Origin of the sequence: Mucilaginibacter pocheonensis, assembly GCF_031456535.1 — a bacterium.
Taxonomy (GTDB): domain Bacteria; phylum Bacteroidota; class Bacteroidia; order Sphingobacteriales; family Sphingobacteriaceae; genus Mucilaginibacter; species Mucilaginibacter pocheonensis.
This window is the reverse complement of sequence record NZ_JAVDUU010000003.1, coordinates 632,738-690,408: the sequence shown is the minus strand read 5'-3', so window position 1 is coordinate 690,408 and position 57,671 is coordinate 632,738. Positions and strand designations below refer to the sequence as shown.

Sequence of the window (57,671 nt, the reverse complement as noted above, 5' to 3'; positions counted from 1 at the left end):
TGCTGCTTTAAAAAAGCTATATTGTCATGCGTATATTTATTAGCGCAGCTGATCACATTGTTATCATTAGGTTTTATGCCCTGCTCAGTCAGGGCCTTTTTATACCCCTCTTCGCGTGCCTGTAAAATTGACGGGTAACCCTCAATAGTAACCAGCGAAATATTTTTACAATCCTGCTCCAGCAAATGACGGGTAGCCATGTAGGCGCTGTTAAAATCATCGGTTTTTATCTTTGCCGTGGGTATATCCTCACATACCCTGTCAAAAAAAACAATTGGTACACCCATTTGCTGCAGGTCCTGTATATGTTTAATATCCTTGGTATTACTGGCTACAGACATTAAAACGCCATCAACCCGGCCGCTTGTCAAATCATTAAACATCTGGGCTTCGCGTTCATAGCTATCATGCGTCAGGTATATTAAAGCGTGATATTTTTCCTGATCCACAATGCTTTCAATACCATTAATTGCCTGGCTAAAAAAGCTATCTGCAATTTCAGGGATCACAATGGCAATGGTATTACTGGAGCGTTTTCTGAGGCTGCTCGCATATGGATTTGGAACATAATGCAGCAGTCGGGCAGTTTCAATGACCCTTTGTTTTGTTTCGTCCCCTATATCATGACTATCCCGGAGTGCTTTGGATATTGTTGCAATAGAAACGTTTAACACTTTGGCAAGTGTTTTCATGTTTACTTTATTATTCTTTGTTCCGTCGGTCATTAGTATGAAGGTGTTTCAAAGCTCCAGTTCACTTCAATAAGTTATAAAAATGGTAATCTTATTAACGCAAAATTACAGGTGTTTATGGTTTTTGCAGGGCTTATAAAAAAAGTTTAGCAATATAATAAAAAATAGGGCTTGCAAAACCCGGGACATAGAATGAGCATGGGAAATTTAGGTAAACGTTTAAGCAAATAAATCGGGTGTTTTTGATGAATTTGATTTCTAAAATAAGGAAATTTGTATAACACAGCTATCAGGATTAGCTATAAAGGACTGTTTACCAATTATATTTCCTTTTTAATTATAATGTTATGAGCAAGATTACCGGAACACCAGATCAGGGCCCTTTAGATTCAATAGAAGAATGGGAAGACGATTTATTAATTCGTTACCCTGACGCAGATTCAATAGCGGCCGGGCGTGATACCGAAGCCTACCGTAATTACGAAACCACAACAAAAGATTCCGTTCGTGAGTTTTATCGCTTGCAGCATATAAATCAAACTTATGATTTTGTTCTGCAAAAAAAAGAACAATACCTGTCGTTCGATAAAAAAGAAATGTCGGTTTGGGATGCGTTTGATTTTCTTAACCAGTTGGTTGACGATTCTGACCCTGACACAGACCTTGATCAGTTACAACACCTGCTGCAAACCTCTGAGGCCATCCGCGCTGATGGCCGGCCCGACTGGATGGTACTTACCGGGTTATTTCATGATATGGGTAAGGTGTTATGTCTTTTCGGGGAGCCGCAATGGGCTGTAGTGGGCGACAGCTACCCGGTAGGGTGTGCTTTTTCTGATAAGATCGTGTTTTCTGAATATTTTGCAGAGAATAAAGATCACCATGATCCCCGTTATAACACCAAGTATGGTGTTTATGAGCCAAATTGTGGTTTAGAGAACGTGCATATGACATGGGGACATGATGAGTATGTTTACCATATGATGAAGCCATACCTGCCCGAAGAAGCATTGTATATGTTGCGTTATCATTCGTTTTATCCGCAGCACCGCGAAAACGCTTACAGTCATTTGATGACGCCGCATGATCATCGCTTGTTTAAAGCGGTGGCCTTGTTTAACCCGTATGACCTTTATTCAAAAAGCCCTGTTCCACCTGATTGGAATAAGCTGCGTCCGTATTATGAAGATCTTGTAGCCAAATACCTGCCTGCTACACTCAAATTTTAATAAGGATATCATCACCATATAGCTGCCGCACGATTTTTTCGTGCGGCATTGCCAATTCATTTTATTTCATAGATTTGAAAAATTGAACCGGCCCCGAAAATTAATGGCCTAAATTTCCTATTGCAAAAAAACACTCATGCTGAATCACATTTCTACGGCCGATATTTTGGTCTTTTTTTTCTATTTCATTTTGGTTTCTTGTTACGGGTATTTCGTTTATCGGCGGAAAAGAAATGAAACGAATAGCAGTTCGCACAGTTTTTTCCTGGCCGAGGGTTCGCTTACCTGGTGGGCAATAGGGGCATCTATCATTGCGTCAAATATCTCGGCCGAGCAGTTTATAGGCATGAGCGGCGATGGTTTTTTCGCGGGCATAGCTGTTGCGGTATATGAGTGGGTAGGGGCCGCCGCGCTCATTATTGTAGCTGTGTTTTTTATGCCGGTGTATATCAAGAACAAGATATTTACCATGCCGCAGTTTCTGCAAAACAGGTATAACAGCGGGGTGGCATTGGTAATGTCTATATTCTGGTTGTTTTTATATGTATTCATTAACCTTACTGCCATATTGTATTTGGGAGCTATAGCCATTAACAGTTTACTTGGCGGCGAATATTTCCACTGGGTTATGGTAGGCCTGGCCATATTTGGTGCAATTATCGCTTTGGGCGGAATGCGGGTTGTAGGTTATACAGACGTAATACAGGTTGGTGTACTTGTTGTGGGCGGTTTGGCTATTACTTATTTGTCGCTCACCATTGTAAGCCAGAAATTTGGTTTTGGAACAAATGCCCTTACGGGGTTCAATTTGTTGCTGAAAGATTCGCCTGATCATTTTCATCTTATATTTAAAAAGCCTGCAGCCGGGGCATCAACGGAAACCATAACCAAGTACCTTATTTTACCTGGTTTTGCTATGTATGTATCAGGCCAGTGGATCAGTAACCTAAACTATTGGGGTTGCAATCAGTACATAACACAACGCGCCTTAGGTGCCAATATCACCACGGCCCGTACCGGTATTTTATTTGCAAGCATGTTAAAAATATTAATGCCGGTAATTGTAATGCTGCCCGGTATTGTGGCTTTTGTATTATATAAACACGGCCATCTGCCCGAATTAGGTAAAGGGGGTAAGGATGGTGCTTATTCGGCCATATTATCGTTTTTGCCTTCGGGGTTAAAGGGATTATCATTAGCAGTTTTAACGGCCGCTATTGTTGCTTCGCTGGCCGGCAAAGTAAATAGTATTGCTACTATTTTTACGCTCGACGTTTATAAGAACTACCTGAATAAGAATACCAGCGAACGACGCATGGTTTGGGTGGGCAGGGCTGCAATTGTAGTTAGTTTGCTCATATCTATTTTATTTACGTGGACCGATGTGCTGGGTATAAGCAGCGCTGGGGGATATACTTTTGTACAGAAATACTCAAGTTTTGTAAGCCCCGGTGTACTTGCCACCTTTTTACTTGGAATGTTCTGGAAAAGAACTACCGCCGAAGCCGCCATTATTGGCATACTTACCGGTTTTGCCGCGTCGGTATTCTTTAATCAATTCGCGGTTCAGGTATTTGGGCCCGAAACACTGCTGTATTCAGCTTTTCATAATGCTTCGGGCCAATATGAGATCCCGTTTTTTATATCTCTGAGCTGGTCATTCCTCATCACGCTTGCAGTGATGGTTGTTGTTAGCTTAAAAGGAAAAATGATCAATGCCAAAGCGATTGTTATTGAAAGCTCAATGTTTAAACTTAAGCCGTCATCCGTTATGTTGATAGCTGTTATATTGGTGTTATTATCGGCTATTTATATCAGATTCTGGTAGTTTTAAATTGATTTTAACAATAAAAGGGCCCGTAAATTAATTTACGGGCCCTTTTATTTGAAACCCTATTGAAATCATTACCTCATCAGTTTAAAACTTATTTTATTAGGATTTACGGATAAACAATACTTATTTTTATAATAAATAATCTATTACCTAAACTATATCTCAATACACTTCACCTAATCTTCTTACGTAATTAAATTTCACATGGAAACAAACACATTCTCAAAATTTTCAGCTGAGTTTTTCGGTACGCTTGTATTAGTTTTGATGGGCTGTGGCAGCGCCGTGATCGCGGGGCCAAATGGCACATCGGGCGTTGGCTTTTTAGGTATATCGTTTGCTTTTGGTTTGTCTGTAGTGGCTATGGCCTATGCCATAGGCCATATATCTGGTTGCCATATTAATCCGGCTATTTCAATTGGCATGGTGGTATCAGGGCGGATGAAAGCTAATGAAGCGGTTATTTACATTATAGCCCAGGTATTGGGGGCTATTGCAGGGGCTGGTATCCTGTTACTTATCGCATCTGGTAAGGATGGATATAGTGTTGCTGCCAATGGCCTTGGGCAAAACGGTTATGATGCTTTTTCGCCGGCACATTATAATCTGGTATCTGGTTTTGTTGCAGAGGTTGTTTTTACATTTATATTCCTGCTGGTAATTTTTGGTTCAACATCAACAAAAAATATCCATGGCGGATTTGCAGGTTTGTCAATAGGCTTAAGTCTGGTGCTTATTCACATAGTAGGTATACCGGTAACCGGTGTATCTGTAAACCCGGCCCGTAGCATTGGCCCCGCATTGCTGGTGGGTGGCGCTGCTATCAGCCAGTTGTGGCTATTTATAGTGGCCCCTATACTGGGTGCAATATTAAGCGCTGTTGTTTGGCGCTATGCTTTGGAAAGAAAATAATATCAAATGAATTATAACGAATATTGGGCAGGCGTTCAATATTCGTTATTGTACTTGCAAACAGAATATATATCATAGTAAGCGGACTAAATCCTGCTATGATAGTCTGCTTAAAAAGACCATTTCATATGTATATTCGCAGGCCCATGCATATCTCATCCTCGTAGCTTGAAATTTTCGTTAGCGGTAAATTTTTATTTAATTGTTTATATTTTAAACTTATATATTATATGAAATTAAAATATATGACCTATGTTTTAATAAATGTTATTATTGCTTGTTAGTTTGATTGCAAATATCACCAGTATATTGTTTTGTTAACGGCTTAAATGAAATCTACATATACCCAAAAAATTTCAAGAAAAATCCTGCTCGCATTTTTAGCATTTGTTATTATTTTGGCCATAGCAGCTCTTTTTGTACGTAATACCATTTCCAATAAATTACAGGATCTTTCAAAACTGGCTCACAATTTTGAATACGATCAGTCAAAACCACAAAAGGCACTTTTATTGCTCCATGAAGCCGAAGACGATTTCCAGGAATCATTACTGAGCACTGGCAATGAAAAAAGCAAGGCTTACAAAGCAACATTGTCCAAAGCGTTTGACCAGATTGATACCCTGCTTAAAGATCATGCTGAATTGCCTGGACTTACAGAGGAACAACATAAAAAAGTATTATACTGGCGTGCCAAAAAGCTGGAGCTATCAGACAGATTGTATGGTCTTAAACATAGTTTTGACTCTCTGCTTACGGCTTATGCTGATTTTAATGTTGCCGAAGACAAAAGAATGACTGATATCGGTGCAAATAAAATACTCAGCAGGAAAAAGGTTGAAAGTAAAACGGATACCATCAGAAAAGATATTGTAGGTAAACGAAAAGGCCTTTTTGGTAGAATAAAGGATGCTATTTACAACAGAAACGGCAGCACCCCATCTACCAGCATTATTGAGGTTAACCATAATCACAGCAGTTTGCAGATCGACTCGGCTACGCGTAAAATTGCTTTTAAGGATAAAAGAACCTACAATGAAAAACTCAAGCAGCTGCAGGACCGGAATATTAAATTGTTATCAACCCAAAAAGAGCTGATCTCTTTGAATATACGTATCCGCAACGAGCTTGAAAGTATTATCAACGATGTAAAAGATATCAACTACAGTATAGCCAGTGAATTTAAGGGCATGACGTTTAAAAATTACCAGGAAACAACCCGGCTGTTAAATAATTTTTATCTGGCTGCGCTTTTCTTGGTATTGATATTTGCAGCGTTGCTTATTGTATTTATACTTAAGCTTGGCGTATCTGAAACACTTTTACGGCAGGAGAATGAGCGATCAGTAATTATGGCTCAACAAAAGATGGACCTGCTGCAGCACATGAGCCATGAAATACGTAACCCGCTTACCGCAATTAAGGGTTTCCTGTACATATTCAGTCAAACCAATTTGTCGCCGCGCCAGGCCGATATGCTGGGTTCTATCAGACTGTCATCTGATATGTTATTGCGTACATTAAATGATACGCTGGATGCCGCAAAGATGGAAAACAGCGAATTTAAGATCAACAAGGATCCGTTTAACCCCGATTTTGTGTTACGTGAGGTAATAGAGAGTATGGAGTTTAGCGCTACAAAGAAAGCGCTTGAGCTTGACTATAATTTTAACGGCGACAAAGAGGCCCTGATTTTGGGTGATAGTTTCAGGCTTAAGCAAATCATGGTTAATTTGCTGAGTAACGCAATTAAATATACAGCCCAGGGAAGAGTTACTGTAAATGCCGATCTTTTATCAGTGGATGGAGGGCCCAGGCTAAGGATCGATGTAATTGATACAGGGATTGGTATCAGCTTAGAGCAACAGGGAAACCTTTTTTCAAAGTATTATCAAACCAGTTCGGCCAAGGGCCAAACCGGCACAGGGCTGGGCCTTTATATTTGCAAGCAGTTGGTTCAGCTGCAAAACGGACAAATCAGCGTAAAAAGCACGGCAGGAAAAGGTAGTACGTTCAGCTTTTATATTCCTTATGACGAGGGTAAAAACATTAACAATGTAACCGATAAACAACAACGCTTGGATGATTTGCTGCCATTGCTTAATGGCATTAGCATACTAGCTGTTGATGATAATGAGCTGAGTTTGATGTTCCTCAAAATGATGACAAGCAAGTGGAATATTAAGTTTCACCAGGCGTCAGATGCCAGGCAGGCAATGGATATCCTGACCACTCAAGCAATAACAATAGTATTAACAGATATTCAGATGCCGGCCATGAATGGTCATGAACTTATTGCCACTATAAGGCATTTAGATCCGCCTTTAAATGAAATTCCTGTTATTGTTATCAGTGGCAATTCAAAAGCCATTGACACTGACAAACTATCAAAAAAAGGATTTTCGGGCTTTGTGGCTAAACCGTTTACTGAGGCCGAACTGATCAGACAGATCATTAATGCTTTACAATTATGACCTGTCTGCCAGCAGTCTGCTTAAAAATCGTGATACAGGTTTCTGAATGAGCTTCTTAAACCAAAACTAATCAGAGTGGTTTTATTATCGCTTAATGCATTCTTTTCCTGCCGGTAAAGACCGCTCACCTCAATACGCAAGTTGTATTTGGGGTTAATGAGGTATGATATTGTACCTTCGGTATAATAAAGCTGTGTGCTGATACCTTGCCCAATAACCGGAGAAGAGTTTGGCGCGGCCGGATATGGTTTTATGACCTGCTTTCCGTTATTATCAGCTTGATTGGCATCAAGGCCATATTTGCCATAGTCAAGCTGCCCCTGAAAATCAAATCGGCCAATTGAATAATTAACGATACCCAGGAACTCCCTGAAATTTGCTCCAAACGGATGAGCCAGCGGATCGCCAAAGAAACTATAGCTATTAAGCGGTTGAGTACTTGAATAAGTGTAGGGTTTAACGGTATTGAATTCAAAAAGATAATTTAACCTTTCAACTTTAAATATATCGGCTCCCCTGATACCTAACTGCACACCATTGGTATTATCTGAGTTACTACCCGAAAAGAAATTGCTTGCCTTAAACCTGTCAAGCATTAACTGTCCGTAAATTGCTGTTTTATCAAATATTTTATATTTGCCGGTAAAGCCAATAAACACGTTATCTCTTGGCGATCCTGAAGAACCAAGCGCGCTTGAAAACAGGATGGGATTAATAAAGTTTACGTCAAAGCCACGGCGGTTTCCTTGCGCATCCGCTTCGGGCGTGATCAGGGCGTTAAAGAATCCAAATGACAACCTGTTGTTTACATTCCAGTCTAAATAGTGAAAAAGCGCCCATTTACGCCGGTTACTACCAAAAGTATCAAATTTCTTTTCTTTGATATCTTCAAGATATGCCCATGACATCATATACTGCAACGAGCCAAAATTTGCGGTAAGCCGCAGTAAAGGCATATTTGCCGCGTAGTCTGATAGCAATAATGACCTATACCCATCGCCTACAAACATTTTATCCTGGCCCAGTGTAATATTTAACTGTTTTATAGGCGTATACGAAACAATGGCTGTAACATATGACCAATCCTGGCTAATTTGGGCAAGGCCGCTATAATGCCGCGCATAAGCTTGCCCCGGTACAAAACCATTGGCGTTAACAAGATTATTATAATAATTGGGGAACGTACCCTGGTTTTCAAAGCCACTGCTATAAAATGAAAATTTAGTACCTACGGTTCCGCCAAACTGATAGCCGCGTGTATTTAAATTGGGCGTTCTGTGGGCAGTAAATTCTCTCCCGGTTAGCAGGTCAACAAGAATATCACCATAAAAAGTATAGTCTTTGGTTTTTACATCAAACAGGTGTTCATTAAATATTTTACGCTTGAGCCATGATTTATTATTACTGCTTACGCCAATATTCATAACCGAATCATAAGTATGGTTAATTGAACTGTCAATCAAAAAAGGGCGTAAAGAGGTATGAAATGAGCTGTTTTTACTATAAATATCTGCATTGAACTTTTGGTACAACTGATAAGAATTGGGTAAATAAACAGATTGGGCCTTGCTTAACTGTGCTGTGAGGAGGATGGTTCCTGTTAGCAAAAAAAGTTTAATACAACGAAAAAAGTAAAGTTTATACATCTTAGCAAAGTAAGTATTATTTATAATAACTTAGAAATTTGGTTTATAGGTTATTTTTTTATCAACAGGCTTATGAAACCCAAATTAACAGAATAATGATGGAAAAAGTTAATTTATGTTAAATTTGGTTGGAGCGCGCTGTTTTTTTTTAATAAGCTGCAAAAATCCTGATATTTGCCCGCGCGATAAAACCATACTATTAAATGCAATACAAAAAAATCAATGATCTTTTAGGCTGGCTTTGCTTTATTATAGCTTCTGTTACCTACATTTTAACTTTAGAGCCATCCGTAAGTTTTTGGGATTGCGGTGAGTTTATTTCGTGTGCCTACAGGCTGCAGGTAGCCCACCAACCCGGGTATCCGGTATTTGCCATGCTTGGTAAATTATTTTCACTGTTGTCATTTGGCAATAATGCCAAAGTACCTTACTATACTAATTTAGGTTCGGCAATAGCCAGCGGGGCCACCATTATGTTCCTTTTTTGGACTATAACAGCCCTTGCAAAAAAAATGCTGCTTAATAAACGTGATGACGTAATAGACCAGTCGAACCTTATCCTTATTATGGGTGCCGGTTTGGTCGGCGCCCTGTCCTTTACCTATACAGATACATTCTGGTTTTCGGCTGTTGAGACTATCGTATTCGCTTTGTCGTCATTATGTACCGCTATTGTATTTTGGGCCATATTAAAGTGGGACGCCCATGCCGATGAGCGCGGCGCTGATAAATGGCTGGTTTTTATAGCTTATGTTATCGGTTTATCAATTGGCATCCACCTGCTTAATTTGTTGACCATACCAGCTATTGCCATGGTATACTTTTTCCGCAGGAGTAAAAACGTCACCGTAAAAAATGGCATACTTGCATTTTTAGCGGGTGTTATTATACTCGGACTGGTACAATATGGCATACGTGGATATACCATCAAATTTGCCGCGTATTTTGACCTGTTCTTTGTAAATTCACTTGGTTTGGGCTTTGGCAGCGGTGCATTTTTCTTTATACTGCTAATTGTTGCATTGCTTGTTGGAGGGATAATTTATAGTATCCGGGCCAAAAAGCCTGCGCTAAACCTGGCCCTTTTGTGTGTTGCCTTTATATATTTTGGTTATGGGTCTTTTGCATATATCCCTATCAGGGCTACTGCAAATCCTAATCTGAACAACTCACATCCCGATAATGCATTTACCCTTTATGGCTATTTAAACCGTATACAATATGGCGAAACCCCGTTAGTGAGCGGACCTTATTTCGATGCCAAGTTAACCGATCAGAAAGAAGGGAGCATTATTTATCGTAAAGGAAAAACAAAATACGAGAATGCCGGACATAAAGTTGAATCAGTTTATGATCATACTACGGCATTGCCCCGGATGTATAGCACCGAGCCGCAGGATGTTCAGTTTTACAAAGAATGGCTGCGTATACCTGATGGGCAGGCGCCAACCTTTACCGATAATTTGAAATTTATGTTCAGCTGGCAGATGTACCAGATGTACTGGCGTTACTTTTTCTGGAATTTTGTTGGCCGTTACAATGATGCCGACGGGCAAACAAGTACCGAAGGTATTGACGGTAACTGGACAACCGGCATATTTGATGGTGCCAAGCATCTGCCAAAATCTGTTACCAACGGTGTTACTTATACTCCGCTATATGCTTTGCCTTTAATAATAGGGTTAATTGGTGGTTTTTACCATGTCAACAGAAAAAAGAAAGACGCGTTGGTAGTTCTGTTGCTATTCTTTTTTACCGGTCTTGCTATTGTTCTTTATGTAAATCAGCCGTCGGTGCAGCCGCGTGAGCGCGATTATTCTTACGTAGGATCGTTTTACGCATTTGCCATTTGGATAGGTTTGGGGGTGATTGCCATAGCCGAATTTGCGCGGAAATTTATAAACGCCAGGTTTGCAGCCATTGGGTCTACTGTTATATGCCTGCTGCTTGCTCCGGTATTGCTGGCCAGCAAAGAGTGGAAAGACCATGACCGGTCGACCAAATGGACAGCGCATGATATGGCTTATAATTACCTGATCTCGTGCCCTCCGAACGCTATTTTGTTTACCTATGGCGATAACGACACTTACTCTTTGTGGTATGATCAGGAAGTGGAGGGTATAAGGCCCGACGTACGCATTGTTAACCTGAGCTTGTTTACAGGCGATTGGTATATACGGCAAATGCAGGGAAAAATGAACCAGTCTGACCCATTGCCAATCACCATGCCTTATGATAAATATAAGGAAGGAGTGAGGGATGTTATATACTATAATGACCAAAAAATAGCCGGACCGGTTGAGGTGAAAGAAATATTTGATTTTATTTCATCGGATGATAAGGCTACTATGGTGCAATATCAAAGCGGCGAGTCGGCAAACTATCTGCCCACCAAAAACTTTAAGATCACCATTGATCCCGACGAGGTGGTAAAAAACGGCGTAGTTACGCCTGATGAAAAAAGCAAGCTAACCAAAAGCATGGAGTGGAAGTATACATCAAACTATGTTACTAAGGATAACCTGGCCATGCTTGATATACTTGCGCATAATCATTGGAAAAGGCCCATTTGTTTTACTACTACCATCGGTAACGATAACCTTATTGGTTTACAGCCATATTTATACAAGGAAGGGTTTACTTACCACCTGATCCCATTTGAAAAGGATACTACACAGCATGATCAGCTAAGTAAAGTAAATACTATGGTGATGTACAACAACGTTATGAACAAGTTTAAATTCGGTAATTTTAAAAACGCCCGATATCTTGATCATGAGTCAACGTCAATGTTTTATCCGGTAATGCTCACCACGTTTATTGACCTGGCTCAAAACCTGGTACAGCAAGGCCATAATGACCTGGCGCTGAAAGTACTGCATAAATATGATCAGGAAATGCCGGATATAACGCCATATATTGATGTGGAAGGCCGTAAATTATTTTTAGCTCAGCTGGCATTTCAACTGAATGATGTGGTATTGGGCAAAAAACTGGTAACCGGTATTGATAACTACGTTGTTGACCAGCTTGACTATAATTATCATTTACTTAATGATAACGCTAATAATATAAATACACGCGATGTACAGATCGGTCTGCAATTGTTAAATGGCATAGCCGATTTTACTAAAGAAAGTAAGCAAGCCGATATAAACAATAAAATACAAGCCCAGTTAAAAAATTACATGAAAAAATTTGCCCCGGTTTTAGGGGGGCAGCAGTAATTATTAATAAATACATGTTTAGTGGGGCCGTTTCAATAAAATGAGGCGGCCTTGCTGTTTAACAGGTGCAATAATGCACTTTTGAGCAATATTAAAATAAATGAAGAAAAGTCATGTTCTTTGTTTATTTTCATTCTCTGTTATGCCGAAGTTTCTTAAATTATACCTTACCTTATTTGCTTGTTTTCTTTTTTTACTCATCAACAAACAAGTTGTTAGTGCAGGTACGCCTGTAGTACATTTATCTCCCAAGCCCGCATGGCTTAGCGTTTGTAATGCCTTTAATCAAAAACCGCCCCTGCGTACAATTGAAAGAGGTTATTTTTTTGCGCTTGTTGAACAACAACAGCAGGTAGAGAAACAGGCAGATTACCACCATTATATTGAGGAAATAGTATCTGAAACAGGTATACAAAACGCTTCGCAAATAACGGTAAGCTTTGATCCGGCTTTTGAACGACTTGATTTTCACGATATAACCGTTTGGCGCGATAACAAACCCATAAACCGGCTAAAAACGTCCGTTTTTAAAGTAATAGCTGATGAAAAAGACCTTTCTAACTTTATATACCAGGGAAGTTTTTCGGCCTTGTGCATCCTTGACGACATCAGAAAAGGCGACCGCATTGAATATTCATACACCATAACGGGCAGGAACCCAATATTTTACGGTAAATTCTGCGATGATATTTATTTTCAATGGTATCAGCCCATTGCCCATAAGTATACTGTCATTATCGCATCATCGCAAAGAAAATTAAATTTTAAATACTTTAATAAGGTTCCTAAGGTGGCGGTTTCGGAAAACCAGGGCTTAAAGAGGTATGAATATGAAGACTTTCTGGTTCCTGCCGGGCAAGATGATAATAACCAACCCTCATGGTTTAATACCCTTGGACGCGTACAGATCAGTGAGTATAATACCTGGGGCGAAGTTGTTGACTGGGCGTTAGGTATTAATCCTGCGGCAACAAGTATTAAAGGTGAATTAGCCGAGCGTATAAGACAACTCAAAGCAGTTGCAGGTAATGATAAGGAAAAATATTTTAGGGCGGCTGTAAAAGCGGTTCAGGATGAAGTGAGATACATGGGAATTGAAATAGGACAATATTCGCATCGTGCAAACAATCCCGAAAAAGTTTTTAAACAGCGTTATGGTGATTGCAAGGACAAATCGCTGTTGCTGGTATCAATGCTTAAAGCAAATGATGTTGATGCAAGTATGGTATTAGTTAATACTAACCGTGGCGAGCATATTACTGATTACATACCAACCCATTACGCTTTTAATCATGCGGTTGTAACTGCTAATGTAAACGGCAAACAAGTTTGGGTTGATGCCACTATTGATTATCAGGGTGGTTTGGGCACTGATATTTATTTCCCCCATTACGGCCGTGGTCTTGTATTAAAAGCGGGGAATAATGCACTCACCATTATACCATCATCAAAAACAGGTAAAATAATTTGTACCGAATCCTATAAAGTTAAAGATGCGAAATCGCCGGTGCTATTTACGGTTAAAACTATATATACCCTTAACCAGGCCGATGATACCAGGAGCAGGCTTGCATCATCGGGTATGGCTGAAACGGAAAAGAATTATTTAGAATATTACTCAAAGATCTATTCAAAGATCGAAGCAAAGGATTCAATAGTGGTGACTGATGATTTGGAAAAAAATGTACTTGCCACTACCGAAACTTATTTGATCAATAATTTTTTCAAAAAGGACTCTGCAACAAATAAGTATGTGGTTGGTCTTTATGCCAATAGCATATCAGAGCAACTTCCTACTATAACCGGACAAACTAAAACTCCGGTATCAGTTAATTTTCCTTATGATCTTGATTATACCCAACAGGTAATATTACCTGGTGGCTGGAATATCACAGAAAAAAGCAATTCTATTAACAGGAATTATTATCGGTTTGCATCGCATTATGCCGTGGCCGGCGATACCTTGCTGCTTAATTATAAGTTTGCGTATCTTAAAGATCACGCCCCGGTTGAAAGCCTGACCGAATTTAAGGATGATATAAAACAATTGAATGCTGATGGTTTGGGTTATAGTTTTTCATATGATCCGGGTACAGGAACTCAACAATCGCGTGTTAATAATTTTGTCGTACTGCTAACGGGGTTACTAACCATCAGCCTTATTTTTTTAGGCGTAAGGATTTATCAGCGTGAAACTCCTGGCATTATTTTTAGTCATGGTTCTGCTTTTTGGCCCATTGGCGGATGGCTCATAGCAGTAGCCATAATATTAGTTTTAACCGCGCTATTCTCTGCTCTTGTGCTTATAAGCAGCGATTATTTCAGCCTTGCAACCTGGAATTTAAATGCATCAACCGGGCAGGATACAGGATTTAAATTATTCATAACCATGGAGGTGATCTGTTTTACGGGATTAATGTGCTATTCTGTTTATTGCCTGGTATTACTGATTAACAAACGCGATATATTACCCAATTTGATCATTGGATACTTTTCATTTACTGCTGGTTTTTTTCTGGTTGATTTTCTTTGTACGCTAATATTAAAACACAACAAGTTTGTAGAGCCGCATCCTTATGCCCTTGTATATGCTTTAGCAATGGCAGCCATATGGATTCCATATTTCAAAAGATCTGACAGGGTTGAAAACACCTTTATAGTACCATACCCGCATTATAATTACAGTTTTGAAGCGCCGGAAACACCGTTGGAAAAAACCAGGACATCCTGATCCCAACGCCTATAATTTATCTGACTGAACGACATCACCAGGTATTGTTTGACGTGTGCAAATGATAATTTTAGGTTTAAATAGCAGAGAGGCTTCAATTCAGGATTTTTAGAATAAATTTGACTACTTTAAACACAAAAAGCTATCATGAAATTTCAACCATTGTTAGAAGAGGTAAAAAATTATATCATATCCTATTTTGATGTACATCATGATCCTGAGCTAATATATCATAATCTTAAACATACTAAAGACGTTGTCGCGTCGGCTACGCAAATAGCTAACCATTATCAGTTAAATGATGAAGAATTTTTTATAGTGATATCAGCCGCATGGTTTCATGATACGGGTTATTTTACCGATAAAAATAACCATGAGGTTAAAAGCGCCGAAATAGCCCATCATTTTTTAAAGCAACAAAAAGTTGACGCGGATGTAATTAATAAGGTAAATAGTTGCATACTGGCCACACAAATGCCTCAGAAGCCAACCAACCTGTTAGAGGAAATTTTATGCGACGCCGATCTGTTCCACCTGGGGACCGATAGCTTTCGCGAAAAAAGCAAACTGATGCGGAGGGAAATGGAAGCGATAGGGCATAAAGAGTTGGATAAAGATGCCTGGCGCACCGGTAACATCCAGCTTTTGCAATCGCACCACTATTTTACTGATTATTGCCGTTTGCTGCTAAATGATCAAAAAGAAAAAAACCTGGCCAAATTAATTGATAAGCAAACCGAAGTGACTGAAAAGCCGGAAGCCAATGAACTACCAGAGGTTAACCATACCGATGGGGTTGTTGAGAAAGCCGATCATGACGGTCACGAAAAAAAGCATAAAAACGATAAGCCCGAAAGGGGGGTGGAAACCATGTTTCGTATAAGCTCAACCAATCATCAGCGGTTGAGCGATATGGCAGATAACAAAGCCCATATCATGATCACTGTTAACTCCATTATCTTATCGGCCATTATCAGTCTGGTTTTGCGCAAGCTTGACGAGCATTCGAACCTGCTGATACCTACCTTTTTACTGCTTGGAGTAAGTTTGCTTACCATGATATTTTCCATATTGGCCACCAGGCCATCCATACCGCCGGGATTGTTTTCGCATGATGATATTGAAAAGAAAACGGTGAACCTGTTATTTTTTGGAAACTTTTATCGCATGTCATTTGAAGATTACAGCGAAGGGATGCTTAAAATGATGGATGACCGGGACTTTCTGTACGGAAGCCTGATTCGTGATAATTATTCGCAGGGTGTTGTTTTAGGGAAAAAATACAGGTTATTAAGGGCATCTTATAACATATTTATGTTCGGGCTTATTATTTCAGTAATGGCGTTCGTTATCTCATCATTAATATAATTGTAACGGGTTACTGCTATAAAATTCTGCTATTATGGATAATTACTCTTTTTTTGACAGGGACCTGAGCTGGTTGTTATTTAATGAACGCATTTTGATGGAGGCCGAAAAAGAAGATTTACCGGTAATGGAACGGGTGAATTTTCTGTCGATATATTCCTCAAATCTTGATGAATTTTACAGGGTAAGGATGCCCGTTATACTGGCACTGCATAAACTATCAAAACACAACCGGCAAGAAAAAGAGGATGTTTTGCTGGATGCCCAGCGGCTTATTGAACATCAGCTGCAAAAGTTTGGGCAAATATTTACCGGCCGGCTTATCCCGTTATTGAAAGATAATAATATTAACCTGTTGTTCAATGAGCCGTTACCTGCAGCTGTTAAAGATAAAGTGCGCGATTACTTTTTTAGCCAGGTAATGGCGTTTTTGCAACCTGTTGATCTGTCTGAAACCGGCAAGAATTTTTTTCCGGAAAACAATAAGCTTTATTTTTTAGTAAACCTGGGTTTAAACAGCGGTAGGGAAAGAACGGTATTGCTAAATATCCCGTCGAACCAATTACCCCGCTTTTACAGTGTGGCGGCCAATGATCAGCAATACATTATATTTTTAGATGATATCATCAGGTATAATCTCGACAGGTTGTTTACCAATGAAGAAGTAAACGGATGCTACAGCTTTAAAATAACCCGCGATGCCGAACTTGACCTTAAAGATGAATATCAGGGGGACCTGTCTGAACAAATTGAAAAGCAATTGTTAAAACGTGATATGGGTATGGCAACCCGGTTTTTGCACCAGCCTGATATTCCGTTGCGTACACTGCATCTGATAACCGAAAAATTAGGTTTGCATGGCTCGAGCATAGTAGAGGGCGGGATATATCATAATCTTAAGGATCTGATGGGCCTGCCGGTTAATTTACCGGGTTTGCGTTATAGCAGGTGGCAACCTATACCAAATAAAGAATGGATTGGGGAGGAGTCGTTGTTTGATCGGGTTTCAAAGCAGGATTGCATTGTTCATACCCCATATCAATCGTACAACAGCGTATTGCGTTTTTTTAATGAAGCGGCTATTGATGCCGACGTACAGGAAATATTCGTGACATTATACCGTGTGGCCAGTGATTCGCGTATCGTGAACGCACTTATAAGTGCCGCGCGCAATGGCAAAAAGGTAAAGGTAATGGTTGAGCTTAAAGCCCGGTTTGATGAAGCCAACAATATCAAATGGGCAAAAAAAATGAAGGAGGCCGGTGTCGGGATCATTTACAGTGATAAAGCTTTAAAAGTACACGCAAAAGTTGCCCTGGTTAAAAGATTGGTTAACGACCGTATAAAATATACCGGTTTGCTGGCTACAGGTAACTTTAATGAAAGTACGGCGGCTTTTTATACCGACCATATTTTAATGACCGCCAACCCTTTAATGTTGCGCGAGATGGAACTGTTGTTTATTTTTTTAGCCAAAAAAGCAAAAACATCTGATGGTTACCCTATTGAGTTTAAACATTTGCTGGTTGCCCAGTTTAATTTGCAGCAACGTTTTATGGAGTTGGTTGATCGCGAAATTGCAAACGCTGGCCAGGGCCTTCCGGCGGCTGTCACCATAAAACTAAATAACCTGGAAGAGCGCAAACTTATATCAAAGTTATATGAGGCTTCACAGGCCGGGGTAAAGGTATCACTTATTGTGCGCAGCATATGCTGTATTATACCAGGGATAAAAGGCATGAGCGAAAACATAACTGTGCACCGTATTGTTGACCGCTACCTGGAACATGGCAGGATATTTATATTTAATAACAATAATAATCCCGAGGTTTTTCTGGGTTCGGCCGACTGGATGAACCGGAATATTTACAGGCGTATTGAAGTATGTTTCCCCATTTATGATCAAAAGATAAGGGAAGAGGTCTTGTCTATTGTTGACATTCAGTTAGCGGATAATGTACAGGCAGTAAAGTTAAATGAACAGCTGCAAAATATAAAGATAGAAAAGCACGAGCCGCTGATACAATCGCAGTTGCAGGTATATGAACTATTAAAGCAAAAGGTGTATGAAAAGGTTTAAAACTTATAAAACTATACGTAAAGCCGTAACACTGATAACAGTAGTGGTTATTGTTGCGGCAATGTTTTTAGGTATGTCATGCACCAACAAAACCCAGGTTAGCAGCAGCCCTAAAGGATATGACCTTACCAAACCGGTAAAATATAATATGCATATCAATTTAACAGAGATCTCGGGCATTGCTTTTCTTCATGGCAAAAGTGACACCTTATATGCGGAAGAAGATGAGGATGGAAAAGTATACTATTTTAAGTTGGGCGATAAGCAAATAAGCCAAAGCCGGTTTGCAAAATCAGGCGATTATGAAGACATAGCCATTTGCAATAACTATGTAGTTATGCTGCGGAGTGATGGCATATTGTTCACTTTCCCTTTTAACCAGCTCAGGAATAAGGAAATTGGTAATGTGCAAAAGCTAAAAGATGTTTTGCCTGCCGGCGAGTATGAAGGCATGTATGCTGATGAAAAAACTAACCAGCTTTATATTTTGTGTAAGCATTGCAGTAGTGACAAAAATAAGATCAGCAGTGGCTATATTCTGCGTTTACAGGCCGACGGATCGGTTAAACCAGCAGGTGGATTCAGCATCAATGTAAAAACAATAGATCAATTGAGCAACAAAAAACGCGGGGTGTTTCGTCCATCGGCTTTAGCTAAAAATTTAAATACCAATGAGTGGTATATTCTGTCGTCGGTCAATAAGATGCTTGTTGTTGCCGATGCCGGGTGGAATGTTAAGGACGTATATGCGTTAAACCCGGCGGTTTTTATCCAACCCGAAGGTATTGCTTTTGACAATCAGCATAATCTTTATATATCAAACGAAGGCGATCTGGTTAGCCCAGGAAATGTGTTAAAATTTAATTATATAAAATAAGATGGGTATAAAAACCAGGAAATTTTTCTTTGTATTCTTTACAGTTTTCGCATTTGGCTATGCCCATTGCTTTGCACAAAATCTCGACGTTGATATTTTAAAAGGCATCAATCCCAGATATCCGAAATCACTCTACTGGCGTAATACCAGTAACTCAGCTTATTATGCCGCTGGCGCTGCCTCATTTGGTACTTTGATATATGGCTTTGTAAGTAACGATGCCACAGCAAAACATAATGCTGTTGAAACGTTTATAAATTTGGGTGCCAGCGTATTGGTAACCAATATTATAAAAGTTGGAGTAAACCGTACCCGCCCGGCTGATAGATATCCGGACCTGATATTTGTAAACTCGCCAACACATAATCAGTCATTTCCTTCGGGCCATACCAGCCTGGCCTTTGCAACAGCCACAACCTTATCAATGCAGTATAATAAATGGTACGTTACGGTGCCGGCCTTTGCCTGGGCAACCTCAGTGGGTTATTCGCGGATGTATCTTGGCAAACATTATCCTACAGATGTGCTTGCAGGTGCGGCAGTAGGCATAGGTACGGCATATGTTGGACATTGGTTTAACAAGAAATTATTTCAAAAACGCTACCAAACATCTCCTAAACATGATTAAAAAATTACCCCTGTTCTTTATTTTGTTTTTAAGCCGGTTTGTTGTTCAGGCGCAGGATTCTGTTCGCTATCGCGTTATATTAATTGGCGATGCCGGCGAAATGGACATGCAGCAAAGCGCGGTTTTAGAACATGCTGCCAATAATATCATCAAAAATAAAACTACCGTAATGTTCCTTGGCGACAATATATATCCGCATGGAATGGGCCTGCCGGGGAGTGCTGAGGAAGAACAAACAAAAAAAATACTGCAATCACAGTATCAGCCTATGAGGGCTAATGGTGCCCCTGTATATTTTATACCCGGCAATCATGATTGGGACAAAATGGGCCCTCAGGGGCTGGCTAAAATAAAACGCCAATGGCAATATTTAAATGAACAACAGGATAGCTTGCTAAAAATGGTACCTGAAAACGGTTGTGCCGACCCGGTGGAGATAAACCTGACCGATAAGTTAACCGTTATTGCTTTTGACAGCGAATGGTGGTTGTTCCCCTTCAATAAGGATAATGCGGGTGTTGAATGTGAATGCAAAACCAAAGATGACATAGTTGGCAAAATTCAGGATATATTGGACAGGAACCGAAACAAGGTGATCCTGCTGGCTTCGCACCACCCGTTTCAAAGCTATGGTACCCATGGAGGGTATTTTTCGCTTAAAGATCATTTGTTCCCGTTAACCGCAGTAAATCATAATTTATATATCCCGTTACCTGTAATTGGTTCATTATATCCGTTTTTACGCTCAACTTTTGACAACCCCGAAGATCTTGGTCATCCCTTATATAAAGACATGATCAAAAGGATAGATGGGGTATTTACGGGTTTTCCTAATATGGTACACGTAGCCGGTCACGAACATGGCTTGCAGTTTATAAAAGATAAGCAAATACAGGTGGTGAGTGGTGCCGGTGCAAAACATACTTATGCCATTAAAGGGAAAAATTCATTGTTTGCCGATGCTACCCAGGGCTATGTAACTGCCGATATACTGATTGACAATAGTATGCGCTTTACCTATTATATCGACAGCGATAGCGGCGTAAAACAGGCTTTCACCTTTACTAAGCCATATACTGCAATACCCGAGCAGGCTATTGCGGTCCATAAACCTATAACTGCCGATAGCCTGGTGGTCAAAGTGCACCCGTCCTACAATAACGTAAGTGGTTTTCACCGCGCATTGTTCGGCGAAAATTACCGAAAGGAGTGGGCCGCCGATACCAAATTGCCTGTGATTAAAATATCGGAGATACATGGTGGTTTAACCCCGGTTAAGGCGGGGGGCGGTTTTCAAACTAACTCCTTGCGATTAGAGGATAAGACAGGTAAGGAGTGGGTGCTGCGTAGCGTTGAAAAAAGCCCTGAGAAAATATTACCGGTGGAGTTTCAGGAAACTTTTGCAAAGGATTGGGTGAACGACGCGATGAGCGCCCAACATCCATTTTCGGCATTGATAGTTCCGCCAATTGCCGATGCCGCTCATGTTCCTCATGCCAATCCTATCATCGGTGTAGTATCTGCTGATGAAAAGCTGGGAAAATATAACAAGATATTTGAAAATAAAGTTTGTCTGCTGGAGGAAAGGGAACCCGCCGGGAAATCAGACAATACCACCAAAATGATCGAAACCTTGCTAAAGGACAATGATAATACTGTTGATGGCAGGGAGTTTCTGCGAGCCCGGCTTGTTGACTTGCTGATAGGCGACTGGGACCGGCATAGTGACCAGTGGCGCTGGCAAAAAAGTAAAACGGATAAAGGTGATTTTTATACCGCCGTTCCCCGCGACCGTGACCAGGTAGTGTACACCAATCAGGGAATATTCCCAACCATTGCGGCTCAGCCCTGGCTGGCTCCCAATTTGCAGGGGTTTAACGGCGAAATATATGATGTAAGGTACTCTTTATGGAAAACCATGTTCATGGGCAGGTTCACAGCGCTGCAATTTAACTATGACGAGTGGATGAAAATTGTAAATGACTTTGTAGCTGCAGAAACTGATGAGGTTTTAGAAGCTGGTTTAAGGCGGTTACCGGAGTCATCATACAAACTTAGGCATGATGTATTGCTTAAACAGTTAAAAGAGCGCAGGGCCAATATACCGGCCGCCATGTCATACTACTATAAGTTTGTGAATGAAATAGTTGATATACATACCACCAATAAAGATGAGCTGGTAAATATTAAAGACATACCCGGTAAAGGTCTTAATATTACGGTGAACAAGATCAGCAAGAGTGGTAATATTAGGGACACGCTGATGAATACAAACTATAGTCCGGATATTACCAAAGAGATCAGGCTGTATGTAGCTGGCGGTGACGATAAGGTCATTTTAAATAATGCTACATCGCCCATTAAATTAAGATTTATTGATAGTACAGGTAATAAAAATTACAATATCATTAAATCAAAAAATACTGTACAATTATATGACCGCGGCAAAAAATTAACGCTTACCGGTGATAGCTCCAACGTACATAAACATATATCGGCAGATAGTGCCAATACGGCGTTTTTGAGGGTTAATTTGTTGAGCACAACCATGCCGCTTGCAAACATCGAGATCAATCCTGATGAGGGTGTTTTGCTTGGCGCCGGCTTTAAATACACCCATCAAAAAGGTTTCCGCAAACTGCCGTATAATGATATGCAAACCTTGTTTTTAAGTCATTCATTCACAACCAAGGCATTTAAGTTCAAGTATAATGGCGAGTGGATACAGGCCGTTGGAAACGCTAATTTACTGATGCAGTTACAGGTAAATTTCCCCGGAAACTTAAACTTTTTTGGTCGCGGCAATGAAACCGCCTTTGATAAAACAGGTGACTATAAAACCTTTTATCGCACAAGATTTAATACCATACAGTTTGATCCTGCTTTGAGCTGGGACAATAAAACGGGGACAGTTGTAACGTTGGGGCCGTCATTTCAGTATTATAGTTTAGATATTAAGGACAATACCGGACGTTTAATTACAAATCCATTACTCACAAATGCTGATGATAGTTATACCTTTGACAAACGGAAAATATTTGCCGGCATAGTTCTTAACTTTACCAGCGATAAACGAAACAATAAAATACTCCCCGCATGGGGTAGCTATGTAAATGTTAAACTACAGGGTTATACCGGTTTAAATACATATTCAACAACTTTTACACAGCTTATTCCACAAGCGGCATTGTATAAAAGTTTAAATACCAAAGGTACCATAGTATTGGCCGAAAGAGTAGGTGGGGGTATCACAGTTGGTAAGGCGCCCTTTTATCAATCCCTGTTTTTAGGCGGGCAGGATAACTTATTAGGCTACAGGTTATACAGGTTTGCAGGTCAGTACAGTTTGTATAACAATCTGGAACTACGTGTTAAGCTGGCCGACTTTGCCAGTTATATTGTTCCCGGGCAAATAGGCCTATTAGGTTTTTATGATGTTGGCAGGGTTTGGGAAAAAGGCGAACATTCTGATAAATGGCATAATGGAACTGGCGGTGGCATTTACATTGCCCCCGCAAGGCTCGCGGTAATAAAAATAGTGGCCGGGCACTCTGAAGAAGGATGGTACCCTTATCTTTCAACAGCTTTCAGATTTTAATACAGGGGTAATTTTTATACGATAATGCATACCGAGGTTTTAAATATAAATAAAAATGACTGCTTTTTATGCCAGGTAGATACATGCCTGTCATTTAATCCCTTTGTGGAGCATTTAAAAGAGCGGGTACAAACTGAAAAGACACTTAAGAGTGAATTTTACAAGTATGTATTAAATAAATTTGAGCAGGATACCTGCATAGATCTGGACATGCACCCCGAAGATGCCGAAAAATACCGGGAAATGCTTGAACTGATCTACAGCATCCTTACACCACCTATTTTAAATGAAAAAGAGTTTTTTTGGGCCTTAAGTACGCCGGTGCCCGAGAAGATATTTTTCAGCACTGATGCCTTTTTTGATTTTCATTCCAGTCACCACTCTGGCTTACATGCTGTAAACATGAGTCAGGGCGAATTATACAGCCAAAGGCAAAAACGATTCATATACAACCTGATACTTGAGCGCCTTTACGGGTTTTCAACCGTTTCAAAGAATGAATTGCTATATGCCTACGTTGATCCCGAAACAGGCCTTTCACGTTATTATAATATCCAAACCAATACTCAGTTTGTTAATATAAAATTGATTGGTGAGTTGCCCGAAATTTCTTTTGAAGCCATTGAACCATATATTAACAATTACGAAGGGGTTGATATTTTAGAGCAAATAGTACCGCTTTCAAACTTTAAGTTTGAGGGTTTTACCGTTATAACTTTAACCGATATAACACTGCTTCACGCATTGGATAATATCCGGAATGAACTGGTTAACCATTCAAATTCCGAATCTGATCAATATACCCTGATCATCGATTCGCTTAAAACCTTGTCTGAAAATCCGGCTATTGAATTTGGATTGCTTCCGTTTTTAACCATCAATGATAAGCTGATATTTGATACCGATGAATGTTCTCAGAGTGTGCTTATTACCTCAGCCAAGGAATTTAGTTTGGCCGAAGAAACATTTTATGCCATTACAGATGATTATAAGCAGAATCCCAAACCAGTATTTTTCAGATCGCTTACTGATGATAAGGTATCAAAACACCCATTCCTTAATATTTTAAAGCAGGCAGGTATCAAATCATACGGTATTTTCCCGGTTTACTATAATAAGAAAATGGCGGGTATCATGGAAGTTTACTCTTATGAAGAGATAGTTTTTTATGAAAAACTGTTGTCGAAACTACAGGTGGCCATTCCATTGATAGCCCAATTGCTGCAAAACAGTATCGACCAGTTTGCCGCCCGGATAGAATCTATTATAAAGAACAAGTTTACGTCGTTGCAACCATCTGTACAGTGGAAGTTTAATGAGGTAGCCTGGAATTACCTTAAAAAAGGCAATAAAAGGAAAAAGAACCGCGAAATTGAAACCGTGGTATTTGATGATGTATATCCGTTGTTTGGTGCCATTGATATCCGCAACTCAACTATTGAGCGCAACACCGCCTTACAAGAAGACCTGAAGGCCCTGCTTACCATTATCATGGAAACATTAACCGTGTTAAAAGAACATATACACCTTGCTCTTATAAACCGGCTGATATACAAATGTGAAGAGTGGTTTGAAAAAGTAAACGGTTTTATAACTACAAATGACGAACTTATTCTTGACGGTTTCCTGCACGATGAAGTTAACCCCTTCCTTAATCATTTCAGGCAAAACTATCCCGATGAAAAGGTTACTATTGACAGGTACTTTGATGCATTGGAAGAAGAGACTGGCTTATCATATGTAAACAGGCGCAATCTTGAAACTTCGATGCAGCTCATAAATACTTCTATCAATCATTATCTGGAGCAGGCTCAGGTAGAAGTACAGGAGTCATATCCCTGTTATTTTGAAAAGTTCCGTACAGATGGAGTTGAATATGATATTTACATAGGGCAATCCATTGCTCCTGATAGGGTATTTGACGTTTTGTATTTAAAAAATATCCGTTTGTGGCAGCTTAAGTCGATGGCCGAAATTGCAAGGTTAACTTATGGATTAACCGACCAGCTTTCAAGGCCATTACAAACCACACAACTCATTTTTATACATTCAAATCCTATAGACATCAGTTTCAGGAATGATGAACGGCGGTTTGATGTAGAAGGCGCCTATAACATCAGGTACGAAGTAGTTAAAAAACGAATTGACAAGGTTTTAATTGCAGGAACAATTGAGCGGCTAACGCAGCCCGGCAAAATAGCAATGGTTTATTTCAATCAGACAGAAGCCGCTGAATACCAGGAATATATTAAATACCTGCAGGAGGAAAATATACTCGCCGATGACCTTGAATACCTTGAGCTGGAGGAATTGCAGGGAGTTACCGGACTAAAAGCCTTAAGAGTTAGCGTTAATTATGAAATAGCTTTATAAAAATAAAACTATTTTGTAATATGCGGTTATACTACTATCGTAAAAAAGCCGTATCATGAAGCCCCATAAAAATTTATTCAAGTTTTTACACCTGGTATTAACGGGGGCACTATTACTTATCACATTACACGCGGGGGCGCAGGTTTCCGGTGATAGCATAAAACTGGCCATTGAGCCCACTTACAATAATGTAAGTAACACCCATCGTTTTTTTCTGGGCGAAAATTATCGCAAACTTTGGTCTGCACCGGTCAGGCTGCGGATATTTCATATATCAACGGAAAGGGGTGGTTTAAAAATTCTGCAGAGGGGCGGGGGGAAACAAACTAAATCATTACGCCTGCAAGATTCTACAGGACAGCAATGGGTGTTACGAACCATTCAAAAATATCCTGAAAAAGGCTTGCCTGCCGATCTTAGGCCAACTGTAGCAAAAGATATTTTACAGGACCAGGTATCGGCCGCGCATCCATTTTCAGCATTAACCGTACCGCCATTGGCCCAGGCTTTAGGTGTGCCTCACTCTAACCCGCAAATTGTATTTGTACCTGATGACCCTGCCCTTGGTGATTACAGAAAGGATTTTGCTAACCAGGTGTTTTTATTTGAAGAGCGGGAACCACTCGACGCTGAAAAGACGGATAATACGGAAAAGGTACAACGTAAACTACAGGATGATAATGATAACCGGGTTGACGAAAAGATAGTTTTAAGGGCCCGTTTGCTGGATATGCTTTTGGGCGACTGGGACAGGCACGAGGACCAATGGCGTTGGGAAAAGATAGACGGCAAACACGAAACTATTTATGAACCGGTGCCCCGGGATCGCGATCAGGTATATTATAAAACATCAGGTTTGTTCCCATGGATAGTATCGCACCAGTGGCTGAAATCGAAATTTCAGGGATATAGCGATAAGATCAGGGATATTAATGGGTGGAACTTTAACGCCCGGTATTTTGACAGGTACTTTTTAAATCAACTGAGCGAGGATGACTGGAAAGAACAGATTGCATACGTTCAGCTTAAATTAACAGATGACTTGATTGCCAGGGCGGTAAAGTTGATGCCCGATACCATTTATCAGCTGTCAGGCAAAGAGATTGCCAGTAAAATGATAGCCCGCAGAAATATACTCGCTCAACAAGCCATGGAGTATTATCGTTTTATATCCCGCGAAGTGGAAATACCCGCGAGTGATAAAATGGATAAGTTTACCGTTGATAATAAGGCTGACGGTAACTTGTTGATAACGGTCAATAAAATAAAAAAAGATGGCAGCATTGATAAGTTAACCTACCAGCGTACATTTAAACCCGATGTTACCAAAGAAGTCAGGTTATATGGCTTTGCAGGCGAAGATGTCTTTTTTGTAACAGGTAATGGGCGGTCGCCCATAAAAGTGCGTATGATTGGCGGTGATGGCGCAGATAGCTTTCATGTAGATAGTAACCTGCATAACAAGCGTAATCTTTATGTGTATGATCGTTCTGATCAGCAAAATAAACTTCCGTTGTCTTCACAGGTAAAAATTAAAACATCAACAGATACTTCTGTAAATAGTTACGACAAAACCAGCTATAAGTTTGACAGGTTTGAACCCATTATACTGGCCAATTATAGTAACGATATCGGCATATTGCTTATCGGAGGATTTTCCTATGAAAAGCATGGTTTCAGAAAAAAACCGTACGCTTTCAGGGAGGAGTTTTTGACCAATTATGCGTTAGGACGAAAATCTTTTTTGTTCACTTACGTTGCCGAATGGAAAAAATTAATAGGCGATAATGACCTGGGCATAAATATATTGTCAAGAGGGCCCAGTAACCTGAGTAATTTCTTTGGGATAGGGAACAGCACTGTTTTTGAAAATGAAGGCGATCATAAGATATCCTATTACCGAAACCGTTATGATTATGTCACTGCTGATGTTTCCTTACACCATACTTACGGTAATCTTCGGTTAAGCGCCGGTATAGCAGGGCAGTTTTATAACAGCAAGGCATCAAACAACACCAAACGGTTTTTAAATGATTATAACCGGGCAAACCCCGATGAAAGCGTGTTTGGTACAAAGGTTTACGCTGGCTTAACCACTAATGCTCAACTGGACACCCGTAACAAAAGGATCATACCCACTCAGGGGATCTTATGGAATACTACCATTAGTGGTTTTTCGGGCGGCGGATCGGGCAGGCACAATACTTATGGACAGATCTTATCTGAATTTAGTTTTTACTTAAACCCCGACAGGGATTCCGTTCTGGTGATAGCTAACCGCACCGGCTTGGGTACCACGGTTGGGGATGCCGCTTATTTTCAGCTGATGAAATTGGGTGGGGCACAAAACTTCAGAGGTTTTCATACCAATAGGTTCACCGGTAAGTCTATTGCCTATAACAACCTCGAACTCCGTTTAAAAGTGCTTGATTTTAGCTCATATCTGCTTCCCGGCTCGTTGGGATTGATCGGGTTTAATGATGTGGGCCGCGTTTGGGTGCCGGGCGAATCATCAGATCAATGGCATGATGGTTACGGCGGGGGTATTTATTTAATACCGGCACAGTTAGTTTTAATTGAAGGTGTGGTCGGTTTTTCTAAGGAAGGTGCATTGCCTTACATCTCAATTGGATTTAGATTTTAGGAATGAATATTTCATAGTTTTAGGTTAAAACGCCAGCCTTAATCATACCAGAGGATGGGTAAGGCAAATGTTTCAAACTCTAAAAATTATCCTTTGTCTTTGTTCTTTTCAGTCCCGGATATGAGGATAGGGGTTACAGCAATAAAATATCTATTTGGTGCGCATGAACCATATTTACAACAGGCGACCATGCAAAAACAGTAAAACGTCCATCCTGCGAGGCTACTAGTGCTATGGCGTCTTTTTGGTCAAATACAAACTGTGCGGCCGATAAATGTCTTGTACCACCATTTTGAGCCGGGTGGATCACCTTGGTTGAACAACCTACCACAGGTTCAGTAACAATTATTTCTTCAACTCTGCTGCTTTTTGATGACCGGCCAATTTTAGCTCCAAATGCCAGCAGCTCATGTTTATCATTGATAACGGTAGCACCATCAATTGATGTTAAACCACCAATAGTATCGACAGCCCGGCGTAACTTCTCTTGCCAAGAAGTATGGTACTTTTCAATGCCTTCGTGTATCATCAGGTCGGTTAAACCAGAGAATGCCGGGGAAACAGGGTATGATATCGGAGTAATGATGGATTCTCTCCACTCATCATTGTCAGATGGTACTACAAGTAATATACCGCCGCGCCTATGTGCCTGCATTGAAGCCGCCAGTTGCACCAGCACGTTTACCGGATCGTTCCATAACGATGGTAAGGTAAAATCAAGCATGGAGGTTAATATAGTAGGACAGTCCGAAAGGGTTGAGCCCTGCTCGTCCACTACCTTTATGTCATCGCCCTTTAAAATGGCAATATTTACAAATTTACCAAAGCCGTCAACCCGGCGGTGTTTTACTACCAGCAGGCCCGGTTCTATTACTTCCAATACAAAGCAGTAGGCGGGTATGGCCAGGGTTGTTCCCCAAACATAAAGCTCTCCATCTTCAATCCATACGCCCAGATGAATGCCAGGCTGCTGCACCGCTGATGCAAATTTGGTTAAGATATTAGGAGCAAGCGATATTTTATGACCAAACAGTAAAGGCTGTCCGGCACTTTCAGGTGGCAGAAACGCGAGTGTAAATTTGGGCGAATACCCTTCTTCGCGTCGCAAACTTGCCCAAAAGGCAATATCGATTATATTTTCAATTGTATTAATATCCGGTGTAGGAGCAGCGAGATCAGCGTCAGATTCTGCATTAACCATAGCATGAAAATGCTTAAAATGCCTTTCAATTGATGGCGCCACAATTCGGGCAGCTTTGTAAGTAGGTTCAGAGACGGTGCTACTGGTTTTCATTTTTTAATAATAGACCTTTGTTATATATCCAAAAATAATGCTAATTACCGGCAGCCGCAAACAAATAGCCCAAAATTGCAATTGACGGATAATTCTCTTTATTGTGGGTAATATCCCGGTTTTATATATTGCAAATACGCTATCGTTCTTGCTTGTGAGTTAACATTTTCGCTACACATTACTTTAAAGTAATCGTGGCTGTACTTATAAATTATCCCTACTTTTGCCTTTTTATATCATGTATGGATAAGGTAACCGCTCCCGGGAGATTAAGATTACGAATTGCCTGTGGAGTATTCTTTTTTATCTCAGGTTTTGGATATTCATCCTGGGCCTCACGCATACCATCAATACAACAACAGTTACATTTAAGCGAAGGACAATTAGGGGGAGTATTATTTGCATTGCCTATAGGCTTAATGCTTACATTGCCTATAACTGCTAAATTATTAAAGCATTTTAGCAGCAGGAGCATTATGCTTGTTGGGGCCATTGCATTTAATCTTTTACTATGTGTGCCGGGGTTTACGGCGTACACCTGGCAACTAATTGTGCTGCTATTTTTCTTTGGCTCTGCCCGTAATATATTCAACCTGTCGGTAAATGCACAAGCTGTGGGTGTTCAGTCATTTTATGACAGGTCAATTATGGTTACCTTTCATGGCATATGGAGCATAGCAGGGTTTGCCGGGGCAGCAGTAGGATATTTAATGGTATCGTTTAATGTAGCTCCATCTTATCACTTGCTGTTTGTAGGAATAAGTATGCTCATTGTTACGGCGATCTTTTACCCGCACGCCTATTACGAAAAACCTGTAAATACGGTTAACAAATCAGTTTTTTCGTTGCCGGATAAGCACCTGATAAAATTTTCACTTATATGTTTTGCGTCCATGGCTTGTGAAAATACCATGTATGACTGGAGCGGTATTTATTTTCAAAAGGTGCTTAATGCTTCAAAACCAGCAGCTACAGCAGCTTTTGTGGTTTATATGATAGCCATGACCATTGGCAGGTTTACCGGCGACAAGCTTGTTGCCTCAGCAGGCATAAAAAAAGTTTTAACCTGCAGTGGGATACTCATCTTATCGGGATTATTACTGTCTGTTCTTTTACCCTACAATTATACCGTTTATATAGGTTATGCCCTGGTGGGGATGGGGGTATCATGTGTGGTGCCTTTAGTTTTCAGTGTGGCAGGTAAATCGCAAAATATGAATACCGGACAGGCACTGGCTGCCATATCAACTATAGGCTATCTTGGTTTTTTGATAATACCCCCAGCTGTTGGGTTTATAGCGCAGGCTGCCGGGTTACGTTGGGCATTTGGTATAGTGTCGGGTTTTGGAGCACTTATTATTTTGATGGTATCAAAAATCGAGTCAACAAATCCACCCCGCGTTTTGCAGCCGGAGATGTATGAGGCCAGTTAACTTTTTAACGTTTAACAGCACGTTCGTTTAGCCCTGCGTTGACAACCCGTTGTGTTTTTCATGGCATACTATGGCTCTTTGTGCTGATCATGAATTTGTAAAATTGCGGGCCGTGCTCAAGATTAATGGATGAACGATACTGATTTAGTTTATAATTGCACCAGTCAGGAATTAAATTAATTTAAACCTGGGGCATTTTAAACTTAAAAATATGAGCACCAATACAACCGAAACCACTACTGAGGATTTATTAAAACTCTCTGTTAAAATTGCCATATCAAATTGGGAATTGCAGAACACCCGCCTGAACGGATTGCTTGATAAACTTACCGACGAACAATTACTTGTGCAAACAGCGCCTGGTCGTAACAGCGGTGTTTATTTACTTGGGCACCTTATCGCTGTTAGCGATGGCATGTTTACTTTTCTTGAACTTGGCGAACGGCTTTATCCGCATTTGGATCATATTTTTATTAAAAATCCTGATACTTCAGGTATTGAAAAACCAACAGCAGCTGAACTAAAAGAATGCTGGAACAAGGTGAATACTCTGCTTAAACAAAAGATGGATTCCATGAAACCTGCAGATTGGTTTGTTAAACACAGTGCCATATCCGCAGAAGATTTTGAAAAAGAACCGCACCGCAATAAGCTTAATATACTGATTAACAGAACTAATCATCAAAGTTATCACATGGGCCAGCTTACTTATTTGAGCAATAAGGCATAAGTTTAAACATATTTTACCTGACATTCAGATGAAATGAATTTTACAAAGCGATGGTAATAAAAATTAATAACCTTTATACTTTTGCTTAACGCTGTTAAATGATTTAATTACGTAAAAAAGTGGCAAGTAAAGAACGCATACAACGCTTAAAGGACGAAACCAGGGCCAACATCCTGGACGCGTCGCTTCAGATTGTGAAAGAGGAGGGATGGCAGGCTTTAAGCATGCGTAAAATTGCCGACGTAATTGAATATACGGCGCCCATTATATATGAATACTTTGCTAATAAGGAAGCGATATTACTTGAACTCACCCGAAGGGGTTTTTTAATATTGTCAAAAGATTTGCAGGAAGCCAGGGCTAAGCACCGGTTGCCGGCAAAACAGTTAGAAGCAATGTGGCTGGCTTACTGGAATTTCGCCTTTGCTAATAAAGAGCTTTACCAGGTGATGTTTGGGGTTGAGATGAATTGTTGTTGTGATCTTGTGGCAACCCTGCCCGAATCAGAAAGCCCATACACACAATTTAGTGAAGTGATCATTGAGTTAATGGATATAGAAAACCCGACCAAAGATATGGTTTGTCTAAAATATTATACCTTTTGGTCGGTAGTACATGGTCTTATTTCCATTAATATACTTAGAAGAGGGTATTCCGACGAGATGAACCGCCAGGTATTAACAGATGCCATTTGCGGAGTAATAAAATCTATCGAACAGGAAAAAGTGAGCGTATAATTCATAATTTTTTAACGTAATCATAACACTGTTAAATTATTTAACAGTGTTAAATAAACAAGTTTAAACATCTACATCTAACATAAATTAAAATGGACATTAAATTTTACATGCTATTAATTAACGGTGCTAAAATAAGCACTGCAAAAAAGAACAATCACAATACGGAGGTTAGCAATGCCAACAATTATCCGCAGTTATAGCAGGAATAAAACTCAATCAACACTATATATATCTACCAGCTCCAGGGCTGCTTTTAACCCTATCATTTATCATCATTAAAAATTAATTCACATGAAAAGTATCATTTTTGCGCTCGTCGCCCTTTCACTATATGGTTGTTCTTCAGCGCCGCAGGCCCCACAGGCCCCGCCGCCGCCATCTTTACCTGTAGCAGCAATCACATCTGCCACTCAAACAACTTACCAGGAATATCCTGCATCAATAGAAGGAACTGTTAATGTAGAGATACGCCCACAGGTAAGTGGTACTTTAGATAAAGTATTTGTTGACGAAGGCGCTTTTGTAAAGGCAGGTCAGCCAATATTTAAAATCAACGAGCAACCATTCCGCGCAGCTTTAAATAATGCGCTGGCAAATTTACATGCAGCCGAAGCTTCACAAGTAAATGCACAATTAGAAATTGATAAGCTTACTCCGCTTGTTCAGAATAAAGTAGTATCTGATTATCAGTTAAAAACCGCAAAAGCGGCTTACCAGGTAGCAACAGCAAATATTGAATCGGCTAAAGCTAATGTTTCAACAGCTCAGATCAACCTGGGTTACACTTTAATAAAAGCACCGGTTAGTGGTTACATTGGCAGATTGCTTAAAAAACAAGGTAGCCTTGTGGCTCCTGCAGATGCAGAGGCACTTACACAGTTATCAGACGTACATGATGTACACGTTTATTTCTCATTGGGCGAAAAGGATTTTGTAAACTTTAAAGAACAATATCCTGGTCAAACCCTGGCTGATAAATTAAAACAATTGCCATCAGTATCATTATTGCTGGCAGACGGCACCGAATACACCAAACAAGGTAAAATTGATGTTATCGACGGTCAGTTTGATAAAAACACTGGAGCTATCACTGTAAGGGCAAGCTTTGCTAACCCACAAGGTTTGTTACGTTCAGGTAACACAGGCAGAGTTCGTTTGAGCCTTGAGCACAAGGATGCTTTGATCGTTCCTGAATCAGCAACCGTTGAAATGCAGGACAAAGTATTTGTGTTTACCGTAGGCGATAGCAGCAAGGTTAAAAAGCAAGCTATTTCTATTGTTGGTAAAAACGGCCAAAATTACTTGGTTAAAGACGGCGTAAAAGTAGGCGACCAGATTGTATTGAGCGGCATTGATAAATTACAGGAGGGTATGGTAATCCACCCTGAAAAGGCAACAGATAAAGTAGCCGCTGTAGCAAAAAACTAATACATCAACTTAAACTTTAAAGTCATGTTACAAAAATTTATAGAAAGACCGGTACTATCAACAGTTATCTCCATATTATTGGTGATAGTTGGTGTACTTGGTTTAACAAAACTGCCCTTAGAGCGGTTTCCAAATATCGCCCCTCCGTCGGTATTGGTTTCTGCTGTGTATCCGGGCGCTAATGCCGAGACTATTTTACGTTCCGTGACTCCGTCATTGGAAGAAGCTATCAATGGTGTGGAGAACATGACCTACATGACATCCACTGCCAGTAATGACGGTACATTAGGTATCACCGTTTACTTTAAACAAGGTACTAATCCCGATCAGGCAGCTGTGAACGTTCAAAACCGTGTTTCACAGGCAACAAGCCAATTACCTGCAGAGGTTGTACAGTATGGTATAACCACTACCAAGCAGCAAAATAGCTTTATTGGCGCTATGGGTATTTACTCAGAAGATCCAAAAAAATACGATGCGGTCTTTGTAAATAACTACGCGCAGATTAATATCATTCCAGAAATCAAACGTATTCCGGGTGTGGGTTCTGCCAGTGTATTTGGTGGTATTAAGGATTACTCTATGCGTGTTTGGTTAAATCCAACTCAAATGGCGACCTACAAAATTACGCCAGCCGAAGTAACCGCCGCTATACAGGATAAAAACTTAGAGGCTGCTCCAGGCAGATTAGGCGAGCGCAGCAATGAAGCATTTGAATACGTAATTAAATATAAAGGTAAATTAACTACCCCAGAGGAGTATCAAAATATTGCTATTCGTGCAAATGCAGATGGTTCTGTATTACGTTTAAAGGATGTAGCACGTGTTGAACTGGGAGCTTATAGCTATAGTAGCGTGAACCGCTTAAACGGGCACGAAGGTATTACTATTGGTATTATACAGCTGGCAGGTTCAAACGCCAACGAAATCCAGATTGCGATTGATAAGTTGATGGCGAAATTATCAAAGGATTTCCCTGTAGGCATCAAATACAATCAATTTTATCGTACCAAGACTGACCTTGATGAATCAATTGACCAGGTTGAACATACACTGGTAGAAGCATTTATCCTGGTATTTATTGTTGTATTTATATTCCTGCAAGATTTCAGGTCTACTCTGATTCCGGCAATAGCAGTTCCGGTGGCTATTATTGGTACTTTCTTCTTCATGAATATTTTTGGTTTCTCTGTTAACCTTTTAACCTTGTTCGCGTTGGTATTGGCCATTGGTATTGTGGTGGATGACGCGATTGTGGTGGTGGAGGCCGTGCATGCCAAAATGGAGCATAACCCGAGCCTAACCCCAAAAGCAGCGACTACCGAAGCGATGCATGAAATTACCGGGGCGATTATATCCATTACGCTGGTTATGGCGGCAGTGTTTTTACCGGTTAGTTTCATGACGGGTTCAACCGGCATATTCTACAGGCAGTTTGCGTTAACCATGTCTATAGCTATTATTATATCAGCTGTTAACGCGTTAACATTAAGCCCGGCCCTGGCTGCCTTGTTCCTTAAGAATAAACATGCCGAAGGTGAACATGACAAGCCTAAACAAAGTTTCGCTCAGAAATTTTATGCAGGCTTTAATGGCGGATTCAACTATATGACCAACAGGTATGTTGGTGGCTTAAAATTCCTGATCCGTAATAAATGGGTTAGTATGATTGGTCTCGCAATAATAGTTGCTGCAACCGTATTTATGGTTAATAAAACAAAAACCGGCTTTATCCCTACAGAGGATCAGGGTTTTGTGGCAATCGCTGTTTCAACACCATCCGGAACTTCATTGGCTAATACCAATAAAATATTAAAACAAGCCGAAAAAGAGTTGAATGCTTTACCATCAGCAAGATTTGTTATGTCACTGGCTGGCTTTAACTTTTTAACACTGTCAAACAGCCCATCGGCAGGTCAAATTTTCCTGCTGCTAAAACCTAATAAAGACAGAGGTGCAGTTAAAAATATTGATGATATACAAAATATAATAAGAGGAAAATTAGCTGGCATACCAAGCGGAACTTTCTTTGTATTTAGTTTCCCAACCGTTCCGGGATTTAGTAACGTAGAAGCTCTGGATGTGATGCTTCAGGACAAAACCAATGGCAGGCTCGATAAATTTAGCGGCGTGGCTAACAACTTTATCGGCAAACTAATGCAGAAACCAGCTATTGCCTTCGCCTTTACATCATATAAAGCAGATTATCCTCAGTTACAATTAGAAGTTGATGATGAGAAGGCTAATCAGTTGGGGGTAAATGTTAAAGATATCCTTGGAACCATGCAGGCTTACTTTGGTACTCAACAGGCGTCAGACTTTAACCGCTTTGGTAAATACTACCGTGTGGTGGTTCAGGCTGATATTGCTGACAGAACAGATCCTGCATCTATAGACCGTGTGTTTGTTAAAAACAAGGCAGGTGAAAGTGTACCGGTTAATACCCTGGTGAAGTTAACCCGCGTTTATGGTTCAGAAACTGCCTCACGTTATAACCTGTTTAACTCCATTGAAGTAAACGCTATTCCTAAACCGGGCTACAGCTCAGGTGATGCTATTAAAGCTATAGAGGAAACTGCTAAAGAACAATTGCCAACAGGCTTTGCTTATGAGTTTTCCGGCCAAACACGTGAGGAAATTTCCTCAGGCGGGCAATCTGCTGTGATATTTATGCTTTGTTTGATATTTGTATATTTCTTATTATCAGCACAGTATGAAAGTTACATCTTGCCGTTGGCGGTAATACTTTCAATACCTACAGGTATATTCGGTGTGTTTGTGGTATTAGGTTTAACTGGTATCGAAAACAACATCTATGTACAGGTAGCCTTAATCATGCTCATTGGTTTGCTGGCTAAAAATGCCATCCTTATTGTGGAGTTTGCTGTACAGCGGCGTAAGCAGGGACTTAGTTTAGTTAACTCGGCCATCGAAGCAGCCAGATTAAGGATAAGGCCAATCATCATGACATCACTTGCCTTCGTATTCGGTTTGTTCCCAATGAGTATTGCTACAGGGCCATCTGCACAAGGTAACCACTCTATCAGTATTGGTGCAGCGGGTGGTATGGTGTCAGGGGTAATTCTGGGCTTGTTCATCATCCCGGTTCTATTCATCATATTCCAGTCGTTACAGGAAAAAGTTTCTGGTGTGCCTTTGGCCGTATTAAATGCAGGAAAAGACCACAATGGTGAAGGAGTTCATGCGGCAGATTTGGAATTGGCAAAATAATTAATCAGGCATAGCTATTAATAATTAAAATAAAATGAAACGATATATAAATCCATATTCCTTTTTGATACTGCTTACGCTTGTTGTAAGTGCCTGTAAAGTATCAAAGGATGTGGCTACACCCAAACCCGAGTTACCTGTAACATTCAGGAACTCGGCTACTACAGCCGATAGCAGCAGTATTGCTGATATACAGTGGAAAAGCTTTTTTACCGACGCTACCTTGCAAAAACTGATTGACAGCGCCATCGCTAAAAATTACGATATGCAGATAGCTGTTAAAAACATTGAAGCGTCACAGCTGCTGTTTAAACAGGTAAAATGGAACTATGTACCAGAACTGAATTTGAACGTAACGGCCAATATCAACCGTCCGTCAAATAATAGCGTTACCGGTTTAAGCTTAACTCAATATAACATCGGCACCAAGCACATTGAAGATTATAATGCAAACCTGGGTTTAACCTGGGAAGCCGACATCTGGGGCAAGATACGTAACCAGAGCCGTTCGGCGCTGGCGCAGTACCTGCAAACTAACGAGGCTAAAAAAGCTATACAAACCAACATAGTGGCCAGCGTATCACAAGGTTATTATAACTTATTGATGCTGGATGCACAACTGAATATTGCACAAAAGAATGTAAAGCTTAATGACAGCACGCTGCGCATTATCCGTTTGCAATTTGATGCAGGCCAGGCCACTTTACTTGCTGTTCAACAGGCTGAAGCACAACAATTGTCTGCTGCACAATTGGTGCCAGGCTTTGAACAGGACATTGCTATACAGGAAAACGCTTTGAGGATATTAACCGGCGCACTTCCCGACAAAATAGAACGTACCGCCCATTTAGATGAGATTGCAATACCCGAAAACTTATCTGCAGGCGTACCTTCAGCAATTGTAAGCCGCAGGCCCGATGTAAAAAGCGCCGAACTGGCTCTTACTGTCGCCAATGCAAATGTGGGTATAACACAGGCAAATATGTACCCTTCATTAACCATTACGGCAAACGGAGGATTAAATACCTTTAAAGCAAGTAATTGGTTTACAGTTCCTGCATCATTGTTTGGTACTGTAGCCGGCGCTTTAACACAACCATTGTTTCAGCACAGGCAGTTAAAGACCCAGTATAAAGTTGCTGTGGTTGACCGTGAAAAAACCGTTCTGCAATTCAGGCAATCAGTTTTGAATGCTGTGGGTGAAGTATCAGATGCTTTGGTGAAAATTGAAAAGCTTAAAACACAACAAGGTATCATTGCTGATCGTGTTAACACTTTACAAAAAGCTACCAGTAATGCAAACCTGCTGTTTAGAAACGGACAGGCAAACTACCTGGAGGTAATAACCGCCCAAAGCAATGTATTGCAAAGCGAGCTTGACCTGGCAACAGTAAAGAATGCACGCTTAAACGCAGTATCTGATTTGTACCGCTCACTGGGCGGTGGTTGGAAATAAGAGCGTCTATCCTAAAAACCAACAAGCGACCTTGCTCCGGCAGGGCCGCTTTGTTGGTTTTTAGATGTATTGGATTTGTTATTCACATACTTATTACAAATTAATACACAGATATAGCCGGAAATTTATTATCATCGCATACCCCGGATAATTTGAATATTTTATTAATGAAATTTAAAATCTTAATCGCGCTTCTTTTATTTTCCAGCTATATTAAAGCACAAAATCTAAACATTATTCCGCAGCCCAGGTCAGTTAACATTGGTGCAGGCCAGTTTGTTCTTAATAACCATTCGGCGATAGGGGTGAGCGATACATCATTAACGGTACTGGCCGGTTACTTCCAAAAAGAGGTATCTAAAGCAAAGGGGCTTACGATTGCTGTAAACAATAACCATGAAGCCGGTTTGATAAATCTTGAATTGGTAAATACTCCGCAAATTGCGGGAGGGTATTTATTAAAAGTTGCTCCTGACTGCATCACCATTTCATCGCAAAATAAAGAAGGTGTTTTTTATGGTTTGACAACGTTACTGCAATTGGTAAAAGGTCAGTCGGCAGGTAGTAACGGCGATCTTGCCTTACCAGTTTGCGAAATAACTGATGCCCCACGTTATCCATGGCGTGGTTTAATGCTCGACGAATCCAGGCATTTTTTTGGTAAAGAAAAAGTTAAACAACTGCTTGATTGGATGGCTTATTACAAGCTTAATAAGTTTCACTGGCATTTAACAGATGTGCAGGGATGGCGTATCGAGATCAAAAAGTACCCAAAACTTACCTCTGTAGGCGGCGCTGGCGATTACAGTGATACCCTAACCGAAGCTAAATATTATACCCAGGATGATATCCGCGAAATAGTAGCTTACGCCGCCAGCCGGTTTATAACCGTGGTCCCCGAAATTGATATGCCCGGCCATGCCACCGCAGCCAATAAAGCTTATCCTGAATTTACGGGGGGAAGTGTGGCTGGCTATCCAAACTTTACATTTAATCCGTCAAATGAACATACTTATGATTACCTGGCTGATATTATTAAAGAAACCAATGCGCTGTTTCCGGCCCGTATGATCCATTTAGGAGGTGATGAAGTTGCATTAGGGGTTAAGGCCTGGTCGCTTGACACAGCTATTGCCCGCATGATGCAAAAAAAGAACTTTGAAGGTGTTGATGAACTGGAACGCTATTTCTTTAAACGAATGGCGGATACGGTAACCAGCCTTGGAAGCAAGATATTGGCCTGGGACGAGGCCACAGGCACGAATTTACCGGCGGATAAAATCATTATTTTTTGGTGGCGGCAAAACTTACCCGGTCAACTGCACCTGGCCTTGCAAAAAAACTACCAGGTAGTGCTTTGCCCACGGTTGCCGCTTTATTTTGATTTTGTGCAGGACAGCGGTCATATATCCGGTCGTAAATGGAATGGAGTATTTAACCGGGTAACAGATGTTTATAATTTCCCCGACAGGCAAATCCCGCCGGATGAGTTGAGTTCGAAGCTTATTATAGGTGTGCAAGCCAATATCTGGACTGAAAAAATAGCGTCGGAAAAACGACTTGATTTCATGCTTTTTCCACGCATAGCAGGGCTTGCCGAGGCGGGCTGGACCGCGCCTGAATTAAAAAATGAAATGTCATTTAATGAAAGGTTAAAGGCAGCGTTGAAGGATTATGATAGCGCAGGTATTTATTATTATAATCCATTTGACCCGTCTTACCATCCAGAGGCAATAGATTTTGAATCAACTATTAAAACGCGCGGTTTTCAAAAGTATAGCCATCGTCATCATCATACTTCTAAAAGGTCGTATGCTAAAATATCTAAAAAAAGAAGCAAGTTTCAGAAAAGCTATGCGGTATCAAAAGAACCAAGTCGAAAAAGGAAATAACCATCAAGTTAATTCCTTTTTTGACGTGGATTTGGAGATGCTTATTTGTAAGCAGAAAGATGCGTTGTTTTTATACTGAGTATAAATGATTTTCCGACACTTATTTTAACGCTTCTGTTATTTAGCAGAGTTGTTACCGCTTCATCGGCTTTAATGGCTTCGTAAAGATCACGTGCTACCGCCGATCCGCTGATGTTATTGATAACTTTACCATTCTCCATATTGATGTTAAATGTATAACCGGATTTCCCACGGTCGCCGGCCGATTCAAAGTCAGTTATATTCAGCTTAAACTGCTGATCTTCATTCAGGCTTTTCTTTAAATGTAAGCGAATAACGGGCATGTACCTTTTCCAGGTAGTTAAATACTTTCTCTCTTCCATACTACTGTGCTTTCTATATAAAAACGAAGCCCTTGTGAGGTTTTTTACAAGGGGCCCCAATGATCTCTAACACCTGAACCTATCTTCGGGTGCCGCTATAAATAATTATTTGTTAAAGTAATGGTAACAGGATCTGTAAATTCAGAATAAGTTACCTGATGATTTTTCAAAGCTAACTAAATTAAAGGGTAATGATCTTATATAATTCATATAAGTTCTGTAATTAAAATTTTTAGTTATAGTTAAAGGTAGTTTATATATCTTAGCTTAGTTGGCCGGGATTAATCAACCATTGGCTAATTTCTATACAAAGCCCACCCAATCATGTGCTTTACAGTTTTGTAATTACAACGTATGCTGTTGTAAAAAATATATAGTATGTTGGTAGCGTTAATGAAGATCTTTATTTTTTTATGTATCCTGATTGTACCATTGCGCGGGCCGTCAAGAAGAAGAGAAGTACCACGCGATTCACCTGAAACCATAACAACTTTTTCAAATTATGGCGTAAATGAGCAGGGGAGATTAGAAATAATAGATGAAGAAGATAACACTTGAACAGATGTATCAATAACATCGACATCTCCAGGCCTTGAAGATGTCGATGTTACCTATTGCTTTTTTTTTGCTAAAGCCAGTATTTCATTCTGCTTTGCACGGGTTAATATGATTTTTTTGATCAGGTTAACCGGTAATGGTTCATCAGGTGCAAAATGAATGGTAGAACCGGATGTTTTAAGATCCTTAAGCTCATTTTTCAAAGTTTTCACCAGGCTGGGGTTCATAACGTAAAAGCTGCAATACTTTTTACTTACTCCTATACCCACCAGCATATAAAGATATTTATAGCAGGGTATTTGATAACTGATTGATTCAACAGCCTGTGGTACTGTGGTTAATATAATTGACCGCAGCTTTTTAAGCATAGCCCTAAACTCCACTGGTTGCTGGGCGATATATTCATCAGCGTTTTTTGGTGGTGGAAACTCTGAGCCTCTCATTATAATGTAAATATAATGAATTTGATTATCTATCAGGCTTGTTCATACGCACTTCTAAGCGCTTTAATATCAATTTTAACCATTTTCATTAAAGCACTCATTACATTGTTTGCTTTTTTGGCATCTTTATCCTTAAGCATTTCGTTAAGTTCTGATGTGCTTATTTGCCATGACAGGCCAAATTTATCTTTAAGCCAACCGCATTGGCTCTCTTGCCCGCCACCGGCAATTAGCGTTTCCCAGTAAAAATCAATCTCTTCCTGTGTTTTACAATCAACAGATAGCGAGATGGCTTCGGTTAGTTTAAACGCTGGGCCACCGTTTAATATCATAAGTTCTTGTCCTTCCAGTACAAATTTCGCCACCAGGATTTCGCCAGCCATTTGTGGATGTGCTTCGCCGTAGTAGCTAATTTCTAAAATTTTAGAATTTTTAAATACAGAGGTATAAAAGTCAATGGCCTCTTTAACTTTACCGTCGAACCATAAACATGGGGTGATCTTTTGCATGATAATTTCTCCTTTTAATTTATTTTAAGTTTTATAAACCAAAGTTACCTGGAACGATCTTGTTTAACGGGGTGTGAATGAGACAATATACAGGGCCAATTGCGTAACCGCGCGAATAAGCGATGCCAACATAAAAATAGCAAAGCCCGGACTGTTTAAACAGACCGGGCTTTAAATATCATTTGATAAATCTTAGTTTCCTTAAAAGCTTTGCAGATCAGGCATTTCTTGCTTTTTCGCCTGCATAAGGTAAGGATGATATAAAGATAACCATGCCTATACCAAAAGTAACAAATCCGCCGTAAACAATTCCTGCCGAAGCGTCAATCCCGCTGATTGAGTCGGCTGGATTAAATGCGTGGTTAGGCGTGAAAATAAAGTATCCGGCTATTATTAATATGCCTACTGCTGTGATCAAAAGTCCTAATATTTTTTTCATGTTATTTATGTGAACCTGTAATACGGCAAATGTATAAACTTTCGTGCAATCAACAAACTCCCATGCCAAAAACATAGGCACTATTAGTTGAATTTTAAATAATAATCAGGGTTTATTCTCTTTTTTGATGGTATTATTATGAATAAACAGGAACGACATCAATGCGCCGAAAAAGGCAAACCCTGCTGCTAACTGCATAACCCTCGTGTAAACTGTTATAAAACCCACATGGTAAAACTGTTTGATCACTGCCTGATCATGCCTGTTAAAAGCTGCAGGTGCCTTTGCATCGCCAAGGTTGGGCGCTTGTGCCATCACCATTTGTTTTTGTTTGCTGTTTAACGGGATGTGTTGTATTTGCTGTTCCAGCGAACCTGTAAATAACAAAACTGCAACAGCTCCTAAAATAGCGTTGGCAAAAACATTTGATATACGTGTAAGCGCATTATTAACACCCGACGCGGTACCCGAGAAATGATCACTTACCGAACCCATTACCGTAGCAGTAAGCGGTGAAACCGTAAAGGACATTCCGGCCCCCAAAACCAGTATGCCCGGGAAAAAAGTAGTCCAATAGTCAGCAGGGCCGTTGGTTTGTTTTATAAAAGATAAAATGAGTAAACCGACGCCCACTGCCGCCGGGCCGACTATTAACAATAGTCTGGGACCGTATTTATCCGCCAGTCCTCCTGATAAGCGTGCTATGGATATCATCAGTAAAGTGAAAGGTAAAAAGGTGAGCCCCGATTGTAGCTGACTATAACCCTGCACCTGTACCAGATTTAATGAAAGAAATAGCATACCGGCACTTAGCCCGGCATATAGGAAAAAGGTAAGCAGGTTAACACCGGTAAAAGTTAGGTTTGTAAATAACTTTAGCGGCATCATAGGGTGCTTGCTTTTATTTTCAATAAATATAAAAGCAAGTAACAGCAAACCACCGGCACTCAACGTGCTATATACCTGCCAGTTGTTTAAGCCAACAGCCGGCACGCGCAGAAAGCCAAAAGTAAGAGAAGCAAGACTCAGGGCAATAACTATAGCTCCCGGATAATCTAACGTATGGTCACTATCCTCATCACGGCTTTCTTTTACCTTTAGCCAAAGTATAATAAACGCGGCTAAACCAATAGGAAGGTTAATGAAAAATATATAACGCCATAAACCGGCATCGCCAAATGCACCGCCCAGGATAGGGCCGCCCAGTGTTACTACGGTGGTAAATGCTGACCAGGTCCCGATAGCCTTACCTCTTTCTTTTTCATGGATAGAGGAGGATATCAGGGATAAGCTACCCGGTATCATTAAAGCGCCCCCTATGCCCTGCAACATTCTAAATAGTATTAGCAGTGTAACCCCGGGAGTTAACCCGCAGGCCGCGGAGCCAACCATAAAAATAAAAATGCCGGTCATGAATATTTTTTTGCGGCCCAATTTATCGCCTAATGAGCCGCCTATCATAATAAGCGAGGCCAGCATTACCAGGTAGGCATTCAATATCCAGAAAAGATCAGTACCGGTAGCCATCAGGCTTTGCTGTAGGGCCGGCAATACCACATTAAGTGCGGTACCATCAATAAAAGCCATAGCCGAGGCCATAATTGATGAAACCATGATCCATTTGCCGGCCGGGCTATTAAGCGCAACTGTTGCCATAAAGTAGGTTATACAGTAAATGTAGGAAAGCTATATCAGAAATTGATCATCAGAGATATAAATAACTGAGGTACTGAGAAAAAAGTGAAAATAAATTTGCGTAAGTGAATACTTACATATTATATTTGTAAGCATTCACTTACATATAATAACGATGAGAAGAGACGTATTTCAGGCGATTGCTGACCCTACGCGCCGGGAGATCATTAACCTGGTGGCATTTAATTCAATGAATTTAAATGCCATTGCAGAAAATTTTGACATAAGCCGGCCAGCTATTTCGCAGCACATTAAAATTTTAACAGAATGCGGACTGATCGTTATAAAAAAGAACGGGAGGGAGCGGTACTGTGAAGCTAAGCTTCAACAATTAAATGAAGTAGCTAACTGGATAGAACGATATAGGAAATTATGGGCCGAAAGGTTTGATTCGCTCGACGAGCTTTTAAATACCATTCAAAATAAAGATAAAAAGCCCGGTGCAGAGAAGTGACCGGACTGGGATACCAATATTAATGCTAACAAATTATTATAAACATGAAAAATCAAACAGAAATTACCGCAGAGGCAGGTAAACAAGAGTTGTTTATTGCCAGAGAGTTTGAGGCACCCCGCGAACTTGTTTTTAAAGCATTCACCGACCCTGAACTTTTAGTGCAATGGTTGGGATGTAAGGATCTTACTATGCGAACAGAGCGCAAAGGAAGGGGTGAAGCATGGCGCGATGTTTTTACCGACCCCAATGGTAACGAATACGGGTTTCATGGAGTTTGCCACGAGCAATTAGCGCCAGAAAGGATCATTCGCACATTTGAGTTTGAAGGCCTGCCCGAACCCGGGCACGTTTGTCTGGAAACGCTGAGGTTTGAAGCCTTGCCAGGCAACAGGACCAGAGCTACTGTTCAGTCTGTTTTTCAGTCTGTAGCTGATAGGGATGGGATGCTGAAATCGGGTATGGAAACCGGGGTATTTGAGGCTCATGACCGCCTTGATGAAATATTAGCTAAAGAATTAGTAAACTAAAAACTTCCCCTGGTTGGCAAGTACGCCGCCCCCTGTAATATTTTCTACTCCCTACAAAATGGAATGAAACACGTCCCCGCTTTGGATCAATTCATGAAAAAGCCCGTTTTATTGTTACATAAAACGGGCTTTGTGCGGAAGAAGGGACTCGAACCCCCACGCCGTGAAGCGCCAGATCCTAAGTCTGGTGCGGCTACCAATTACGCCACTTCCGCATTAGGATTTTTAACAGGTCGCAAAGATAGCGTTTTATCTTAAATCAAAAAACATAATTTCAGCTTTTTCGCTATCTACCTCATTTCTTTGTTATTAATTTATTGTTAAGGCTGCTACAAGTTTGCTAAAATATGCCGGGGCGTATAATAACCGGCTCCCATACCATGAAAACATTTCGCCATCAACAAGTATAACCAGGGCTTGTGGCAATATTTTTTTAAATTCATCAATGTGCTTTTGCCCAAACGGATAAGGTTCTGATGATAAAAAGACCACGTCGGGCCGTATCCTCTCCAATTCTTCGATAGCTACTTCGGGATATCTTGTGGAATTAAATGCGTTTGATAATCCGCACCATTGAAGCATATTATCAATAAAAGTGTGTTTGCCAGCCACCATGTATGGTTTGCGCCATATAAAATAAGCTGCTCTTAGGTTTAGGGAGGGTAAAACAAGGCTGTTAAACGCGGCGTTAATGTCTGCACATAAAGCATTGGCTTGCACAGAGCGGTTTACTATGGAACCTACAGATCTGATCATGCCCAACGCCGTATCAAGGTCATTTATATCGCTTATCCAAACGGGGCAAATGTTCATCAGTTCCTCAACCTGGCCGCGCTCATTCTCTTCTTTGTTAGCTATGATAAGATCTGGTTGTAATGATTTGATCAACCCGATATTTAATTGTTTTGTGCCGCCAACTTTGGTTACTGTTTTTAATTTTTGCTCGGGATGAACGCAAAATTTAGTAATACCAATAACTTCGGTATCAAGACCTAAATAAAATAAAAGTTCGGTTTGCGATGGCACAACAGATACGATCCTTTGAGGCACCGCCGGCAGGCTTACTACACGATTTAGCTGATCGTGAAAGACAGCCATGTTAAAACGCGTTCTTTTCGCCCTTTACAACATTCCATACGGTAAGGAAAATAATTTTCATATCCAGCAGGAACGACCAATTTTCTAAATACCACACATCGGCCTCAACGCGCTCAAGCATGGCCTGAGTGGTTTGCGTTTCGCCACGAAGTCCTTGTATTTGCGCCCAACCGGTAATACCGGGTTTTAAGAAATGCCTTACCATAAAGGTATCTATCAGTTGTGAGTATTGCTGGGTATGGCTGATCATGTGCGGCCTTGGACCCACTACCGACATATTGCCCAGCAGCACGTTGAAAAACTGCGGTAATTCATCAATGCTTGTTTTGCGGATAAATGCCCCGGTTTTAGTAATACGCGAATCGCCGCGGGTAGCCTGCTTTTTATCAGAATCATTATTTACCCGCATGCTGCGGAATTTGTAGCACTTAAACGGCTTGTTATCCCTGCCTGAACGCTCTTGCACAAAAAAGATAGGACCTTTTGACTCCAACTTGATCAGGATAGCCAGTATCGGGAATAACCAGCTGAAAACAAAAAGGATAATAAATAACGAAAACAGTACATCAAACAAGCGCTTGATTGACCGGTTAAGCATGTTTTCAAGTGGCTCGGGCCTTACTGATATTACCGGAATATGCCCAAAGCTTTGTATAAAGGTTGGCTTTTTTGCATAATCATAGTACTCCGGTATAAATTTAAACCTGATTAGGTTTTTATCGGCGTCAAGCATAAGCTTTTCAATTGTTTGCGCCTCTGAATTTGGCAGGGTGCAAAATATCTCATCAACCTTATTGTTAAGTACATAGCTTATGCAATCATCAGTGCCGCCCAAATAAAGCTGCCTATCCATAACTACATCGGGGCCATCGTCAAAAAAGCCAACCAGCCTATAGCCACGCTCTGGGTTTTGTTTGAAAAAGCTATACAGGTCTGAACCTATTCTGCCGCCGCCAATGATGATCACCGCACGGGTATCAATTAATGAAGAACGGTCGCTTTTACGTATGGTAAGGAAGATGAGCTTCCATAAGCCTAATAAAAATCCAAACAGTGCTAATGAATAAAACAGGTACTCGCGGGTAATAAAATACGCTTTGGTGCCAATCAATATAATAATGGTAAAGCAAATAAAACTTACAAATAAAAGGTAAGTTTTTATAACTCCCCGGTAGGTCCTGATCGAGTCTTTATTCAATACCTGTTCATACAAACCGGTGATGTTGGCAGACAATAGCCAAATTAAATTAAACACTAATACAATGGGCAAATATTTTCGGTTATTTATCCAGAAAATGTACGATCTGTCTTCGATGAAGTACGAAATTACCATGCTTATATTAAGTATAATATAATCAATAGTAAGGTTCACTGCTTTAATAAAAGTAGCGTATCTGTGAATCATGTAGTAGAGCTTATTGTAGTAGAAAACACACGGCTAAAATTAGCATATTTATTTATATATAACAATCTGATAATTGAATAAACGAGTAGTTACAAAAATGTCATGTTATTGTGGTCAAAATTAAAAATAAAGAAATTTAAACAAAACCAAATATAAAATAATTGTATAATTAAGCAATGAACTTAGTCATAAAAACAGCTATAAATTTTTGTTATACGTGCCCGGTTTAAAGGCGCCCGTTTATGACATCTTTATCTAATATTCCCTTAATATCATAGATAACTGAGGAGTTGTTTTTTCGGAGCTGATTATAGTCCAGATTAAAAAATTCTTTGTGGCCTACCGCTACAATTATGGCATCATAATTTCCTGTCAAGCCGTCTAAATTTTTTATTGTACGCACGTTGTATTCTTGCTCAACCTCGCCCGGGTCGGCCCAGGGATCGTATATTTCGCAATGAGCCTCAAAACCGCTCAAAAACTTAACAATATCAATAACCCGCGTGTTGCGCACATCAGGGCAATTCTCTTTAAAAGTAAAACCCAGCACTAATATGTTTGAATTTTTAACCGATATATCGTTCTTTATCATCAGCTTAACTACTTCAAGGGCTACATAATTGCCCATACCATCATTAAGCCGCCGACCTGCCAAAATAATTTCGGGATGATAACCCACTTCCTGAGCTTTTTGCGCCAGATAGTAAGGGTCAACGCCGGTGCAATGCCCGCCCACCAGGCCCGGCTTAAAATTCAGGAAATTCCATTTGGTGCCGGCAGCCTCTAAAACAGCATGGGTATCAATATCCATGATGTTAAATATTTTGGCCAGTTCATTAACAAACGCAATATTAATATCGCGCTGGGAATTTTCAATCACTTTACAGGCTTCTGCAACCTTTATATTGGGCGCCTTATGTGTACCGGCCGTCACTATAGTACGGTAAAGCTGATCTATAAAGTCGGCAGTTTCGGGAGTTGAGCCCGAGGTTACCTTTAAAATATTAGTAAGCGTATGAACCTTGTCGCCGGGGTTAATACGTTCGGGAGAGTAGCCGGCGAAAAATTGGTTGTTATACTGAAGTTGGGATACCTGTTCCAATACAGGCACACAAACTTCTTCAGTAGCGCCAGGATATACGGTTGATTCATAGATCACCACATCACCGGCTTTGAGTACACTGCCTACACTTTGGCTCGCTTTGATCAATAAGCTAAGGTCGGGGCGGTTAAAGCGGTCTGTTGGTGTGGGTACCGAAATGATATATACATTACATGCCGCAATATCCTTAACCGCAGATGTAAAAATAAGTCCGGGGCCTGTTGTTGTATGAGTTGTTACTACGGATGACAGTACGGCAGATTCTGTTTCAAGTGTACGGTCAAAGCAATTATTTAGTTCATCAACGCGGCTTTGTTTAATATCAAACCCTGTTACCGGGAACTTTTTGGCAAATTCCACAGCCAGGGGTAAACCTACATATCCCAAACCAATAATTGCAATACGGATGTTTGCCGGCGGAACGAATGTTTTAAAGGATTGATTTGATGATTGATCAAACATTTTATAGTACGGAGATAGATATGTAAATATAAACTTATTTTTTATGCGGCAAGCTCCACGTTATTGACCATATATTTGATAAACCCCGGTAATTGATCTGTTTTGCGCCGAGCCAACAAGCAGCGTGGTTATCTTTTTTTCGATCATTAACTGTTCGGCCTGGCTTGCAAATTCTTCGCTGTCAATAATAACAGGGTTTAAGGTCATTATTTCGGTAACGGTTAAAGTTGATGTATCCGGACGCTGCAATAAAGCCCGCCGCAGGTCGCCGTCGGTAACTATACCTTTAATATAGGAAGCGTCTCCAACCATCACCATTCCCAGTCGCCCTGCCGACATGCTAAGCAGTAAATCCATAAATGAAGCATTTTCATTTATAAAAGGCAGCTTATCTGTACGCATCAGATCCTTTACCTTAGTCAGCAGCTTACGCCCCAGGCTGCCACCGGGATGAAAACGAGCAAAGTCATGTTGCTTAAACCCACGCGACTCCATTAACGCTATAGCCAATGCATCACCCATAACCAGGGCGGCCGTGGTTGACGATGTTGGCGCAAGTTCAAGAGGGCAGGCCTCTTTCGAAATTTTTATATTAAGATGATGATGGCTGTTTTTAGCCACAGTTGAAGCCGGGTTGCCGGTTACGCCAATAATAAGGTTCTTGTTCCAGTTTAAAAAAGGGATGATCCGCAGCACCTCCTCGGTTTCGCCCGAGTAAGATATCAGCATTACAATATCATTGGCACCAACCATGCCCAAATCGCCATGAAAGGCTTCGCCGGGATGCAAAAAAAAGCTGGGCGTACCGGTGCTGGCCAGTGTGGCGGCTATTTTTTTACCAATAAGCCCTGATTTTCCAATGCCTATTACAATAACCTTACCCGAGGAGTTCAGTACAGCTTGTACCGTTTTTGTAAATTCATCGTCAATTAAACCGGCAACATGTTGCAACGATTCTATTTCAATATCAAAAACCTTTTTGGCTATGTCTTTCATTACGTTTTATCATCATGACACCAACGGTGCCAGCACCGCATCCAGGTCCTGTAGTTTTACCATGTTGGGGCCATCGCTTAACGCATGATCCGGGTCGGGATGTATCTCCATAAAATACCCGTCAGCGCCAAAGGCTTTTGCCGCCAATGCCATCATGGGCACAAAGGTGCGGTCGCCGCCGGTTTTACCCCCGGCACCGCCCGGGCGCTGCACAGAATGGGTGCAATCCATACAAACCGGATGGCCAAACGCCTTCATGTCATAAATATTCCTGAAATCAACAGCCAGATTATTATAGCCAAACATATTACCCCGTTCGGTAAGTATAACCTGGTTGTTACCCGCCTCTAATACTTTTTGAGCAGGATAAAACATATCCTGGCCCGACAAGAATTGCGCTTTTTTTACATTTACTATTTTACCTGTTTTAGCCGCCGCCACCAGCAGGTCGGTTTGGCGACATAAAAATGCGGGTATTTGCAGTATATCAACCACCTCCGCGGCAATTGCCGCCTGGGCAGGCTCATGGATATCGGTTGTAACCGGCAGACCAAAACGGTCTTTAACATTTTGCAGCATCTGCATGCCCTTTTCAATTCCAGGCCCCCGGTATGAATGGATGGACGTGCGGTTAGCTTTATCAAATGATGATTTAAAGATCACCGGTACATTGTATCGCTGTCCGGCCTGGGCTACCTTTTCGGCTACCTGGTATAAAAGCTCCTGGCTTTCCATTACACACGGACCTAATATAAAGAACGGCTTTTGCCGCATTTGTTCAAACAACATAGTTTATGATGGTATAAGGGGGCAAAGATAAGGATAACCACCAATTAAAAAACATGCGCTGCTCTTGCCCAGGTAATAGTGTCTATTAAATTCGTGTTAATTGGATAACATTTATGAAATTCGTGTTATGAATTATTTTGAATTTTACGGTATTCCTGAATCTTTTAATGTTAACCAGGCAACGCTGAAAAAAAAGTTTTACGAACTAAGCAAGATGTATCACCCTGATTTTTATGCGAACGAAGATGACGCAAAACAACAGGAGATTCTGGAGCTTTCGACCATAAATAATAAGGCTTATCACGTACTTACAGATCCCGCGCGCCGTATGGAGTATATTTTAAAGCTGCATGACCTGGTATCTGAGGGGGCAAAACCACAACTTTCGGCAGATTTTTTAATGGAAATGATGGATATTAATGAGCGCCTGATGGAAGTTGATGACGCCGAACAGCTGGCCAAAGTTACCACCGAAGTGCTTGCTATTGAGGGAGATATTAATGATAAACTTAGCAGGTTAACAAAAGATTACACTGAATTAGACCATACCGCACAGGAAAGCCGGCGAAATGAAATTGCAGAAATTTACTATAGACAAAAATATCTGTTGCGAATTAAAGAGAGTTTAAATACATTTGCAGCCCGCTTATGAGTAATTACTGATTACTCGCGATAGTATGCCCAGCTGGCGGAATTGGTAGACGCGCTGGTCTCAAACACCTGTGGGAAACCGTGCCGGTTCGACTCCGGCGCTGGGTACGGAGAGTAAAATTAAAAGCCTTAACATGTTTATTGTTAAGGCTTTACTCTTTTAAAGCTTCTTTGAACCACTATAAAATCACATTGACGATAGACTGATGTATTAAGTTGCGACTAACTATGAAAGATAAAATCGATAAGGACAGGCTTAGTGACAAAATATATTATTTAAACCAAGAAATTTTGGCTCAAATAGCCTGCGATTTTGATCTTATTGATCAAAGACAGTGGTATGAGCTTTACCAGTATAAGATTGATAAAACTTACTGGAGGTTGGACAAGCCGGATAAATATCAGGTACAGTTCTTTGTGAAATTAGATAGTTTAAATGACTGGTTTAAGTATGATTCAACTGAATTACAAATTGACCTGTTACTTAAAACCAGAGGAAATTCATCAAGGAAATGTCTCTGGACCAATTGCGACAAACCAGGGCTTCAAGGACTTGCTTATTGCCAAGTGCATGCATACAAAGAAATGGGAATTAAAAAGTGAGGCTAACTTTAATATGATGATTAACAGGGAGGATATAGAAACAGATTTAAATATTGGTAAGATTATTTTTGAAAATGTGCCCGATAGTTTGAAACCATGTTGGTCAGGACTTATCTTGTCTACTTTTAATAATTATATTAAAGAGGTTCCAAATTCAGTAAGAGAACTCCATTCAATAATTGACAATAAAGATAGATGGTTTAAAGCTCATGGCCAGTTCTCAAAAATAAGAATTTCTACTTAATCATAAGAATTTTCAGCATGAGAGCTATCTGTTATTAGCAGAAAATATAGCTAAAGTAACTTATAATGCATCCGGCTGGCCTGCTCCTTTTGATGCTGATAGCGGCTGGTATATACCAAGCCTTGCCTTGCAAACAGCCCGAGATTTTGAAGATAACAGACTAATGGACGAAGTTCAAGCGACCATTTTAGTTTTCAATAGCAACAAGAAATTTAAAAATAATATTCAGGCTGCTAAAGAGTTTTTGATTTATAGAAAGATTGATGAAATTTTATGGTTTGATTGGGATCCAATTGGTCTTAGCGGCATTGATGAGGCAAGGGGTGAATATGAACGTTATGTCCCTGAAATTTTTAACCTAAAAAAAGCAAACAGTGGTAGGGAACAAATTGCTATGTGTCTACACAAAATTGAAACAGCAAGGATGGGATTAAGTGGGACATTTGAGAACTGCTTGAGTGCTGCTGATAAAATTATCAGTTTATAGTACATTTAGCCAATTTTTTGTAGTCGGACTAAGGTACATAACCTTAAAGTGGTGGTTGACGGGAAACTGTATTACAGTCTATGAACACGACAGGACTTTAATGAAAAAATGGCGGTTGGAGATTCGTTGATAAAAAAGAAAAATGAAATGACCTTTAAGTTGGTAAAACGCAAAACTGGAGTGATTGTAATCTCTAAATAAAACATTCATAGCGAAAAATTCGATCTATTTATAATACTCGTTTAATAAGTTCTTGCACCTTCAATATGTATCCACAAATCGGGAAACAGATAATGAAGAAGGTAAGATTTTTTTAATGAGTTTTATAAGTGTAACAGTATTAACTAAAGGGCAAGGATAGAAATTATATCAAACAGAGAGCCCGATGTCATTAATAGAAAGGATGGAAAACCATTCTTAAATAAAACCAATAATTCTATAGGGCAATGATTTTTGATTCACAACAAGTCTACCAATGGTTAATTATGGAACTGGATAAGAGAACGATAAGGTATTCCGTTCATGAGTTTGCTTCCGGAAACAAGATGGTGGACATATGGCACAATAATTTATTTTATGTTATCCAAATTGAATCCAATTTTGCCGGGGTTAGTTTAATTATTGATGATAATTCGGGATTTGATTTGACACCAGATGCTAAATTTACCACAACTGAACAGTTTCTTTCAAAGCTTAAGTATATAATGAATCATTAATGAGCGTAAAAAATAAACCTCTACAATTAAGTTTTTTCAATCAACTGCCGAATGGCTTTGAGGGTGAACTAAGAGTTATAAATCGGATAACGTGACACAATGCTACGCTGTCTGATTTATGGTTGTATTAGTAAATACACCAGGTAATGGAGTCAATTCTGCACAATGGAGTTTTTTTCAAGGTATAAGTGGGTCAGGCCCTACAAGACCGTTACAAAACGCACTAAAAGGAGCAGGAATACCTTTGTTAATCATTAACGATATGAAAGATTACATTTTCTTTAAACCGCCAGACGAAGTTGCAAATATCAAAGCGAAGCTGTGGAACACCAAACAAGCTAAAGTCTATTTCGATTGGTTTATCTCAGTCAAAGATGATCGGGTAGAATATTTACTTACTTCTATCGACGAAACACTAACAGGTAATCATAAAATTGATATTAGAAGAATTGGAAAGAAAGTATCCCCGCTGTCCGTAGAGTTTCAGTATGCGGCAAAAGGTTTATGCGCTGTCCGAACGTCTCCGACTTCGGACGGTTATGCTTACAAAACAATAAAACCCAGCCCAGCTTTGTATTGGCTGGGCTGGATTTTTAATAGGTTTGCCTGTTGAATACAGTCATTTATTGAGTATATCAAATAATTTTTATTTGCTGAGACAATTACTGAATGGATATTCTTACTGATGCGGAATATTATAAATTAGGCTTGGCTCACTCTTCAATATGAAAACAGTACGATCGCTTTTCTTCCTGTGAAATTTCAGTTTTTATTTTAAGGTCAGCTATTTTTTGCTGGTCTTTTTTGCATACAACAGTTTAAATCCCTGATCTAATATGTAGTTTGTCTATGTATCTGGTATTGCGTTAATATCGAAAAATACGTTACAATGGGGTATTTCTATGCATATATTTGAAATGCATAAAACGATTCACAAACTATCTTAAGGGATAATCATAAATGGGAACTTGGGGCACAGGCATAAAAGACAACGATGCATTCACAGATGTTTATAGCGAGTTTTTTGATGAGTACAATAAAGGAGGCGATCCCTGTAAAATCTCAAAAAATATAATTGAAAGGAACTGGGAGATTTCAGAAATTGAAGAAGAGCGTAACAGTCTTTGGTTTGCTATTGGATTAGCTCAATGGGAAACAAAATCCCTCGATGTCGAAATATTAAAAAAAATAGAAGATATTATTTCTTCTGGTGATGAGCTAAATGTTTGGCTTAATCTTGGGGCTACCGAAAATGACATTAAAAAACGTCGAGTAGTTCTTGAAAAGTTTTTAGAAAAATTAAAAAGCGACCGACCGAAAGCAAAACCAAGAAAAAAAGTCAAACTAAAAACGCCGGTGTTTACAATAGGTGATTGTTTAACTTTCAGAATGCATAATGGCAATTACGGTGGAGCTGTGGTATTAGCGACAGACAATAATCCTGAAACAGCGTACAATTTAGTGGCAACGACCAGGCTTAATCAGATAACTAAGCCAATTATTAATGATTTTCAGGAGTCGGAAATACTGGTTTGCAATTTTGCCAGTTGGCAAGACAAGGTAGAAGTTACATGGTATATGCCCGATCTATATTTTAAGGATTATGCTGATATCTATGAAGTTGTTGGTAATATGGTCATTGATATTGAGTATGATGTAAAAAATTATCTTGGTGAAGGATACTTATTTAAACCCTCATTTACTTCAGGCTGGAAAATGAATTATATGATCGAAAGGCAATTAGAGTCTGAAAACACCAAACCTAAACCGAGCAAATCAGTAAGTTTAAAACAACTAATAAGAAAAGATAAATGGTGGAAACTATAGTAAACTAAATCATTGTGAATGTAGAAAGTTTAATTATAGTAAAAGCAAAAATCGCAATGAAAGCCACGAAAGATGGTGGCAGACAATTTGGTTTCAAATCGGGTTACAGGCCTGACCACGCATTTGAGTTACCCGCCGATTTAAAAAATTTAAAAACCTATATCGGCGACATCCAATTTAATGATCAAGAATTAATAGAACCGGGAGAAACAAAAGTGGTAACGGTAAGATTTTTAAAATCGCCCGGAATTGAAAAATATATTAATATCGGACAGCAATGGTATATAAATGAAGCTGCCAAAACTTTAGGATTTGGCGAAATACTGGAGATATAAAATATTCCAGCAACTCAGAAATAGGTGTTGCCTTTTATTTAAAACTTTTAGGTGAAAGCTGTTGTTGTATTGTTCAAAATTAAACAATATGAAAGCGAGAAAAATATGGGCTAATTTTAGTGTAAAAGATGCAAAACGCACCAATCAGTTCTATACACAATTGGGTTTCACACCCAATCAGCCAAACAATTACCCCCAATTAGCCAGCTTTATTTTTGGTGATGATGATCTCGTGATTCATTTTTTTGAAGAGGGTTCAAAAATAGATGATTATTTAACACCCGGACCAAAAACTACCAGTGAAATTATTTTTACGCTTGCCGCAGATACGGAGGCGGAGGTGAACGAATGGGCAGAGAAAGTTAAAAGTGCTGGCGGCAATATTTTTCAGGAAGTGGGGCGAGATGAAGCCAATTATTATGGCTTTGCCTTTGCCGATCCCGACGGTCATAAATTTAATGTAATATTGATGGATAACTTATAGTGATAAGTCTTCCTCTTCTCTAAAACACCAAACCAGGTGTAACAATAATCCTGCTTTGTTATTAAGCTTTCGGCCAGTCTTATGACCGCATCAACTTTTATCCACGGACTATATCGGGTATAGGAATAGTGGGCAGACTAACTGCGCCAACGCTAATAATTTATAAGGAAGATAAACTTGATTTGGAGCCTCTCTAAAAAACAAAAACCGGTCTCTCACCGGCACCAAAAGTTAGCACATAGAACCGCTTGCTAACCCCTTTGTTTGTATAGATAACGCCCTTACTTCCACCATTATTGCGCGAAAAAAAATATAGTTGAAAAACCGCATTTTGATGCGTTTTACCTTATATTTTTGGTTTTGCACATCTCAAAAAACCATTATTATGATATCTCGAAATGTAATTTGTTTTCAGGAGATCGACAGATCTAAGTTTATGGCTGTAGGGGGCAAGGGCGCTAATCTGGGCGAACTATCCGGAATTGAGGGCATCCAGGTGCCCGGGGGCTTTTGCGTTACCACCGACGCGTATAAAAAGATAATTGAAGATAACCAGAAGATTAACCTCTTGCTGAGCGAATTAGCGAGTTTTAAGGCAGAAGAGCGGGAGAACATCAGCAAAGTGAGCGCAAAAATCCGTATGGCCATTGAAGGGGTACCCATTGCCGGGGATATAGCCAAAGAGATTGCGGATTATATCACCAGGTTTGGCGAAAAAGATGCTTTTGCTGTGCGGTCAAGTGCCACTGCCGAAGACCTGCCCACGGCCTCCTTTGCAGGTCAGCAAGATACCTATTTGAACATTATTGGAACAGAAGCTATCCTAAAACATATCAGCAAGTGCTGGGCATCGCTATTTACCGATAGGGCAGTAGTTTACCGCATTCAAAACGATTTTGATCACCGTAAGGTCCACCTCGCTGTGGTTGTTCAGAAGATGGTTT

Annotated in this window: 45 protein-coding genes and 2 tRNA genes (2 of these 47 running past the window's edge); 33 read left to right on the top strand and 14 right to left on the bottom strand. The window is 40.2% G+C overall.

The window, feature by feature from the left end; translation table 11 throughout:
* Positions 1–725 carry the 5' portion of a LacI family DNA-binding transcriptional regulator gene (locus J2W55_RS16315; protein WP_310097817.1) on the bottom strand. 310 nt of this gene lie to the left of the window's left edge, so the window shows 725 of its 1,035 coding nt (coding positions 1–725); it begins with the start codon at positions 723–725; the stop codon falls past the left edge of the window.
* A gap of 314 nt (positions 726–1,039) precedes the next feature.
* Here J2W55_RS16315 and J2W55_RS16310 point away from each other — a divergent pair, with 314 nt between their 5' ends.
* The 4 genes from J2W55_RS16310 (at position 1,040) to J2W55_RS16295 (ending at position 7,141) form a co-directional block, all read left to right on the top strand.
* Positions 1,040–1,921 carry an inositol oxygenase family protein gene (locus J2W55_RS16310; RefSeq protein ID WP_310097812.1) on the top strand — a complete coding sequence of 294 codons (882 nt, stop codon included), beginning with the start codon at positions 1,040–1,042 and terminating at the stop codon, positions 1,919–1,921.
* Between the two features lie 136 nt (positions 1,922–2,057).
* A complete protein-coding gene (locus J2W55_RS16305) occupies positions 2,058–3,749 on the top strand; it encodes a sodium:solute symporter family transporter (RefSeq protein WP_310097807.1) in 1,692 nt (563 codons plus the stop codon).
* 210 nt (positions 3,750–3,959) lie between these two features.
* On the top strand, positions 3,960–4,667 hold the full coding sequence (aqpZ, locus tag J2W55_RS16300; RefSeq protein WP_310097804.1) for an aquaporin Z: 708 nt from the start codon (positions 3,960–3,962) through the stop codon (positions 4,665–4,667).
* A 329-nt stretch (positions 4,668–4,996) separates the two neighbouring features.
* The gene (locus tag J2W55_RS16295) at positions 4,997–7,141 is read left to right on the top strand and encodes a hybrid sensor histidine kinase/response regulator (protein WP_310097801.1); all 2,145 of its coding nucleotides are present in this window, start codon (positions 4,997–4,999) and stop codon (positions 7,139–7,141) included.
* Between the two features lie 20 nt (positions 7,142–7,161).
* Here the strand turns inward: J2W55_RS16295 and J2W55_RS16290 are convergent, their stop codons facing one another.
* A complete protein-coding gene (locus J2W55_RS16290) occupies positions 7,162–8,748 on the bottom strand; it encodes a gliding motility protein RemB (protein WP_310097798.1) in 1,587 nt (528 codons plus the stop codon).
* A 242-nt stretch (positions 8,749–8,990) separates the two neighbouring features.
* Between J2W55_RS16290 and J2W55_RS16285 the strand changes: the two genes are divergently transcribed.
* From J2W55_RS16285 to J2W55_RS16245, 9 genes are all read left to right on the top strand, one after another.
* On the top strand, positions 8,991–12,014 hold the full coding sequence (locus J2W55_RS16285) for a glycosyltransferase family 117 protein (protein ID WP_310097794.1): 3,024 nt from the start codon (positions 8,991–8,993) through the stop codon (positions 12,012–12,014).
* 142 nt (positions 12,015–12,156) lie between these two features.
* Positions 12,157–14,745, top strand: coding sequence for a DUF3857 domain-containing protein (locus J2W55_RS16280; RefSeq protein WP_310097791.1), 2,589 nt, complete (start codon positions 12,157–12,159; stop codon positions 14,743–14,745).
* Between the two features lie 147 nt (positions 14,746–14,892).
* Positions 14,893–16,113: a Pycsar system effector family protein gene (locus J2W55_RS16275; protein ID WP_310097788.1), complete on the top strand. Its 1,221-nt coding sequence runs from the start codon at positions 14,893–14,895 to the stop codon at positions 16,111–16,113.
* A 34-nt stretch (positions 16,114–16,147) separates the two neighbouring features.
* Complete coding sequence (gene ppk1 / locus J2W55_RS16270; RefSeq protein WP_310097784.1) at positions 16,148–18,193, top strand: polyphosphate kinase 1; 2,046 nt, start codon at positions 16,148–16,150, stop codon at positions 18,191–18,193.
* Complete coding sequence (locus J2W55_RS16265; protein ID WP_310097781.1) at positions 18,180–19,070, top strand: SdiA-regulated domain-containing protein; 891 nt, start codon at positions 18,180–18,182, stop codon at positions 19,068–19,070. Before ppk1 ends, J2W55_RS16265 begins: the two co-directional genes overlap by 14 nt.
* 1 nt (position 19,071) lies before the next feature.
* The gene (locus tag J2W55_RS16260) at positions 19,072–19,698 is read left to right on the top strand and encodes a phosphatase PAP2 family protein (protein ID WP_310097778.1); all 627 of its coding nucleotides are present in this window, start codon (positions 19,072–19,074) and stop codon (positions 19,696–19,698) included.
* A complete protein-coding gene (locus tag J2W55_RS16255; RefSeq protein ID WP_310097775.1) occupies positions 19,691–23,296 on the top strand; it encodes a BamA/TamA family outer membrane protein in 3,606 nt (1,201 codons plus the stop codon). Before J2W55_RS16260 ends, J2W55_RS16255 begins: the two co-directional genes overlap by 8 nt.
* Before the next feature lie 24 nt (positions 23,297–23,320).
* On the top strand, positions 23,321–25,669 hold the full coding sequence (locus J2W55_RS16250) for a GAF domain-containing protein (RefSeq protein ID WP_310097772.1): 2,349 nt from the start codon (positions 23,321–23,323) through the stop codon (positions 25,667–25,669).
* A 55-nt stretch (positions 25,670–25,724) separates the two neighbouring features.
* Positions 25,725–28,313 carry a BamA/TamA family outer membrane protein gene (locus tag J2W55_RS16245; protein WP_310097770.1) on the top strand — a complete coding sequence of 863 codons (2,589 nt, stop codon included), beginning with the start codon at positions 25,725–25,727 and terminating at the stop codon, positions 28,311–28,313.
* Positions 28,314–28,446: 133 nt separating this feature from the next.
* On the opposite strand, the gene J2W55_RS16240 is transcribed toward J2W55_RS16245, so the two are convergent.
* Positions 28,447–29,607 (bottom strand): putative sensor domain DACNV-containing protein, encoded by a 1,161-nt coding sequence (locus J2W55_RS16240; RefSeq protein ID WP_310097767.1) that lies wholly within the window; start codon positions 29,605–29,607, stop codon positions 28,447–28,449.
* 242 nt (positions 29,608–29,849) lie between these two features.
* On the opposite strand from J2W55_RS16240, the gene J2W55_RS16235 reads away from it, so the two are divergent.
* The 7 genes from J2W55_RS16235 (at position 29,850) to J2W55_RS16205 (ending at position 40,517) form a co-directional block, all read left to right on the top strand.
* Entirely contained in the window at positions 29,850–31,040 is a 1,191-nt protein-coding gene (locus J2W55_RS16235; protein WP_310097764.1) for an MFS transporter, read from the top strand.
* Positions 31,041–31,251: 211 nt separating this feature from the next.
* Positions 31,252–31,770, top strand: coding sequence for a DinB family protein (locus J2W55_RS16230; protein WP_310097761.1), 519 nt, complete (start codon positions 31,252–31,254; stop codon positions 31,768–31,770).
* A 119-nt stretch (positions 31,771–31,889) separates the two neighbouring features.
* Positions 31,890–32,507, top strand: coding sequence for a TetR/AcrR family transcriptional regulator (locus tag J2W55_RS16225; protein WP_310097758.1), 618 nt, complete (start codon positions 31,890–31,892; stop codon positions 32,505–32,507).
* A gap of 294 nt (positions 32,508–32,801) precedes the next feature.
* Positions 32,802–33,938: an efflux RND transporter periplasmic adaptor subunit gene (locus tag J2W55_RS16220; RefSeq protein ID WP_310097756.1), complete on the top strand. Its 1,137-nt coding sequence runs from the start codon at positions 32,802–32,804 to the stop codon at positions 33,936–33,938.
* Between the two features lie 24 nt (positions 33,939–33,962).
* Positions 33,963–37,169: an efflux RND transporter permease subunit gene (locus J2W55_RS16215; RefSeq protein WP_310097753.1), complete on the top strand. Its 3,207-nt coding sequence runs from the start codon at positions 33,963–33,965 to the stop codon at positions 37,167–37,169.
* A 34-nt stretch (positions 37,170–37,203) separates the two neighbouring features.
* Positions 37,204–38,625 carry a TolC family protein gene (locus tag J2W55_RS16210; RefSeq protein ID WP_310097750.1) on the top strand — a complete coding sequence of 474 codons (1,422 nt, stop codon included), beginning with the start codon at positions 37,204–37,206 and terminating at the stop codon, positions 38,623–38,625.
* Positions 38,626–38,792: 167 nt separating this feature from the next.
* The gene (locus J2W55_RS16205; protein ID WP_310097748.1) at positions 38,793–40,517 is read left to right on the top strand and encodes a beta-N-acetylhexosaminidase; all 1,725 of its coding nucleotides are present in this window, start codon (positions 38,793–38,795) and stop codon (positions 40,515–40,517) included.
* 41 nt (positions 40,518–40,558) lie between these two features.
* Here the strand turns inward: J2W55_RS16205 and J2W55_RS16200 are convergent, their stop codons facing one another.
* Complete coding sequence (locus tag J2W55_RS16200; protein ID WP_310097745.1) at positions 40,559–40,900, bottom strand: hypothetical protein; 342 nt, start codon at positions 40,898–40,900, stop codon at positions 40,559–40,561.
* A gap of 378 nt (positions 40,901–41,278) precedes the next feature.
* Between J2W55_RS16200 and J2W55_RS16195 the strand changes: the two genes are divergently transcribed.
* On the top strand, positions 41,279–41,458 hold the full coding sequence (locus J2W55_RS16195) for a hypothetical protein (RefSeq protein WP_310097741.1): 180 nt from the start codon (positions 41,279–41,281) through the stop codon (positions 41,456–41,458).
* A gap of 53 nt (positions 41,459–41,511) precedes the next feature.
* Here the strand turns inward: J2W55_RS16195 and J2W55_RS16190 are convergent, their stop codons facing one another.
* From J2W55_RS16190 to J2W55_RS16175, 4 genes are all read right to left on the bottom strand, one after another.
* Positions 41,512–41,901 (bottom strand): iron chaperone, encoded by a 390-nt coding sequence (locus J2W55_RS16190; protein ID WP_310097737.1) that lies wholly within the window; start codon positions 41,899–41,901, stop codon positions 41,512–41,514.
* A 32-nt stretch (positions 41,902–41,933) separates the two neighbouring features.
* Positions 41,934–42,410 carry a VOC family protein gene (locus J2W55_RS16185; RefSeq protein WP_310097734.1) on the bottom strand — a complete coding sequence of 159 codons (477 nt, stop codon included), beginning with the start codon at positions 42,408–42,410 and terminating at the stop codon, positions 41,934–41,936.
* 217 nt (positions 42,411–42,627) lie between these two features.
* Positions 42,628–42,849, bottom strand: coding sequence for a hypothetical protein (locus J2W55_RS16180; RefSeq protein ID WP_310097731.1), 222 nt, complete (start codon positions 42,847–42,849; stop codon positions 42,628–42,630).
* A 105-nt stretch (positions 42,850–42,954) separates the two neighbouring features.
* Positions 42,955–44,505: an MFS transporter gene (locus J2W55_RS16175; protein ID WP_310097728.1), complete on the bottom strand. Its 1,551-nt coding sequence runs from the start codon at positions 44,503–44,505 to the stop codon at positions 42,955–42,957.
* A gap of 154 nt (positions 44,506–44,659) precedes the next feature.
* Here J2W55_RS16175 and J2W55_RS16170 point away from each other — a divergent pair, with 154 nt between their 5' ends.
* Together J2W55_RS16170 and J2W55_RS16165 are read left to right on the top strand one after the other, a co-directional pair.
* Positions 44,660–44,998, top strand: coding sequence for an ArsR/SmtB family transcription factor (locus tag J2W55_RS16170; protein WP_310097725.1), 339 nt, complete (start codon positions 44,660–44,662; stop codon positions 44,996–44,998).
* A 44-nt stretch (positions 44,999–45,042) separates the two neighbouring features.
* On the top strand, positions 45,043–45,528 hold the full coding sequence (locus tag J2W55_RS16165; protein WP_310097722.1) for an SRPBCC family protein: 486 nt from the start codon (positions 45,043–45,045) through the stop codon (positions 45,526–45,528).
* Between the two features lie 133 nt (positions 45,529–45,661).
* Here the strand turns inward: J2W55_RS16165 and J2W55_RS16160 are convergent.
* The 6 genes from J2W55_RS16160 to kdsA all read right to left on the bottom strand — a co-directional run bounded on the left by J2W55_RS16160 (position 45,662) and on the right by kdsA (position 51,380).
* Positions 45,662–45,743: transfer RNA gene (locus J2W55_RS16160), tRNA-Leu, on the bottom strand.
* 94 nt (positions 45,744–45,837) lie between these two features.
* Complete coding sequence (locus J2W55_RS16155) at positions 45,838–46,626, bottom strand: ABC transporter substrate-binding protein (RefSeq protein ID WP_310097719.1); 789 nt, start codon at positions 46,624–46,626, stop codon at positions 45,838–45,840.
* A 1-nt stretch (position 46,627) separates the two neighbouring features.
* Positions 46,628–48,031 (bottom strand): undecaprenyl-phosphate glucose phosphotransferase, encoded by a 1,404-nt coding sequence (locus J2W55_RS16150; RefSeq protein ID WP_310097716.1) that lies wholly within the window; start codon positions 48,029–48,031, stop codon positions 46,628–46,630.
* 226 nt (positions 48,032–48,257) lie between these two features.
* A complete protein-coding gene (locus J2W55_RS16145) occupies positions 48,258–49,595 on the bottom strand; it encodes a nucleotide sugar dehydrogenase (RefSeq protein ID WP_310097713.1) in 1,338 nt (445 codons plus the stop codon).
* Between the two features lie 60 nt (positions 49,596–49,655).
* Complete coding sequence (locus tag J2W55_RS16140; protein ID WP_310097710.1) at positions 49,656–50,591, bottom strand: KpsF/GutQ family sugar-phosphate isomerase; 936 nt, start codon at positions 50,589–50,591, stop codon at positions 49,656–49,658.
* A gap of 12 nt (positions 50,592–50,603) precedes the next feature.
* Positions 50,604–51,380 (bottom strand): 3-deoxy-8-phosphooctulonate synthase, encoded by a 777-nt coding sequence (kdsA, locus tag J2W55_RS16135; protein WP_310097707.1) that lies wholly within the window; start codon positions 51,378–51,380, stop codon positions 50,604–50,606.
* Positions 51,381–51,507: 127 nt separating this feature from the next.
* Between kdsA and hscB the strand changes: the two genes are divergently transcribed.
* From hscB to ppsA, 10 genes are all read left to right on the top strand, one after another.
* Positions 51,508–52,032: a Fe-S protein assembly co-chaperone HscB gene (gene hscB, locus J2W55_RS16130; protein ID WP_310097704.1), complete on the top strand. Its 525-nt coding sequence runs from the start codon at positions 51,508–51,510 to the stop codon at positions 52,030–52,032.
* A gap of 27 nt (positions 52,033–52,059) precedes the next feature.
* Positions 52,060–52,139 (top strand) — tRNA-Leu (locus J2W55_RS16125).
* A gap of 120 nt (positions 52,140–52,259) precedes the next feature.
* Positions 52,260–52,634: a hypothetical protein gene (locus J2W55_RS16120; RefSeq protein ID WP_310097700.1), complete on the top strand. Its 375-nt coding sequence runs from the start codon at positions 52,260–52,262 to the stop codon at positions 52,632–52,634.
* On the top strand, positions 52,603–52,878 hold the full coding sequence (locus J2W55_RS16115; RefSeq protein ID WP_310097697.1) for a hypothetical protein: 276 nt from the start codon (positions 52,603–52,605) through the stop codon (positions 52,876–52,878). Before J2W55_RS16120 ends, J2W55_RS16115 begins: the two co-directional genes overlap by 32 nt.
* A gap of 163 nt (positions 52,879–53,041) precedes the next feature.
* Complete coding sequence (locus J2W55_RS16110) at positions 53,042–53,365, top strand: hypothetical protein (protein ID WP_310097694.1); 324 nt, start codon at positions 53,042–53,044, stop codon at positions 53,363–53,365.
* 978 nt (positions 53,366–54,343) lie between these two features.
* A complete protein-coding gene (locus J2W55_RS16105; protein ID WP_310097691.1) occupies positions 54,344–54,694 on the top strand; it encodes a hypothetical protein in 351 nt (116 codons plus the stop codon).
* 347 nt (positions 54,695–55,041) lie between these two features.
* On the top strand, positions 55,042–55,908 hold the full coding sequence (locus J2W55_RS16100; protein WP_310097687.1) for a hypothetical protein: 867 nt from the start codon (positions 55,042–55,044) through the stop codon (positions 55,906–55,908).
* 14 nt (positions 55,909–55,922) lie between these two features.
* Positions 55,923–56,243, top strand: coding sequence for an EF-Tu C-terminal domain-related protein (locus J2W55_RS16095; protein WP_310097684.1), 321 nt, complete (start codon positions 55,923–55,925; stop codon positions 56,241–56,243).
* An 88-nt stretch (positions 56,244–56,331) separates the two neighbouring features.
* On the top strand, positions 56,332–56,727 hold the full coding sequence (locus tag J2W55_RS16090) for a VOC family protein (RefSeq protein WP_310097681.1): 396 nt from the start codon (positions 56,332–56,334) through the stop codon (positions 56,725–56,727).
* A gap of 385 nt (positions 56,728–57,112) precedes the next feature.
* Positions 57,113–57,671: the beginning of a phosphoenolpyruvate synthase gene (gene ppsA, locus J2W55_RS16085; RefSeq protein WP_310097678.1), read on the top strand. The gene runs 2,060 nt beyond the window's last position; 559 of the gene's 2,619 nt are visible here — the first part of the coding sequence; the start codon lies at positions 57,113–57,115; its stop codon lies off the right edge, out of view.

Coding starts and splice junctions, on each gene's coding strand:
- J2W55_RS16310 (WP_310097812.1), top strand. CDS start 1,040: ATGAGCAAGATTACCGGAACACCAGATCAGGGCCCTTTAGATTCAATA.
- J2W55_RS16305 (WP_310097807.1), top strand. CDS start 2,058: ATGCTGAATCACATTTCTACGGCCGATATTTTGGTCTTTTTTTTCTAT.
- aqpZ (WP_310097804.1), top strand. CDS start 3,960: ATGGAAACAAACACATTCTCAAAATTTTCAGCTGAGTTTTTCGGTACG.
- J2W55_RS16295 (WP_310097801.1), top strand. CDS start 4,997: ATGAAATCTACATATACCCAAAAAATTTCAAGAAAAATCCTGCTCGCA.
- J2W55_RS16285 (WP_310097794.1), top strand. CDS start 8,991: ATGCAATACAAAAAAATCAATGATCTTTTAGGCTGGCTTTGCTTTATT.
- J2W55_RS16280 (WP_310097791.1), top strand. CDS start 12,157: ATGCCGAAGTTTCTTAAATTATACCTTACCTTATTTGCTTGTTTTCTT.
- J2W55_RS16275 (WP_310097788.1), top strand. CDS start 14,893: ATGAAATTTCAACCATTGTTAGAAGAGGTAAAAAATTATATCATATCC.
- ppk1 (WP_310097784.1), top strand. CDS start 16,148: ATGGATAATTACTCTTTTTTTGACAGGGACCTGAGCTGGTTGTTATTT.
- J2W55_RS16265 (WP_310097781.1), top strand. CDS start 18,180: ATGAAAAGGTTTAAAACTTATAAAACTATACGTAAAGCCGTAACACTG.
- J2W55_RS16260 (WP_310097778.1), top strand. CDS start 19,072: ATGGGTATAAAAACCAGGAAATTTTTCTTTGTATTCTTTACAGTTTTC.
- J2W55_RS16255 (WP_310097775.1), top strand. CDS start 19,691: ATGATTAAAAAATTACCCCTGTTCTTTATTTTGTTTTTAAGCCGGTTT.
- J2W55_RS16250 (WP_310097772.1), top strand. CDS start 23,321: ATGCATACCGAGGTTTTAAATATAAATAAAAATGACTGCTTTTTATGC.
- J2W55_RS16245 (WP_310097770.1), top strand. CDS start 25,725: ATGAAGCCCCATAAAAATTTATTCAAGTTTTTACACCTGGTATTAACG.
- J2W55_RS16240 (WP_310097767.1), bottom strand. CDS start 29,607: ATGAAAACCAGTAGCACCGTCTCTGAACCTACTTACAAAGCTGCCCGA.
- J2W55_RS16235 (WP_310097764.1), top strand. CDS start 29,850: ATGGATAAGGTAACCGCTCCCGGGAGATTAAGATTACGAATTGCCTGT.
- J2W55_RS16230 (WP_310097761.1), top strand. CDS start 31,252: ATGAGCACCAATACAACCGAAACCACTACTGAGGATTTATTAAAACTC.
- J2W55_RS16220 (WP_310097756.1), top strand. CDS start 32,802: ATGAAAAGTATCATTTTTGCGCTCGTCGCCCTTTCACTATATGGTTGT.
- J2W55_RS16215 (WP_310097753.1), top strand. CDS start 33,963: ATGTTACAAAAATTTATAGAAAGACCGGTACTATCAACAGTTATCTCC.
- J2W55_RS16210 (WP_310097750.1), top strand. CDS start 37,204: ATGAAACGATATATAAATCCATATTCCTTTTTGATACTGCTTACGCTT.
- J2W55_RS16205 (WP_310097748.1), top strand. CDS start 38,793: ATGAAATTTAAAATCTTAATCGCGCTTCTTTTATTTTCCAGCTATATT.
- J2W55_RS16200 (WP_310097745.1), bottom strand. CDS start 40,900: ATGGAAGAGAGAAAGTATTTAACTACCTGGAAAAGGTACATGCCCGTT.
- J2W55_RS16195 (WP_310097741.1), top strand. CDS start 41,279: ATGTTGGTAGCGTTAATGAAGATCTTTATTTTTTTATGTATCCTGATT.
- J2W55_RS16190 (WP_310097737.1), bottom strand. CDS start 41,901: ATGAGAGGCTCAGAGTTTCCACCACCAAAAAACGCTGATGAATATATC.
- J2W55_RS16185 (WP_310097734.1), bottom strand. CDS start 42,410: ATGCAAAAGATCACCCCATGTTTATGGTTCGACGGTAAAGTTAAAGAG.
- J2W55_RS16180 (WP_310097731.1), bottom strand. CDS start 42,849: ATGAAAAAAATATTAGGACTTTTGATCACAGCAGTAGGCATATTAATA.
- J2W55_RS16175 (WP_310097728.1), bottom strand. CDS start 44,505: ATGGCAACAGTTGCGCTTAATAGCCCGGCCGGCAAATGGATCATGGTT.
- J2W55_RS16170 (WP_310097725.1), top strand. CDS start 44,660: ATGAGAAGAGACGTATTTCAGGCGATTGCTGACCCTACGCGCCGGGAG.
- J2W55_RS16165 (WP_310097722.1), top strand. CDS start 45,043: ATGAAAAATCAAACAGAAATTACCGCAGAGGCAGGTAAACAAGAGTTG.
- J2W55_RS16155 (WP_310097719.1), bottom strand. CDS start 46,626: ATGGCTGTCTTTCACGATCAGCTAAATCGTGTAGTAAGCCTGCCGGCG.
- J2W55_RS16150 (WP_310097716.1), bottom strand. CDS start 48,031: ATGATTCACAGATACGCTACTTTTATTAAAGCAGTGAACCTTACTATT.
- J2W55_RS16145 (WP_310097713.1), bottom strand. CDS start 49,595: ATGTTTGATCAATCATCAAATCAATCCTTTAAAACATTCGTTCCGCCG.
- J2W55_RS16140 (WP_310097710.1), bottom strand. CDS start 50,591: ATGAAAGACATAGCCAAAAAGGTTTTTGATATTGAAATAGAATCGTTG.
- kdsA (WP_310097707.1), bottom strand. CDS start 51,380: ATGTTGTTTGAACAAATGCGGCAAAAGCCGTTCTTTATATTAGGTCCG.
- hscB (WP_310097704.1), top strand. CDS start 51,508: ATGAATTATTTTGAATTTTACGGTATTCCTGAATCTTTTAATGTTAAC.
- J2W55_RS16120 (WP_310097700.1), top strand. CDS start 52,260: ATGAAAGATAAAATCGATAAGGACAGGCTTAGTGACAAAATATATTAT.
- J2W55_RS16115 (WP_310097697.1), top strand. CDS start 52,603: ATGCATACAAAGAAATGGGAATTAAAAAGTGAGGCTAACTTTAATATG.
- J2W55_RS16110 (WP_310097694.1), top strand. CDS start 53,042: ATGGACGAAGTTCAAGCGACCATTTTAGTTTTCAATAGCAACAAGAAA.
- J2W55_RS16105 (WP_310097691.1), top strand. CDS start 54,344: ATGAAAGATTACATTTTCTTTAAACCGCCAGACGAAGTTGCAAATATC.
- J2W55_RS16100 (WP_310097687.1), top strand. CDS start 55,042: ATGGGAACTTGGGGCACAGGCATAAAAGACAACGATGCATTCACAGAT.
- J2W55_RS16090 (WP_310097681.1), top strand. CDS start 56,332: ATGAAAGCGAGAAAAATATGGGCTAATTTTAGTGTAAAAGATGCAAAA.